This is a genomic window from Curtobacterium sp. PhB170 (assembly GCF_003752345.1).
Classification (GTDB): Bacteria; Actinomycetota; Actinomycetes; order Actinomycetales; family Microbacteriaceae; genus Curtobacterium.
Genome location: NZ_RJUM01000008.1, coordinates 113988 through 171658, shown reverse-complemented (window position 1 = coordinate 171658; position 57671 = coordinate 113988). Strand labels below are relative to the sequence as shown.

40 protein-coding genes and 1 pseudogene (2 of these 41 cut by a window edge) are annotated in these 57671 nt (G+C 70.4%); 14 read left to right on the top strand and 27 right to left on the bottom strand.

Features of this window, described 5'->3' with window-relative positions; translation table 11 throughout:
- From EDF40_RS01345 to EDF40_RS01325, 5 genes are all read right to left on the bottom strand, one after another.
- On the bottom strand, positions 1-1886 hold the 5' portion of the coding sequence (locus EDF40_RS01345; RefSeq protein ID WP_123340041.1) for an ATP-dependent Clp protease ATP-binding subunit. The gene continues 283 nt to the left of window position 1, outside the view; only the first 1886 of its 2169 coding nucleotides appear in the window; it begins with the start codon at positions 1884-1886; its stop codon lies off the left edge, out of view.
- Positions 1887-1939: 53 nt separating this feature from the next.
- The gene (locus EDF40_RS01340) at positions 1940-3340 is read right to left on the bottom strand and encodes an MFS transporter (protein ID WP_123340040.1); all 1401 of its coding nucleotides are present in this window, start codon (positions 3338-3340) and stop codon (positions 1940-1942) included.
- 115 nt (positions 3341-3455) lie between these two features.
- Positions 3456-3743 (bottom strand): twin-arginine translocase TatA/TatE family subunit, encoded by a 288-nt coding sequence (gene tatA / locus EDF40_RS01335; protein WP_123293839.1) that lies wholly within the window; start codon positions 3741-3743, stop codon positions 3456-3458.
- A 173-nt stretch (positions 3744-3916) separates the two neighbouring features.
- A complete protein-coding gene (locus tag EDF40_RS01330) occupies positions 3917-5413 on the bottom strand; it encodes a sugar transferase (protein ID WP_123340039.1) in 1497 nt (498 codons plus the stop codon).
- A gap of 112 nt (positions 5414-5525) precedes the next feature.
- Positions 5526-8282, bottom strand: a complete 2757-nt coding sequence (locus EDF40_RS01325) for a glycoside hydrolase family 2 protein (protein ID WP_123340038.1) — start codon at positions 8280-8282, stop codon at positions 5526-5528.
- 256 nt (positions 8283-8538) lie between these two features.
- Here EDF40_RS01325 and EDF40_RS01320 point away from each other — a divergent pair, with 256 nt between their 5' ends.
- Entirely contained in the window at positions 8539-8958 is a 420-nt protein-coding gene (locus EDF40_RS01320) for a pilus assembly protein CpaE (protein WP_123293838.1), read from the top strand.
- A 96-nt stretch (positions 8959-9054) separates the two neighbouring features.
- Positions 9055-9885 carry an aldo/keto reductase gene (locus EDF40_RS01315; RefSeq protein WP_123340037.1) on the top strand — a complete coding sequence of 277 codons (831 nt, stop codon included), beginning with the start codon at positions 9055-9057 and terminating at the stop codon, positions 9883-9885.
- A 49-nt stretch (positions 9886-9934) separates the two neighbouring features.
- Here EDF40_RS01315 and EDF40_RS01310 read toward each other — a convergent pair whose 3' ends face one another.
- From EDF40_RS01310 to dnaK, 5 genes are all read right to left on the bottom strand, one after another.
- The gene (locus EDF40_RS01310) at positions 9935-11074 is read right to left on the bottom strand and encodes a class I SAM-dependent methyltransferase (protein WP_123340036.1); all 1140 of its coding nucleotides are present in this window, start codon (positions 11072-11074) and stop codon (positions 9935-9937) included.
- A 34-nt stretch (positions 11075-11108) separates the two neighbouring features.
- Complete coding sequence (locus tag EDF40_RS01305) at positions 11109-11519, bottom strand: heat shock protein transcriptional repressor HspR (RefSeq protein ID WP_123293837.1); 411 nt, start codon at positions 11517-11519, stop codon at positions 11109-11111.
- A 125-nt stretch (positions 11520-11644) separates the two neighbouring features.
- Complete coding sequence (locus EDF40_RS01300; RefSeq protein ID WP_123340035.1) at positions 11645-12652, bottom strand: DnaJ C-terminal domain-containing protein; 1008 nt, start codon at positions 12650-12652, stop codon at positions 11645-11647.
- 23 nt (positions 12653-12675) lie between these two features.
- A complete protein-coding gene (locus EDF40_RS01295; protein WP_123340034.1) occupies positions 12676-13335 on the bottom strand; it encodes a nucleotide exchange factor GrpE in 660 nt (219 codons plus the stop codon).
- Positions 13336-13337: 2 nt separating this feature from the next.
- Positions 13338-15203, bottom strand: coding sequence for a molecular chaperone DnaK (gene dnaK, locus EDF40_RS01290; protein ID WP_123293529.1), 1866 nt, complete (start codon positions 15201-15203; stop codon positions 13338-13340).
- A gap of 259 nt (positions 15204-15462) precedes the next feature.
- Here dnaK and EDF40_RS01285 point away from each other — a divergent pair, with 259 nt between their 5' ends.
- Positions 15463-22284, top strand: coding sequence for an Ig-like domain-containing protein (locus tag EDF40_RS01285; RefSeq protein WP_185002637.1), 6822 nt, complete (start codon positions 15463-15465; stop codon positions 22282-22284).
- 485 nt (positions 22285-22769) lie between these two features.
- On the opposite strand, the gene EDF40_RS01280 is transcribed toward EDF40_RS01285, so the two are convergent.
- Complete coding sequence (locus EDF40_RS01280; protein ID WP_123340032.1) at positions 22770-25142, bottom strand: oligosaccharide flippase family protein; 2373 nt, start codon at positions 25140-25142, stop codon at positions 22770-22772.
- Between the two features lie 35 nt (positions 25143-25177).
- Positions 25178-25636, bottom strand: coding sequence for a DUF3060 domain-containing protein (locus EDF40_RS01275; protein ID WP_123340031.1), 459 nt, complete (start codon positions 25634-25636; stop codon positions 25178-25180).
- 81 nt (positions 25637-25717) lie between these two features.
- On the opposite strand from EDF40_RS01275, the gene EDF40_RS01270 reads away from it, so the two are divergent.
- Positions 25718-26881, top strand: coding sequence for a glycosyltransferase family 4 protein (locus EDF40_RS01270; protein WP_123340030.1), 1164 nt, complete (start codon positions 25718-25720; stop codon positions 26879-26881).
- A gap of 129 nt (positions 26882-27010) precedes the next feature.
- Here EDF40_RS01270 and EDF40_RS01265 read toward each other — a convergent pair whose 3' ends face one another.
- Genes EDF40_RS01265 through EDF40_RS01255 form a run of 3 tightly spaced genes read right to left on the bottom strand, consistent with a single transcriptional unit; the run spans position 27011 to position 30073 of the window.
- A complete protein-coding gene (locus tag EDF40_RS01265; protein WP_123340029.1) occupies positions 27011-28138 on the bottom strand; it encodes a glycosyltransferase in 1128 nt (375 codons plus the stop codon).
- Entirely contained in the window at positions 28116-28742 is a 627-nt protein-coding gene (locus EDF40_RS01260) for a low molecular weight phosphatase family protein (protein WP_185002635.1), read from the bottom strand. Before EDF40_RS01260 ends, EDF40_RS01265 begins: the two co-directional genes overlap by 23 nt.
- Positions 28739-30073 carry a hypothetical protein gene (locus tag EDF40_RS01255; RefSeq protein ID WP_148053842.1) on the bottom strand — a complete coding sequence of 445 codons (1335 nt, stop codon included), beginning with the start codon at positions 30071-30073 and terminating at the stop codon, positions 28739-28741. The genes EDF40_RS01260 and EDF40_RS01255 overlap by 4 nt, the downstream gene beginning before the upstream one ends.
- An 82-nt stretch (positions 30074-30155) precedes the next feature.
- Here EDF40_RS01255 and EDF40_RS01250 point away from each other — a divergent pair, with 82 nt between their 5' ends.
- From EDF40_RS01250 to EDF40_RS01240, 3 genes are read left to right on the top strand one after another with little or no spacing between them, the layout of a single operon-like run.
- A complete protein-coding gene (locus EDF40_RS01250) occupies positions 30156-31565 on the top strand; it encodes a polysaccharide biosynthesis tyrosine autokinase (protein ID WP_123340026.1) in 1410 nt (469 codons plus the stop codon).
- Entirely contained in the window at positions 31562-32638 is a 1077-nt protein-coding gene (locus EDF40_RS01245) for a polysaccharide pyruvyl transferase family protein (protein WP_123340025.1), read from the top strand. The genes EDF40_RS01250 and EDF40_RS01245 overlap by 4 nt, the downstream gene beginning before the upstream one ends.
- Positions 32635-33546: a glycosyltransferase family 2 protein gene (locus tag EDF40_RS01240; RefSeq protein ID WP_185002633.1), complete on the top strand. Its 912-nt coding sequence runs from the start codon at positions 32635-32637 to the stop codon at positions 33544-33546. Before EDF40_RS01245 ends, EDF40_RS01240 begins: the two co-directional genes overlap by 4 nt.
- 9 nt (positions 33547-33555) lie before the next feature.
- Here EDF40_RS01240 and EDF40_RS01235 read toward each other — a convergent pair whose 3' ends face one another.
- Together EDF40_RS01235 and EDF40_RS01230 are read right to left on the bottom strand one after the other, a co-directional pair.
- Positions 33556-34665: an acyltransferase gene (locus tag EDF40_RS01235; RefSeq protein WP_185002631.1), complete on the bottom strand. Its 1110-nt coding sequence runs from the start codon at positions 34663-34665 to the stop codon at positions 33556-33558.
- Complete coding sequence (locus tag EDF40_RS01230) at positions 34653-36227, bottom strand: GH39 family glycosyl hydrolase (RefSeq protein WP_185002628.1); 1575 nt, start codon at positions 36225-36227, stop codon at positions 34653-34655. The genes EDF40_RS01235 and EDF40_RS01230 overlap by 13 nt, the downstream gene beginning before the upstream one ends.
- A gap of 174 nt (positions 36228-36401) precedes the next feature.
- On the opposite strand from EDF40_RS01230, the gene EDF40_RS01220 reads away from it, so the two are divergent.
- Positions 36402-37601, top strand: coding sequence for an ankyrin repeat domain-containing protein (locus tag EDF40_RS01220; protein WP_185002625.1), 1200 nt, complete (start codon positions 36402-36404; stop codon positions 37599-37601).
- Positions 37602-37614: 13 nt separating this feature from the next.
- Here the strand turns inward: EDF40_RS01220 and EDF40_RS01215 are convergent, their stop codons facing one another.
- From EDF40_RS01215 to EDF40_RS01185, 7 genes are all read right to left on the bottom strand, one after another.
- Positions 37615-38805, bottom strand: a complete 1191-nt coding sequence (locus EDF40_RS01215) for a glycoside hydrolase family 1 protein (protein ID WP_123340021.1) — start codon at positions 38803-38805, stop codon at positions 37615-37617.
- A gap of 12 nt (positions 38806-38817) precedes the next feature.
- Positions 38818-39687, bottom strand: a complete 870-nt coding sequence (locus tag EDF40_RS01210; RefSeq protein WP_123340020.1) for an alpha/beta fold hydrolase — start codon at positions 39685-39687, stop codon at positions 38818-38820.
- Positions 39684-41480: an ABC transporter ATP-binding protein gene (locus EDF40_RS01205; RefSeq protein WP_123340019.1), complete on the bottom strand. Its 1797-nt coding sequence runs from the start codon at positions 41478-41480 to the stop codon at positions 39684-39686. Before EDF40_RS01205 ends, EDF40_RS01210 begins: the two co-directional genes overlap by 4 nt.
- The gene (locus tag EDF40_RS01200) at positions 41477-42421 is read right to left on the bottom strand and encodes an ABC transporter permease (RefSeq protein ID WP_123293511.1); all 945 of its coding nucleotides are present in this window, start codon (positions 42419-42421) and stop codon (positions 41477-41479) included. Before EDF40_RS01200 ends, EDF40_RS01205 begins: the two co-directional genes overlap by 4 nt.
- Entirely contained in the window at positions 42418-43398 is a 981-nt protein-coding gene (locus tag EDF40_RS01195; RefSeq protein ID WP_111085432.1) for an ABC transporter permease, read from the bottom strand. The genes EDF40_RS01200 and EDF40_RS01195 overlap by 4 nt, the downstream gene beginning before the upstream one ends.
- Positions 43395-45152: an ABC transporter substrate-binding protein gene (locus tag EDF40_RS01190; protein ID WP_228505606.1), complete on the bottom strand. Its 1758-nt coding sequence runs from the start codon at positions 45150-45152 to the stop codon at positions 43395-43397. The genes EDF40_RS01195 and EDF40_RS01190 overlap by 4 nt, the downstream gene beginning before the upstream one ends.
- Before the next feature lie 412 nt (positions 45153-45564).
- On the bottom strand, positions 45565-46626 hold the full coding sequence (locus tag EDF40_RS01185; RefSeq protein WP_258373274.1) for a LacI family DNA-binding transcriptional regulator: 1062 nt from the start codon (positions 46624-46626) through the stop codon (positions 45565-45567).
- A gap of 266 nt (positions 46627-46892) precedes the next feature.
- Between EDF40_RS01185 and EDF40_RS19075 the strand changes: the two genes are divergently transcribed.
- A complete protein-coding gene (locus EDF40_RS19075) occupies positions 46893-47045 on the top strand; it encodes a hypothetical protein (RefSeq protein WP_159570996.1) in 153 nt (50 codons plus the stop codon).
- Positions 47046-47273: 228 nt separating this feature from the next.
- Here the strand turns inward: EDF40_RS19075 and EDF40_RS01175 are convergent, their stop codons facing one another.
- Positions 47274-47975 carry a GntR family transcriptional regulator gene (locus EDF40_RS01175; protein ID WP_260213081.1) on the bottom strand — a complete coding sequence of 234 codons (702 nt, stop codon included), beginning with the start codon at positions 47973-47975 and terminating at the stop codon, positions 47274-47276.
- 90 nt (positions 47976-48065) lie between these two features.
- On the opposite strand from EDF40_RS01175, the gene EDF40_RS01170 reads away from it, so the two are divergent.
- On the top strand, positions 48066-49268 hold the full coding sequence (locus EDF40_RS01170) for an MFS transporter (protein ID WP_123340017.1): 1203 nt from the start codon (positions 48066-48068) through the stop codon (positions 49266-49268).
- A 258-nt stretch (positions 49269-49526) separates the two neighbouring features.
- On the opposite strand, the gene EDF40_RS01165 is transcribed toward EDF40_RS01170, so the two are convergent.
- Positions 49527-50690: a hypothetical protein gene (locus EDF40_RS01165; RefSeq protein ID WP_123340016.1), complete on the bottom strand. Its 1164-nt coding sequence runs from the start codon at positions 50688-50690 to the stop codon at positions 49527-49529.
- 187 nt (positions 50691-50877) lie between these two features.
- On the opposite strand from EDF40_RS01165, the gene EDF40_RS01160 reads away from it, so the two are divergent.
- From EDF40_RS01160 to EDF40_RS01145, 4 genes and pseudogenes are all read left to right on the top strand, one after another.
- Complete coding sequence (locus tag EDF40_RS01160; RefSeq protein ID WP_123340015.1) at positions 50878-52236, top strand: sugar ABC transporter substrate-binding protein; 1359 nt, start codon at positions 50878-50880, stop codon at positions 52234-52236.
- A pseudogene (locus tag EDF40_RS01155) lies at positions 52233-53153 on the top strand (carbohydrate ABC transporter permease); the annotation flags it as partial. The gene EDF40_RS01160 and the pseudogene EDF40_RS01155, both read left to right, overlap by 4 nt.
- Positions 53154-53320: 167 nt before the next feature.
- The gene (locus EDF40_RS01150) at positions 53321-54256 is read left to right on the top strand and encodes a carbohydrate ABC transporter permease (RefSeq protein WP_123340014.1); all 936 of its coding nucleotides are present in this window, start codon (positions 53321-53323) and stop codon (positions 54254-54256) included.
- Positions 54253-57297 (top strand): glycoside hydrolase family 2 TIM barrel-domain containing protein, encoded by a 3045-nt coding sequence (locus EDF40_RS01145; RefSeq protein WP_123340013.1) that lies wholly within the window; start codon positions 54253-54255, stop codon positions 57295-57297. The genes EDF40_RS01150 and EDF40_RS01145 overlap by 4 nt, the downstream gene beginning before the upstream one ends.
- Positions 57298-57412: 115 nt before the next feature.
- Here EDF40_RS01145 and EDF40_RS01140 read toward each other — a convergent pair whose 3' ends face one another.
- Positions 57413-57671, bottom strand: partial view of a DUF3151 domain-containing protein gene (locus tag EDF40_RS01140; RefSeq protein WP_123340012.1) — the 3' portion only. It continues 167 nt past the right edge of the window; only the last 259 of its 426 coding nucleotides appear in the window; its start codon lies beyond the right edge, outside the window; the stop codon is at positions 57413-57415.

Sequence of the window (57671 nt, the reverse complement as noted above, 5' to 3'; positions counted from 1 at the left end):
ACGATCTGGCCGAGGTCGTCGGCCGTCAGGGCCTGGAACACCACGATGTCGTCGAGTCGGTTGATGAACTCCGGCCGGAACGCCTGCTGCACGAGCTCGCGCACGGCGTCCTCGCGCTGGTCGTCCGTCAGCGTCAGGTCGGTCATGAACTGCGAGCCGAGGTTCGACGTGAGCACGAGGATCGTGTTCCGGAAGTCGACCGTGCGTCCCTGCCCGTCCGTCAGTCGGCCGTCGTCGAGCACCTGGAGCAGGACGTCGAAGACCTCGGGGTGCGCCTTCTCGATCTCGTCGAGCAGGATCACGGAGTACGGGCGACGCCGGACGGCCTCGGTGAGCTGGCCGCCGGACTCGTAGCCGACGTACCCGGGCGGGGCGCCGATCAGCCGAGAGACCGAGTGCTTCTCGCCGTACTCGCTCATGTCGATGCGGACGAGGGCCTTCTCGTCGTCGAACAGGAACTCCGCGAGCGCCTTGGCCAGCTCGGTCTTGCCGACGCCGGTCGGTCCGAGGAACAGGAACGATCCGGTCGGACGGTCCGGGTCGGAGATGCCGGCACGGGTGCGGCGGACGGCCTCGGACACGGTGTTCACGGCGGTGCGCTGTCCGATGATCCGGCGGCCGAGCTCGTTCTCCAGGTGCAGGAGCTTCTCGGTCTCGCCCTGCAGCAGCCGGCCGAGCGGGATGCCCGTCCACTGCGCGATCACGGCGGCGATGTCCTCGTCAGTGACGCTGTCGTTCACCATGCGGTCGGCGGACTCGGCCTGTTCGGCAGCCGCGAGCTCCGCTGCGATCCGGGGCTTCTCGGCGTACTCCAGGCGCGACACCGTCGCGTAGTCGGCTTCGCGCTGGGCACGCTGGCTGCGCATGTTGAGGTCGTCGAGCTGCTGCTTCAGCTCACCGATGCGGTTCAGGCTCGCGCGCTCGGCCTGCCAGCGCTGCTCGAGCTCGCCCAGTCGTTCCTCGCGCGTGCGCAGCTCGTTCCGCAGGGTCTCGAGTCGTGCCTTCGAGGCGTCGTCCTTCTCCTGCTTGAGCGCGAACTCCTCGACACGCAGCCGGTCGACGTTGCGCTTCAGTTCGTCGATCTCGACCGGACTGGAGTCGATCTCCATGCGGAGCCGGCTGGCGGCCTCGTCGATCAGGTCGATCGCCTTGTCGGGCAGCTGCCGGCCGGAGATGTACCGGTTCGACAGGCTGGCCGCCGCGACGAGCGCGGAGTCGTTGATCGTCACCTTGTGGTGCGCCTCGTAGCGCTCCTTGAGCCCACGGAGGATGGCCACGGCGTCCTCGACGCTGGGCTCTCCCACGTAGACCTGCTGGAAGCGGCGTTCGAGGGCGGCGTCCTTCTCGATGTACTCGCGGTACTCGTCGAGCGTCGTCGCCCCGATGAGCCGCAGTTCGCCGCGCGCGAGCATCGGCTTGAGCATGTTCGACGCTGCGACGGACCCTTCGCCGCCACCCGCGCCCATCAGCGTGTGCAGCTCGTCGATGAACGTGATGACCTGGCCGTCGGAGTCGTTGATCTCCTTGAGCACGGCCTTGAGGCGCTCCTCGAACTCGCCGCGGTACTTCGCACCGGCGATGAGCGAGGAGATGTCGAGCGAGACGAGCCGCTTGTCCTTCAGTGAGTCGGCGACGTCACCGGCGACGATGCGCTGCGCGAGCCCCTCGACGACGGCGGTCTTGCCGACGCCGGGCTCGCCGATGAGCACGGGGTTGTTCTTGGTGCGGCGGGTGAGCACCTGGCTGACGCGTCGGATCTCGGAGTCGCGTCCGATGACCGGGTCGAGCTTCCCGCTGCGAGCGATCGCCGTCAGGTCGACGCCGTACTGCTCGAGGGCGGTCTTCTGTCGCTCTTGCGAGTCAGGAGCACCCTGGAGGTTCGCCATGCGTTCCGTCCTTTCGTTGCGGTGGTGTTGTACTTGAGTCTACTGCACTCAACTTACGTCGGCGCGGGAAGATTCCGGATCCCGACGGCGCTGACGACCGCGCCGGCCAGCAGGAGGACGGCCATCACGACGACCGCCCGGTGCAGGCCGGCGACGCTCATCTCGCCGCCGAGGACCACGCCCGCGAGCGCCACCATCACCAGGCCGGCGATCCGCGCGATCGCGTTGTTCACCGCCGACCCGACGCCGGCCTCGGACTGCGGCACCGACCCGAGCACGGCGCTGGTCAGCGGTGTCACCATGAGCGCGATCCCGAACCCGATGAGCACGAGCCCGGGGAACACCGCGATCCAGTACCCGTCCGGCTGCGCACCGACCAGCAGCATCAGGAGCGCACCGACCGCTGCCACCGCCGGGCCCGCGGCCATGAACCAGCGCGGCCCGAACCGTCCCGCCAGCCCGCCCACGGCCGAGGACACCAGCAGCAGGACCACCGTCGGGGGCAGCGTCGCCAGGCCGGCGAGCCAGGCCGGGAACCCCCAGACCTCCTGCAGGAACAGGGTGACCACGAAGAAGACCATGCTCAGGGCGCCGTAGATCGACAGGGTGGCGAGGTTGCCCACCGCGAAGTTGCGGGCCCGGAACAGCGCGAGCGGCACCAGCGGCGAACCGGTCGTCCGGATCACGTGGAGTTCCCACGGCACGAAGGCCCCGAGTGCCAGGGCACCGAGCACGAGCGCGGTGACCACCACGGGCGCGCCCCACCCGAGCCGCTCCTGCTCGATGAGCCCGAGCACCGCCCCACCGACCCCGACGACCGCCAGCACGGCGCCGACCACGTCGATGCGCGGTCGGATCGCGGGGTGCACGTCACCGGTGATCCGCAGCACGAGCGGGATCGTCACCGCGATCGGGACGGCGGTCAGCACGAAGATCCACCGCCAGCCGACGCTGTCGACCACCAGCCCGCCGACCACGGGTCCGAGGATCGTCGACGCGCTCGACCAGGCGGTCCACGTGCCGATCGCCTTCGACTGCGCTGCCCCGCGGAACGCCGCCACGATGAGGGCGAGCGCGCTCGGGGTCACCAGGGCGCCGCCGACACCCTGGAACGCCCGCGAGACGATCAGGAACTCCCCCGTCGGGGCGATCGCACACGCGACCGAGGCGATCCCGAACACGACGAGCCCCCACGTGATGATGCGCACCCGGCCGAACACGTCCGACAGTGATCCGGCGACGAGGATGAGCGAGCCGAGCGTCACCAGGTACGCGTCGACGGTCCACTGCTGCACGACGAGTCCGCCGCCGAGCTCCTGTCGGATCGCGGGGAGCGCCACGTTGACCACGCTCGAGTCGAGCCCGACGACGAACGACGACAGGATCGCCACCACGAGCACGGTGCGCCGGTCGTCCCGGAGCGGCGCGGTCGCGCGGGGTGCAGCAGTGGTCATGTGCTCATCCTGCGCCCCCTCGGACCGCTGCGCGCCCCGCACGACGAAGCCCCCGCGACCGGAGTGGTCGCGGGGGCTGCCGACAGGACGGGGCTGGGTGTCCTGAGCTGGTGTTCTAGCGCCGGGAGTCGGTGTTCGGCTGCGCGCTCGGGCCGGGGTTCAGGATCGGACCGGCAGCGGGCTCGGCGGGAGCGTTCGGCACGGTGCTGGTCGGGGCCGCGGTGTTCTGCACCGTGGTGTCGCCTGCCTGAGCCTTCTTCTCGTCGTCGGTCATCTCCTTCTTGAAGATGTTGATCGACTGCCCGAGGCCCTTGGCGAGCGCCGGGAGCTTCGTCGCGCCGAACAGCAGGATGACGATCCCGAGGATGATCAGCAGGTGTACGCCGCCGAGGTTTCCGAGCATCATGACTCCTTGATCTGGAACTGGTCGCCGTCCGCAGGTCTTCTTCGACCCACGCGGCGGAAGTCCGTGTTCTCCCCATCGTAACTCTCCCGATCCCCGAAGCCCAGGCCGGGGACCGGAACGGACACCGTTCGCACAGGGAAGGCGCGAGGGTGCCTCCGCGGTGGAGTGCCTCAGTACGCGCCGCGCGACCGCAGCACCGATGGCACTGTCCGGGCGAGGATCACCAGGTCGTGCAGGAACGACCAGTTCTCGACGTAGTGCAGGTCGAGCCGGACACCGTCGGCCCAGTCCAGGTCGGACCGTCCGCTGACCTGCCAGAGGCCCGTGATCCCCGGGGTGACCAGCAGCCGTCGATCGGCGAAGTCCTCGTACAGGGCGACCTCGCGCGGCAGGGCGGGACGAGGACCGACCAGGCTCATCGAACCGGTGAGCACGTTCCACAGCTGCGGCAGTTCGTCGAGCGACGTCTTCCGCAGGAACGCCCCGACGCGCGTGACGCGGGGGTCGTCCTTCATCTTGAAGAGCGGGCCCGCACCCTCGTTCGCTGCCTGCAGTGCTGCCATCCGCGCTTCGGCATCGACGCACATCGTGCGGAACTTCAGGATCGAGAACTCCTCTCCCCCACGGCCCACGCGGGTCTGCCGGAAGAACACCGGACCGCGGTCGCCGAGCCGGATGATGACGGCGATCACCGCGAGGACGGGTGCGAGCAGCAGCAGACCCGTGCCGGCACCGAGCACGTCGAGCACCCGCTTGCCGGTACGACGCCGGTAGTCGGGCGTCTCGACGTGCATCAGCGGCAGGCCGTCGACGGGCCGTTCGTGCACGCGGCCCGCGGCGATGTCGGACAGGGGTGAGGACACCACGAGCTCGACGCTGTGCTCCTCGAGCTGCCACCCCAGGCGGCGCAGGCGCTCGTGCCCACCGCGCACGGCACCGGCGACCACGACCGCCGAGACGCCTTCGGACCGAGCCAGCGCGAGGACGTCGTCGATCCCGCCGACCACGGGAGCGCACGCAGAACCGAGGTCGATCGTCGTCCCGCCGGGCACACAGTCGGTCACGACCGCGCGGACCCGGTACCCGGCGCTCGGCGTCGCTGCGATCCGTCGCCCGACGTAGCGGACGTCTTCGGTGTCGCCGACGATCAGGACGTCCTGCAGACGTTCCCCCCGGGCCCGGCTGCGTGCGAGGACGGTCCGGACGACCCACCGGCCGGCCAGCAGGAAGAGGAGCCCGAGCGGGAAGGCGATGGCGACGTACCCGCGGGCCAGGTCGAGCTGCGCCGCGTAGGCCACGATGGCGACGGCCGCGACGGTGACGAGCGTCGCGGTGACGAGGCGGCGGTACTCGTCGTTCCCGATGCCCGCGATCCGCGGGTCTCGGGTGCGGAAGGCCGACAGCATGACCATCCACAGCACCACGATCGCGGGGGCCGTGACGAACTCGATCCAGCCCGCCTGCGGGCGGACCGTGGCGAGCTCCCACGGGAACCGCACGACGTGCGCGATCGCGAACGCGACGAGGAGCACCCCGACGTCAAGGAGCGCGACCATCGGTGCGAAGCCGCGTCGGGCACCGGCAGGAGCAAGGACTGCGGCAGGGGGTGCGGGTGCGGGTACGGGTGCGGGCACTGCCGCGGTGGTCGGGCGCATCGCGAGCGACATGGTGGGGGCCTCCTGTCGACCGGATCGACAGGAGGCCGACCGGACGCCGGAGTCATCGGGTCATGACAACGAGCGGCGCAGTCTCAAATATATCACTGTGTCGTTCTGCATATCAACGGCCGAGTGCGCGGTCCACGGTCCACAGGACGGGTTCAGCACGGAGCGCCGGGATGTCGGCCTCGGTCACACCGGTGAGCCGGAAGGTCACCCGTTCCCCGGGCAGCAGGGTCATGAACCCACGGTCGACTGCACCGGTCGCGGCCACCCGGTCGGGCTGCACGAGCAGGTCACGGACGAGCGTCTCGGCCTCGACGGTCAGGTCGAGCCCGCCGTCGACGGGCGTGAACGACGTACGGTACCGCGCGGGTTCCCACCGCACGTCGACGTCGGGCCCTGGTGTCCAGACCGCCCGACGCCAGTCCATGTCCGCCACGATGAGCTCGCCAGCGGGGTCGTCGACCACGCCGACGGACTCGGGCAGGGCGACGACGGCGACCCCGGCGGACGACAACCGGACGGGCAACGACGCCTCGGCCAGGATCGTGCCGGCCGTGGTGACCCGTCGCACGCGCACCACGCTGTCGTGGCCGCCCCTCGTGGACCGGACGGCGACCTCGACGGGCGAGGACCCGAACGAGCCGGGCGAGACGCCGAGCGAGAGCGTGTCCGCCAGGTCGCCCAGATCAGCCGTCTCGCCGGCGGAGGCCGAGTGGCCGGGGTGATCCGGGCCTCCCGTCCCATCCGCACCGGACGCGACCGGCGAGTCGGGCGCGACCGGCGAGCCAGGTGCCACCGCCCCCGAGACCGGGGACGCCGGAGAAGCCGGCGAAGCAGCCGGCCCGGAGACGGCAGACGGCGCGACCGCCACCCGCGACACCGGACGGATCGTCAGCAGGACGTCGTCGTACAACCGGCGCAGCTCGTGCGCGAGGGGCTTCAGCCGTCCCGCCGAGTCGATCGCCGACCACGACGACACCGGCCACAGGTCGTTGAGCTGCCACATGACCACACCCGTGTTGCGCGGCCAGTGCGAGCGCCAGTGCTCGACGCCCGTCGCGATGGCGCGGGCCTGCTGCAGCTGCGTCAGGTAGTGCCACGCATCGAACGAGAAGGGGCCCGTGCCGAACCGGGGCTCGATGCCGCGGGCCAGCTTGCCCATCCCGTCGGCAGCCTTCTGGTGGTGCACGACCCCGGGCGAGTCCACGCGCAGCACCTCGTCGGCGACCCCGTCCCGCAGCGTCCGCCACGCGGGCGGCGCCTGCCAGCCGAACTCGGACACGAACCGCGGCACGGATCCGCGGTAGGCGGTGTCGGGCAGGCGGTTCCAGGCGTCCCACGAGTGGTGGGTCTCGTGGTCGACGTCGTTCGCGGGCAGCGACTCGGCGCCCGACCACGGCGACGCCACGGTGTAGAAGCGCGACGGGTCGACCGCGTCGACGATCGTCGGCAGCAGGTCGAGGTAGTAGTCGAGGCCCCATCCGCGGTCACCGAGCGAGTCCGCCCAGCCGTCCACGCCGTGCAGCCAGATGTTCTCGTTGTTGCCGTTCCACAACACCAGCGAGGGGTGCCGGGCGAGGCGGGCGACGTTGTCGCGGGCCTCGGCGATGACCTCGCTGCGGATCGGTTCGACCTCGGGGTACGCCGAGCACGCGAACGGGAAGTCCTGCCAGACGAGCAGGCCGAGCTCGTCGCAGACCTCGTAGAAGTCGCGCGACTCGTACACGCCGCCGCCCCACACGCGCACGAGGTTCGTGCCGAGCGACGCCGCCGCCGTGAGCCGGTCGAGCAGCCGTGCGCGGTCGACGCGCGAGATGATCACGTCGTCCGGGATCCAGTTCACGCCCCGCACGTCGATCAGCGTCCCGTTGACGTGGATGCCGAAGGGCCGCCCCATGTCGTCGACCTGTGTGTCGATCCGGGTCGACCGGAAGCCGGTGCGGAACGTGTCGCGGTCCAAGACCTCACCGTCGACCGTCTGCAGCTCGACGACCACGTCGTACTGCGCCTGCGCGCCGTAGCCGCGGGGCCACCAGCGCAGTGCCTCGGGCACGCGCACGGTGACGACGGTCTCATCGTCCTTCGGTGTCAGCTGCGCCCGCGACCGCTGCCGCGTCGGCGTGCCGTCCTCCTTGAGACCACTCACGGTCACGACGAGCACCAGGTCGTCGTCCTCGCCGTCCTGGTCCAGGTCGTTCAATCCGGAGCGCTCGACCGTGATGTGGGCGTCGAGCACGCCCTCGCCGGCCTCGACGTCGACGAGCGGTCGGACCTCGCGCAGCCGCGCGGTCGACCACCGCTCGATCGCGACCGGTCGCCAGGGACCGCTCGTGACGGCGGTGAGTCCCCAGTCCCAGCCGAAGTTCGACGCCATCTTGCGGATGTACGGGAACGGCTCGTCGTACGGGCCGGGCATGTTGCCGGCCTTCGCGGCGACCCGGCCGGCCTCGCGGTACGGCGACTCGAACAGGATCTCGAGGTCCTTCGTCGTCGCGCCGGACCCGGTCTGCACGCGCGCGTCGAAGCGGTAGCGCCGGTGCATGTTCCGGGTCGTGCCCACGACGACGCCGTCCAGGCTCAGTTCGGACACGGTGTCCAGGCCGTCGCAGACCAGGTCGACGCGCTCGTGGCCCCGCGGGTCGACGTCGACCGCGGTGCGGTAGGCCCAGTCGGCCCGGCCGACCCACTTGGCGGCCTGCTCGTTCAGGTGGAAGGTCGGGTCCGGCAGCAGGCCCTCCCGCTCCAGGTCGGTGTGCACCTGCCCCGGCACCGTCGCCGGGATGCTGCGTCCCGCGACGCCGTCCGGCGCGCCGGTTCCTCCGGCCATGGTCACGGTCCAGCCGTCGCGGAGTTCCTCGCGTTCGAGGGTCATGCGGGTCCTTCTCTTCGGCGGACGGGGTGTCCGTCGCCTCGGTCGGGACGCCGGCCGGTGGCCCGCCCCGTGGCCGGTTGGTCGGCCTGGAGGCGCGGCACCGGTTGCCCGGGCGTCGTCACGTCACGCGCGCGGTCGGGTAGGGCTCGCGCATGGGGGTGCTCGGCGATGCTAGTACGGGATGCTTTCGGCAACCTACGTGGTGACAGCTCGACTTCGTGGTGACAGCGCGGTCTCGCGCGTGCAGGGTGGGGAGGTGATCACCGTTGCACTCGCCAGGACCCTCCGCGACGCCGGCCTGCGCTGGCACCCCGAGACGGGCGACCGGTTCGTCATCGACAAGCCCGAGGTGGACGAGGACGTCTACACCGTGTCCGAGATGACCGTCGAACGACACGACTCCCCCACCGGCACGATCCTCGGCTTCAACGGGACGACCGAGTGGGCGCTCGACTCCGTGACCGCGTCGGAGTCGCTCTGGCTGCCGCGTGAGGACCAGTTGCGCGAGCTCCTCGGTCCGTCGTTCATCGGGTTGACCCGGGTGTCGGTGAACGGCCGGATCGTCTACACGGTCACCGCGACGATCGGCGGTGCTGACCGCAGCTTCGCGTCCGAGGTCCCCGCGATCGCCTACGGCCAGGCCCTGCAGGCGTACATCGCCGCCGCGCTGTCCTGAGCGGCGGACCCGCTCTTCGCGAGCGGCACGCCCGGGGGTCGCCGATCCTGGACGTTGCCGGAATGGCTCCTGGGGGTCGTTTGGTTGCATGACACCATGACCGTTCCGAACATCACCCTGAACGACGGCAAGACCATCCCGCAGCTCGGCTTCGGCGTCTTCCAGATCGACCCCTCGTCGACCAAGGAAGCAACGCTCACGGCGCTCGAGGTCGGCTACCGCCACATCGACACCGCCGAGATGTACGGCAACGAGAAGGAGGTCGGCGAGGCCATCGCGTCGTCCGGCATCCCGCGTGACGAGATCTTCGTCACCTCGAAGCTCAACAACGGCTTCCACGACCCTTCGGCAGCTGCCGAGAACGGCAAGAAGTCGGCCGACCTGCTCGGCGGCTACACCGACCTGTTCCTCATCCACTGGCCGCTGCCCACCGTCTCGGACTTCGTGCCGACGTGGAAGGCGCTCGAGGAGCTCTACGCCGCCGGGACCTCCCGCTCGATCGGCGTCAGCAACTTCCAGGCGCACCACCTGCGCCGCCTGCGCGCCGAGACGGACGTGCCGCCGGCCGTGAACCAGATCGAGGTGCACCCGTACCTGGCCCAGGACGAGCTCCGCGCCGTGAACAGCGAGCTCGGCATCGCGACCGAGGCGTGGTCCCCGATCGCCCAGGGTCTCGTGCTCGACGACGAGACCATCACCCGCATCGCCGGCGCCACGGGCAAGAGCCCGGCGCAGGTCGTGCTCCGCTGGCACATCCAGCGCGGCGACATCGTGTTCCCGAAGTCGGTCACGCGCGCCCGCGTCGAGGAGAACTTCGAGATCTTCGACTTCGAGCTCTCCGATGAGGACATGACGGACATCACGACGCTCGACAAGGGCCACCGAACGGGTCCGGACCCCGACACGTTCGACTACGTCCCGGAGTAGTCAGCAGTTCCCACGAAGGGCGGTCGCGCGGTGCGCGGCCGCCCTTTCGTCATGCCCGTCGGGACGCGGTGACGGTGAACTTGTCGGTCCGGACGACCTGCCGGGTCGGTCCGACGACCTTCTCGAGCACCGGTCGGTAGCGCAGGTGCGAGTTCCAGACACACCACAGTTCACCGCCGGACTGGAGGATCGTGGCCGCGTTCCGGAACATCGCCTCGGCCGCGTCGGTGGTCACCGTGGTGTCCGCGTGGAACGGCGGGTTGCAGAGCACCAGCTGGGCAGACCCGGCTGCGAGCTCGTCGCCGGCGTCGGTGCGCAGTGCCGTCACCCGGTCCGCGACGCCGTTCGCCTCCGCCGTGGCCCGCGTCGAGGCCACCGCGATCCGGGACACGTCGGTCGCGACGACCTGGACGTTCGGTCGACGCAGCGCGATCGCCGCTGCGATGACGCCGTTGCCGGAGCCGAGGTCGACGACGGTCCGCGCGGTCGGCACGGCGTCGTCCATCGCCTCGAGCAGCACCCGGGTGCCCTGGTCGAGCGAAGTCCCCGCGAAGACCCCACCGTGCGCGACGAGGGTCATGCCGAGGTCGTCGACGTGCACCGACCGCGGCCACGGGTTGGTCGCAGCAGCACGGTTCGCCTGAGCACGCAGCGGGTCCTGCGCGATGAGCAGCCGAGACTTCCCCCGCCCCCGCGAGGCCGTGACCTCTCCGAACGAGCGTCGCAGCACGTCGTTCTGCGACACGTGCATGTACTTCACGTTGCCGCCGCACAGCAGCACGACGTCAGGAGCCGCGAACCGAGCAACTGCTCGGGCGATCTCGTCGAGCCGGTCGTGCGACTTCGACAGCCGCAGCACCACGAGTCGGACGTCGCGGAAGGCGTCCTCGAGCGAGTCCGGGTGGTGGAAGCCGCGCAGCCCGAACGTGCCGGCGTTGGCCTCGAGTGCCCGTTCCCCCACGAGTGAGTCCTGCACGACACGGATGTCCGAGGCGCCGTACTGCGTGATGAGTCCGAGGGTCAGGACTCCGAGGCGGTCATCGACGACGGCCACCTCGCCGGGCTGGCGGAGTGCGTCACCGTGCACGTGCGGCGCCTCGTCGATGAGGAACCGGTCGGTGCCGTCGATCGCGATGAGATCCGGGGCGGAGTCGTCGCGGCGGCGGAAGAGGTCGGCGAAGTCTGGCACCGCGTCAGCGTACCGATCGCTGCCGGAGTTCCGGTCAGCGCGGCCCGCGGTACAGCACGATCTGCGTGTTCCGCTGCGGCCGCGCACCGGCCCGCAGCGACACCGCGGCCCCGGTGGTCGTCGCCGCGAACACCCGCGCGCCGGGCCGGTTGATGAGCTGGTCCGCCAACGCGGTCTCGAGCTCGCGCACCCGGTCGCGTAGGTCCTTGTTCTCGTTCTCCAGGTCGAGCACTCGCCGGATCCCCTCCAGCGACACCCCCTCGGAGCCGAGGCGCGCGATCTCGCGCAGCTGCGCGACGTCGCGCATCGAGTAGCGGCGGGAACCGCCGCGGGTCCGGCCGGGCACGACCAGGCCGAGCCGGTCGTACTGCCGCAGCGTCTGCGGGTGCATCTCGGACAGCTCCGCGGCGACCGCGATCGCGAAGACGGGCGAGTTCTCGTCCATGTCGGTCATGGCGTGTTCCTTCCGTCGTTCGCGTGGTGGTGAAAACCAGCCTGGAGGCCCGGCGAGCGTCCGTCAGGAAGCCGCACCCCGCCTCCAGGCCGGTTTACTGCTGTGGTTGCGTGACGCTAGTCACGCGCCTTGGCGAGGAGGTCCTCGCGCGGGTTCTCGTCGGGAAGCGCCTCGGCGAGTGCCTCGACGGCCTCACGCTGCTTGTCCGACAGGTGCGACGGCACCGCGACCTGGACGGTCGCGAGCAGGTCGCCCGTGCCGTTCTTCGTCGCGACGCCACGGCCCTTGACGCGCAGGACGCGACCCGACGGCGTGCCGGGAGCGACCTTCAGCTTGACGGGCGAACCGCCGAGCGTCGGGACCTCGATCGTCGCGCCGAGGGCTGCCTCGACGAACGTCACGGGGACGTCCACGCGCAGGTTCAGACCATCGCGCTCGAACACGGGGTGCTTGCGGACCGAGACGGCGACCACCAGGTCACCGGCCTCGCCGCCGTCGGGCGAGGGTTCGCCGCGGCCGCGGAGCCGGATCTTCTGGCCGTCCGCGACCCCCGCGGGGATGCGGACGTTCACCGGGCGACCGTTGCCCTGCGACAGCTTGACGGTGTCGCCGGCGATCGCCGTGGTGAAGTCGAGCGTCGTCGACGCCGTGACGTCGCGACCCTTCGTCGGTCCACCGAAGCCGCGGTAGCCGCCGGAGGTCTGGCCGAAGCCACCACCGCCGCCGAACATCCCGCCGAGGATGTCCTCGAAGCCGCCCGCACCGCCCGGGCCGCCCTGGCCGAAGCGGACGCGCTGTCCGCCCCCGCCCTGCTGCCCGAACATCCCGCCGAAGACGTCCTCGAAGCCGCCGCCCTGGCCCCCGCCGCCCGCCGTGAAGCGGGCGCCGGAGCCCATGGCACGGACCTGGTCGTACTCCTGGCGCTGCTCCTTGTCGGAGAGCACCGAGTAGGCCTCGCTGATCTCCTTGAAGCGGTTCTCCGCCGCGGTGTCACCCGGGTTGGAGTCCGGGTGGAACTGCCGCGCGAGCTTCCGGTAGGTCTTCTTCAGCTCGGCCTCCGACGCGTCCTTCGACACTCCGAGGACCTTGTAGAAGTCCTTGTCGAACCAGTCCTGACTGGCCACTGGTACCTACCTTCCGTTCCGGCTCAGGCCGGGACCGCCACCGCGACCTTGGCCGCACGCAGGACGCGCTCGCCGAGCTTGTAGCCCGGCTCGACGACGTCCGCCACGGTCTGGCCGGTGGCACCCGGGGTCGGGAGCTGGACGATCGCCTCGTGGATGTTCGGGTCGAAGGCTTCACCCTTCTCGCCGATCTGCACGAGCTTGAACTTGTCGAAGCCCCCGCGGATCTTCTGGCCGATGACCTGCATCGGACCCTCGGCGAGGTCACCGTGGGCCTCGGCCCGGGTGAGGTCGTCGAGCGCCGGCAGCAGGGCCCGCACCACCTCGGCGATGGCGACCTCGCGGTTCGCCTCACGGTCACGCTCGACACGCTTCCGGAAGTTCACCAGCTCGGCCTGCGCACGGAGCATGTCCGCACGCATCTCGGCGACGAGGTCGCGGTCCGTGTCGGACAGCTTGTCCTCCTGGATACCGCGGGCTGCGTCGTCGAGCAGGGCCTGGTCCTCCGGGGAGAGGTCGTTCGCCGCGTCCGTTGCCGGGCCGCCGGCGGCGGGGCCGTCGGTCGGTACTTCGACGTCGGGCCCCTCCGCCTCGATGAGGTCCTCGGGCTCGGCCGCGTTCGTGGCTTCGCCCTCGATCTGAGGGTCTTCCTCGTTGGGCGCGTTGTCCTTGGGGTCCGTCATCGCTACTTCTTGTCCTTGTCGTCCTCGTCGTCCACGACCTCGGCGTCGACGATGTCCTCGTCGTCGGCCGGCTGCTCACCCGCGGGCTGCTCGCCACCGGCTGCACCGGCTGCTGCGTCCTGCTGGCTGTAGATGGCCTGTCCGAGCTTGCCCTGCGACTCGTTGAGCTTGTCGAAGGCCGTCTTCACGGCGTCCTCGTCCTCGCCCGCGAGCGCCGACTTGAGCGCGTCGACGTCGGCCTGCACCTCGGACTTGACGTCCTCGGGGAGCTTGTCGTCGTTCTCCTTGATGAGCTTCTCGATCGAGTAGACGAGCTGCTCGGCCTGGTTGCGACGCTCGTTGGCCTCGCGGCGGGCCTTGTCCTCGGCCGCGTGCTCCTCGGCTTCGCGGACCATGCGCTCGATGTCCTCCTTCGGCAGCGACGAGCCGCCGGAGATGACCATCGACTGCTCCTTGCCGGTGCCCTTGTCCTTGGCGGACACGTGCACGATGCCGTTGGCGTCGATGTCGAAGGTGACCTCGACCTGCGGGACGCCACGGGGAGCCGGCGCGATGCCGGTGAGCTCGAACGTGCCGAGCGGCTTGTTGTCGCGGGTGAACTCGCGCTCGCCCTGGAAGACCTGGATCGCGACCGACGGCTGGTTGTCGTCAGCGGTCGTGAAGGTCTCGCTCCGCTTGGTCGGGATCGCGGTGTTGCGGTCGATGAGCTTCGTCATCAGGCCGCCCTTGGTCTCGATGCCGAGCGACAGCGGCGTGACGTCGATGAGCAGGACGTCCTTGCGCTCGCCCTTCAGCACACCGGCCTGCAGTGCGGCGCCGACGGCGACGACCTCGTCCGGGTTGACGCCCTGGTTCGGGGACTTGCCACCGGTGAGCTGCTTGACGACCTCAGCCACGGCGGGCATGCGGGTCGACCCACCGACGAGCACCACGTGCGCGATGTCGTTGACCGAGACACCGGCTTCCTTGATGACGTCGTTGAACGGCTTCTTGGTGCGGTCGAGCAGGTCGGAGGTCATCTGCTCGAACTGCGCGCGCGAGATGGTCTCGTCGAGGTTGAGCGGGCCCTCGGCGGTGAGCGTCAGGTACGGCAGCTGGATGTTCGCCGACATCTGCGACGACAGTTCCTTCTTGGCCTGCTCAGCAGCTTCCTTCAGGCGCTGCTTGGCGATCTTGTCCGTGGACAGGTCGACGCCGTGCTCGTCCTTGAACTTCTTGATCAGGTAGTCGACGATGCGCTGGTCCCAGTCGTCACCACCGAGGCGGTTGTCACCGGAGGTCGCGCGGACCTGGATCGTCGAGAAGTCGTCGTCCTTGCCCACCTCGAGCAGGGAGACGTCGAACGTGCCGCCACCGAGGTCGAAGACCAGGATGAGCTCGTCTTCCTTGCCCTTGTCGAGGCCGTAGGCCAGGGCAGCCGCGGTCGGCTCGTTGATGATGCGGAGGACGTTGAGGCCGGCGATCTCACCGGCGTCCTTCGTGGCCTGGCGCTCGGCGTCGTTGAAGTACGCCGGCACGGTGATGACCGCGTCGGTGACGTCTTCACCGAGGTACTGCTCGGCGTCGCGCTTGAGCTTGCCGAGGGTACGGGCCGAGATCTCCTGCGGCGTGTACTTCTTGCCGTCGATCTCGGTGGTCCAGTCAGTGCCGACGTGACGCTTGACCGACGCGATGGTGCGGTCGACGTTCGTCACGGCCTGGCGCTTGGCGGTCTCGCCGACCAGGACCTCGCCGTCCTTGGTGAAGGCGACGATCGACGGCGTGGTGCGGAGGCCCTCGGCGTTCGCGATGACGGTGGGCTCGCCACCCTCGAGAACGCTGACGACCGAGTTGGTGGTTCCGAGGTCGATGCCTACTGCACGTCCCATGTGTGGTGCTCCTTCTTGCTCGAGGTAAGTCGTTGGACTTGCGTCCGATGGACTCAACTCTACTCAGGACTCGGTTGGCGTCAACTCCGTGAGGCCGAAGTTGCGTCGATCCCACTCAACTCCCAGGTCGCGCTTACCAGCACACCGAGCTGGGCTGTAAATATTTCACATGCTAGTATTGGCACATCATGTGCGGCACGAGCCGCTGCATGGACATCCTCCCGAGCGCCGCGTGAGCGGCCCGTCCTGAAAGATGCACATGTCAAGCAAGAAGAGGGCGACCACCGCCCTGAAGTCCTTCGGCGCAGCGGGTCTCGCTGCCGCCACCATCGTGAGCGGGCTGTCCTTCGGACCCGCCGCCGCCACTGCTTCGGCCCCGGCATCACCTGGGATCACGGCGGCGGGGTCCGAGTCGACCAACAGCGTCAGTTACACGCCGGTTTGGAAGTACGGCAGCCAGTTCGCTGCAATCGTCAATGAGGAGTCGACGGCTTACGTGCGTGCCTTCGGCACCAAGGCTGAGGCCGAGCGCGCCTCGCGTTCATTCGTGTACGACGCTCAGTCCAAGCGCTTCACGAGTCAAGGCCGCTGCATGGGCCTGTGGGGGCTGGGTACGGGCTCCGGCGGAACCGTCTTCGCTGTCGGCGGACTGCATGGCTATTACTGTGATATCACCTTCCCGAACGGCCGGATGACTTTCCACGACGGGACCGGTGCGGAATACCGGGTCCAGGGACCGAGAGTGCACTACGGCGGCCTCGTGCTCGCGCTCACGACGGGAGCCGGCATCCCAACTGAAACCGAGACCCCGAACGACTCTGTCCGGGCACTCGACGCAACCGTCGGCGCCGTGGACAACATCGCCAAGACCGCGGTCGTGTCCGGCAAGGCAACCCCCGGCGCGAAGGTGTCGATCGGGAGCCAGGAGACCACCGCGGACAGCTCCGACGGCTCCTGGTCCATCACCGTCACGGGCCTGAAGAACGGCGCGAACGAGCTCACCGCCATCCAGAAGGTCAACGGCACCGAGGTCGACCGCAAGACCGTCACCGCGACCATCGTCGAAGGCGGCACCCTCGTCCCCGGCACCACCGACCCCGTGAACCTCGAGCGCGGTGCAACCACGGACGTCCCCTTCACGGTCAAGAACAACGAGACCCGCTCCGACATGGTCGGCACCGTCGAGCTCACCGCCCCCACCGGCACCACGTTCGACACCACCCAGACCACCGTCGCCGCGAAGTACCGCACCGGCGACAGCGGCTCGTGGAACTCCTACGCCAAGCTCGACATGAAGAACGCCGCCTTCAGCGACAACAACACCAAGGTCCGCTTCGCCGTCGACACCGACGGCGGCAACATGGTCTCCGGCGAGCAGTACCGCTACACCCTCAAGGTCATCACCCCCGCCAACGCACAGCGCGGCGACTCGACCCTGAACTACACCTACGCCGGCACCAGCGACAAGGGCGCCTACCGCGCCCAGGGCTCCACGTCCACCAAGGTCAACACCGCAGCCCTCACCGCGAAGGTCGACTCCGTCGACAACATCGCCAAGAGCGCCGCCGTGTCCGGCACGGCAACCCCCGGCGCGAAGGTCACCATCGGGAACCAGGAAGCCGACGTCAACTCCGCCGGCAACTGGAACCTGACCGTCACCGGCCTCAAGAACGGCGCGAACACCCTCGCCGTCATCCAGAAGCTCGGCAGCACCGAGATCGACCGCCAGTCGCTGACGGTCAATGTGCAGGAGCTCTCGACCACGCTCGGGTTCCACGGCATCACCGCGACGCCCGACGCCGGCACGTTCTTCACCAACGGCACTGAAGGCGTCGTCAAGTGGAAGCCGCAGCCCTCGTCCGGGAACACGGGAATCGACGTCAAGAACAACGAATCGTTCTCCTGGTCGCTCACCCTGCCGAAGGGGTACCGCGCCAACGGCCTCCCCGCCAAGGACGAAAGTGCGACGTGGAAGAACGAGTGGACCGCTGCTGACAACAGCGCCGGTGAACAGGTCGTCACGCTCACGATCACCAACGTGTCCGGCCGAACCCTCACTGGCCAGGCGACCACGCAACCGGACCGCTCGTTCAAGATCAAGGCAAATGCAGCTCCCGCCGCCGACACCACCATCACCGGTCGGTTCACGCCGCCGCCGTCCTACAGCTCGTCGAGCCCACAGGGCACCGCAACGCTGAAGGCCGCAACCGCGTTGACGGCCAAGGTCGACTCCTTCGACAACATCGCGAAGACCGCTGTCGTCTCGGGCACGGCCACCAAGGGCGCCGAGATCGCCATCGGCAACCAGAAGACCACCGCCAGCCAGGCGGACGGCTCCTGGTCCATCACCGTCACCAACCTCGCTGACGGCGAGAACTCACTCACCGCCGTCCAGACGGCAGGGGGCGCCCGGATCGACTCGCGCAACCTCACGGTGACCATCGTGGACGGGGGTGGCATCATCGCCGACTCCACCGAGAAGGTCGCCCTCAAGCGCGGGACCACCACGACGGTTCCCGTCACCGTGAAGACCACCGTCGACCGCACCAACCCTGACGGATCGATCACCTTCACCGCCCCCGCCGGCACCACGTTCGCCGGCGCGGACGACGCCGCAGTGGAGTACAAGAAGCCGGGCGAGGAGTGGAAGTCCTCCGCGTACCTCAACCAGACCGAGGGCTCGCTCTCGGCCGACCGGAAGACCCTCACCTACAAGGTGTCCTCGACCGGGAACTTCACGGTCCCCGAGGGGTCGCTGATCCGGCTCTCCGCCAAGGTCGCCACGCCGTCGGACGTCAACGGCTCTACCGGTTCGGTCGGGTACACGTTCACCGGCACCAGTGGCCAGGGCAACTTCTCGGCCGCCGGGAACACCGCGACCGAGATCCGCACGATCGCCGACCTCGTGATCGGGGCACCGGTGAACGGCTCCACCGTCACCGTCCCCCGTCCCACGTTCTCGGGCACCGGTGACGAAGGCGCCACGATCCGCGTGGAGTCCGCTGCCGGCCTCACGATCGCGGAGACCACGGTCGTGGACGGCAAGTGGTCCGTCCCCGCACGAACCGACCTCACCGACGGCTCGTACACGCTGAGCGTCACCCAGACCCCGACCGAGGGGAACCCCGTCACGAAGCAGGTCTCGTTCACGGTCGACATCGCGGTGAACGGCGGGCTCAGCATCGGCGATGCGGGGACCACCGAGCTGAACCGCGGTGGCAACGCCGGTGTGCCGTTCGTCCTGCACAACGACCGGACCGTCACCCGCTACGACGGCGGTCAGATCGTCTTCACCGCACCGGAGGGCACGACCTTCCCGGCGCAGACGACCGCGCCGGCGCACTACCGTCAGAGCTCGGCCGACTCGTGGAAGGTGGACCGACGGTTCGATCTCAAGGGCGGCACCGTCAGCAACGACGGCAAGACGATCACCTTCGACTGGACCCCGACCTCGTCGACAGGCGACGCGAGCAACCTCGACCGCAAGTGGACGATCCAGGTCGCTACCCCGGCGGGCGCACCCATCGGCAACACCTCGATGGGCGGCCACATCACCGGCAGCACCGACCTCGGCACGATCGACCTCACCGGGAGCTCGGCGACGAAGGTCACGACCGCGGCGCTGACCGCTGCAGTCGGCTCCGTCGACAACGACGCCAAGACTGCCGTCGTCTCCGGCAAGGCGACGCCCGGTGCGGACGTCACGATCGGCGACACCACCGTCACGGCCAACGCCACGACGGGTGACTGGTCGATCACCGTCACCGGCCTCACGAACGGCGACAACCGCCTCACCGCGGTCCAGAAGGTCGGCAGCACCGAGATCGACCGTGTCACCGTCACGGCTTCGGTGTCTGCGTCCGACCTGGTCATCGAGACCCCGGCGAACAACTCCACGATCGACACCCCGCGTCCGACGTTCTCCGGAACCGGTGACGAGGGTGCGACGGTCACCGTGAAGTCCGCCGCCGGCCTCACCATCGCCGAGACCACGGTGAAGGACGGCAAGTGGTCGGTCCCCGCGAATGCCGACCTCACCAACGGCACCTACACGGTCAACGTCACCCAGACGCCGACCGCGGGCAACCCGGTCACCAAGCAGGTCACGTTCACCGTCGACGTCCCGGCCCCCGTCACCCCGCTCGTGATCGAATCGCCGGAGAACAACGGCACAGTCGACACCAAGCGCCCCACGTTCTCCGGAACCGGTGACAACGGCGCGACGATCCTCGTCAAGAACGCCGCGGGCAACACCATCGCGACCACGACCGTTCAGAACGGCAAGTGGTCCGTCCAGCCCACCGCCGAACTGCCCGACGGCCGCAACGTCGTCGACGTCACCCAGACGCCCACCGGCGGCCGCGCACCCTCCACCGAACGCGTCACCTTCACGGTGGATGCGACCGTCCCGGTCACCCCGCTGACCGCGGTCGGTGCGTTCGACGAGGACGTGACGAAGCCCGCGACGATCTCCGGCGCCGCCGAGACCGGCGCGACCGTGATCGTCAAGGACAGCCTCGGCAACGAGGTCGGCCGTGCCACTGCGGTCGATGGGAAGTACTCCATCGACGTGCCCCCGGCCGGTGTCAGCGACGGCGTCAACGACTTCACCGTCACGCAGACGGTGAACGGCGAGGTCTCCTCCCCCGTCGACGCATCGCTCGACTACGGCACCGTCGCACCGATCCGGATCACCTCCCCCGAGGACGGGTCGACCGTGCAGCCCACCGGCCTGACGTTCACCGGCACCGGCGACAACGGTGCGAAGGTCACCGTCCGCGGCTCCTCGTCCGCCATCGCCTCCGGCGACGTCGTGGACGGCCAGTGGTCTGCTCCGGTCACCCGTCAGCTGACGAACAACGTCTACCGTCTGTGGGCGGTGCAGACCACCAAGGGTGGCCGCACCACGAACCAGCCGATCACGATCACGATCGCCGACCGCGAGGTCGTGGCGCCGCTCACTGCGACCGCAGCGTTCAATCCCAACGACGAGAACCTGCCCGCGGCGATCTCCGGTACTGCCGAGCTCGGTGCGACCGTCACGGTCAAGGGTGCCGACGGAACCGTCATCGGCACGGCGACCGCGAGCAGCGGCCGGTACACGATCACGATCCCGGCGAACAAGGCGCACTTCGGAGTCAACGACTTCACGATCACCCAGACCGTGAAGGGCAAGGAGTCCGCTCCGCTCAACCGTTCGCTCGACTACGGCACCCCCGCGGCCCCGGTCATCTCGACCCCGGACAACGGCGCCACCGTCGTCAACGGCTCGATCCGCTTCACCGGCACCGGAGCCACCGGCGCCAAGCTCGACATGCGCGGCAACGTCTCCTCGATCGGTGAGACCCGGATCGAGAACGGCGCCTGGGTCGTCGACGCCAACCGCGTCCTGACCCCGAACCGGTACGACCTGCGTGCAGTCCAGACCACCAAGGGCGGTCTGACCCAGCAGGTCCGGATCTCGGTCGAGATCCGCGACTCGGCCGAACTCACCGCCACCGCGGCGTTCGACCGCACCGACGAGAACCTGCCCGCCACCATCGGCGGGTCGGCCCAGAACGGTGCCACCGTGACCGTCAAGGCGGCCGACGGCTCGACCATCGGCACGGCGACTGCCGCGAACGGCCGGTACTCGATCACCGTCCCGGCGAACAAGGCCCACTTCGGAGTCAACGAGTTCACCGTGACGCAGACCGTCAACGGCAAGGTCTCGACACCCGTCGACACCTCGCTCGACTACGGCAACCCCGTCGCCCCGGTCATCTCGACCCCGGAGAACGGTGCCACCGTCGTCAACGGTGAGATCCGCTTCACCGGCACCGGTGCCACCGGCGCCAAGCTCGAGATGCGTGGCAACGTCAGCGCGATCGGCACGAGCACGGTCCGAGACGGTGCCTGGACGGTCGACGTCACCCGCCAGCTCACGCCGAACGTCTACGCGCTCCACGCGCTCCAGACGAGCAAGGGCGGCCTGACGCAGAAGGTCGACATCCGCGTCGTCGTGACGAACGAGTCGATCGCACCGATCACCGCCCAGGCCGCGTTCGACACGACGGACGAGAACCTGCCGGCGAAGGTGTCCGGTTCGGCCCAGACCGGTGCGACCGTGACGGTCAAGGCTGCCGACGGCTCCACCGTCGGCACCGCCACCGCAGCGAACGGCCGCTACTCGATCACGATCCCCGTGGCGAAGGCGCACTTCGGTGTGAACGACTTCACGGCGACCCAGACCGTGAAGGGCAAGACCTCTGCACCGGTGAGCACGTCGCTCGACTACGGCAACCCGGCCGCTCCGGTCATCCTGACCCCGGACAACGGTGCCACCGTCACCAACGGTTCGATCCGCTTCACGGGTACCGGCGCCACCGGCGCCAAGCTCGACATGCGCGGCAACGTCTCGTCCCTCGGTGACACGAAGGTCACCGATGGTGCCTGGGCAGTCGACGTCAAGCGGGACCTCAAGCCCACGGTCTACGCGCTGCACGCGCTGCAGACCAGCAAGGGCGGGCTGACCAAGAAGGTCGGCATCCGCGTGACCGTTGAGGACAAGAAGGTCGCGGAGCTCACCGCCGCGGGCAAGTTCGACGACAACGTGGAGCGGAACGCCACGATCGGCGGCAAGGCGCAGGACGGCGCAACGGTCGTCGTCCGCGAAGGCGCCCGTGTCATCGGCACCACGACCGCGGCTGACGGGGAGTACTCCGTCGAGGTCGCCCCGGCCGGCCCGGGTGTCCGCACCTTCACCGTCACCCAGACGGTCGGCGGCGTGGTCTCCCCCGCGAAGACCGCGACGCTCGACTACGGCACGGCCGCTCCGGTCGTCGTGCAGACTCCGGCCGACGGTGACCGCGTGTCGGGCACCGGCGTGACCTTCACGGGCACCGGCGCAGCAGGCAGCAAGGTCGTCCTCGGCGGCACCTCGAGCCGCCTCGGTGAAGCCACCGTGAACGACGAGGGCAACTGGTCGATCACGATCGAGCGCACGCTCAGCCCGCAGCTGTACACGATGTACACGAAGCAGATCACCAAGGGCAACCTGATCGGCGACGCGGTGACCACCACCATCACCGTCACCCGCTAGGAACCCCAACACTGAACGGCCCGACCCTCTCGAGGGGTCGGGCCGTTTCGGCGTTCTCGGACGCACGGACGGTCCGGGAACTGGTCGATGCGGGTGTCTGCTCCGCGGTCATGTCGAGCGCGGGGTCCGGTGCCGTCCGCCGCGCGCGCACCTCGGCGGTGGGAAGCCGACGTGGTGTGGACGCACCCAGTCTCGCCCGCACCCCGTCGACGCTGCGTGGAGAACACCAGCCACCGACACCGCGCAGTGCGCTCCCCGAGGTGAGACCGTCGAGTAGCAGCAGCACCAGCGGTGCGGTGCTCTCACCGACCGCTCGGTGTCGTTGCGGAGCATGCGCGCGTGGCAGGGAACGCAGACGCGCTCACACGCACACAGGCACCAAGGAACAACGAACAAGGAGCAAGGAGCAAGGAGCAAGGAGCAAGGAGCAGCGCACAACGACGAAGGGCGGTCCGGGAATCCCGGACCGCCCTTCGTGGTGATCGTCAGAACGCCGCGATCCGGTGCCGCACCGAGCCCTGGAGCCGGCCACAGGCGGCGCCGAGGCGTGTGGCGGCGGTGATGCGGGCCTCCTGGCCGGTGGGAGCCAACAGGACGGCTTTGCCGGTCGACGCCCATTCGCGCGCAGAGTCGCGGACACGCCACCGGGCACCGGCGGCGCGGTGTGCACGCAGGAGCCGGGCGTCGTCCACGCCGTAGTGGAACGCCTGTCGGAACGCACCACGCGCGCCGCTGCGGAGGCGGTACTGCAGCACGGCATCGGGGACGAACACGATCGGCGCGCCCGCCGCGGCGACGCGCCAGCAGAAGTCGATGTCCTCGCCGCAGCGCATGGTCTCGTCGAAGCCCTCGACGGCTTCGAGCAGGTGGCGGGCGACACCGAGCGCGCAGCTCGGCGAGTAGGACAGGTGGCCGAACTTGACCGGCAGGGACGTCGTCGACGCCGTCACGCGAGCGGCGAGGGCCGGCAGGTTCAGCGCGTCGTAGGCGAGACGACCGCCACCGATGCCGTGCTCTCGCACCGCGACGGCCATCGCGGGGATCCACCCGGGCTGGACGACGTCGTCTCCGTCGCAGAACAGCACCACGTCGTACTGCGCCGCACGCCAGCCGACGTTGCGCGCGTGGCTGGGTCCGCGGACGTCCGAGGCGTCGACGGCACGCACGAGCCAAGCGTCCGGCCAGGTCGTCTGGTCCGCGAACCGCTGCAGGGTGTCGGCGTCGACGGCGTTGGCGGCGAGGACGACCTCGACGGGGCCGGCCTGCTGTTGGCCGGCAAGGGCATCGAGCTGTGCGCGGAGGGCGAGGTCGACGGACCCGACGGGGACGACGACCGAGACGCCGGCGCCGCTGCCGGGCTCGACGTCCGCTGCGGCGTCGGAGTCGGCCGGAGCCGGGCGCAGCCGTGCGGCGAGCACGACCACGTCGCGCCGCACGCCGGGCACCACGAGGACGGCCAGGGCGATCGCCACGGCCGCCGCCGCGCACCCGACGGCGATCGTCAGCCACGGTCCGAGCGCGAGCTGACGCGTCGCCAGTGCGGCCCAGCCGGCGACGAGTGCCACGAGGCCGGGTCGGACGACCGGCACCACGAGGTCGCGCAGCGTGAGCCCGGGGAGGCGTCCGGCGATGACGAACCCGGGCACCACGAGCAGCAGTGCCCCGATGGACGACGCCCAGGCCATCCCGGTGACACCCCACGGAGCGCCGATGACGAACGACGCGACGACGAGCGGGCGGCTGATGAGCGCCCAGGTGGTCTGCCGCTTCCCTTGCCCGGTGGCGACGAACACCCACACGGTGACGTAGCCGAGCGTCTGGGCCAGGCCGGCGAGCACCAGGATGCGGAAGATGGGCACCGAGCCCGCCCACTCCGGGCCGAACAGCACGGCGACGACGGCGTCGGCGAGCACACCCAGCACGGCGAAGGTCGGCCAGAGCACGTACCCGGTGAGTGCGGTGAGGCTGCGGTAGTAGCGGGCGAAGCGGGCGCGCTCCCCCGCGACCTTGGCCAGTACGGGCACGGCGACACGTTGCAACGGCCCGTTGACCTGCTCGAGCGGGATCGTGAGCAGCTGCCCGGCCTGGGCGTACAGGCCGGCGGCGACCGGGCCGAAGGCCGCGCCGACGAGCACCTTGTCGGTGTTCCGCGCGGCGAAGTTCAGGAGCTGGACGAGCGACACGTTCGCGGCGAAGCCGAGCTCGGCGCGGACCGTTCGCAGTCCGGCCGGCCGGGTGGGCCACCACGGGCACACGACGAGCGTGCCCGTGGTGAGGACGGTCGCGAAGACGAGGGCCTGGGCGACGAGCGCGAACGATCCGGCACCGGCGAGCGCGAGGACCAGAGCGGTCGTGGCGCCCGCGACCATGGCGAGCACCTCGACGACGGCGAGCGCCCGGAAGCGCAGGTTCCGCGCCAGCAGCGCGCCGGGGACCGCGCTGGCGCCTGCCGTCGCGAACACCACGGCCAGGAGCCCGATCGAGCCACCGGATGCGGGGAAGCCGAGTACGGGCCCGAGGGCGGGAGCTGCCAGCGCGAACGCACCGGCGATCAGGACTCCCAGCCCGGCGCTGAGCAGGTGGAGCGTGGACGTCGCTGCCGCGGTCAGCGTGGGTGCCCGGGTGACGAGCGCCCCGACTCCACCCACGCGGAGCAGTTCGGCCAGGCCGGTGAGCAGCAGGACGACGACGGCGAACCCGTACTCGGACGGGCCGAGCAACCGGGCGATGAGCACGACGGTGACGAGCTGCACCACGAAGCGGGTCGCGGTGCCCGCAGCCGTGATCAGACCACCGCGTGCCGCTGCGGTGGCGAGGGGCGCGGAGGGTCGCCAGTCCGGCGATGCGGTGTGCGTCATGACGACCCTCCGGCGGGCGCGGTCGGTGGAGACCGTCAGCGGGTGACGAACAGGTTGTCGGTGCCCTTGTCGGAGATCTTGGGCTTGCCGTCGGTCGTGACCCGGTTGGCGTTGCCCGTGACCTGCACGGAGCCGACCTTCTTGGCGGCGACGTCGTTGATGGTGCCGGTCATCACGAGCTTCTCGACGTTGCCGAGGTGGATGACGGCGTTGCTCGCCGTGATCTCGACCGAGGCGCAGTCGCCGACGGTGACCTCCTTGTTGCTCTGGTCGATGACGACCTTGCCGTCGACGCACTCCGCCTGGGCCTTCTCGATGTCGGCGGGCGGCGTGGAGAAGCCCTTCTCGAGGTCGACCTTCGCGCTCGCGCTCGAGGTCGGGGTCGGCTTCGGCTTGTCGTCGCCCGTGCCGGAGCAGGCCGTGACGGCGGAGAGGATGCCGACGGCGGCGAGGGCGGAGGCGATGACGCGGGGCATTCGCGAGGAGGTGCGCATGACGGGTTCCGTTCTGAGGTCGGGAGGAGCAGGCGTGAAATAACAATTTCACCATCTATACAATACTGGTATTCTGCATACATGACAACTCGGATGCCTCCCCTGGTCGCGATGCTCACGCACAGCGCCGCATGCTCCGGAGCAGAGCTGTTCATCGCTCGGGTCGCTGCTGCGCGGGTGCGCGTCGACGTCGTCGTCGTGCTCGGTGAGCACGGTCCGCTCGAAGCCGTCCTGGATCAGCTGGGCGTCGACCACGAGGTCGTCGCCCTCGACGATGACGTCCGGAACCACACGGCCGGCTCCGGCGGCGGGCTCGTCCGGAAGGCCCGATCGACCCTCACGACGACCCGAGCCCTCGCTGGCCGGCTCCGAGCCCTCGGCGTCGACGTCGTGCACACCCACTCGGCCAAGGCCCACCTGTACGGCGGGCTCGCCGGACGCCTCGCTCGGATCCCGGTCGTCGCGCACGTGCACGACGTCGTCGGCGGACCGGGGACGTCCCGCCGGAACGCCCATGTGCTCCGGACCGCCCTGGCCGTGCTCCCCACCGGTGCGATCGCGAACTCCCACACGACGGCGAGGTCGCTCGGTCGGTTCCGGCGCCGTCCGGCGGTGATCGGGTGCCCCGTGGACGTGCCTTCGGCGCCGCCCGCTGCGCCGGATCGTTCGCCGGGCTCGTTCACGCTCGGCATGATCGGTCGCCTGACCCCGTGGAAGGGACAGGACGTCGTCATCCGGGCGTTCGCGGCAGCCCGCTCACGCGGGCTCGGGCCGGACTCCGAGCTGGCCGTCGTCGGTGCAGCGCACTTCGGCGCCGATGCCGACTTCTCGAACGAGTTGCGCGCGCTCGTCACGGACCTCGACATCGAGGACGCCGTCGTGTTCCGAGGACACCGTTCCGACGTGGCCGCCGAGATCGCCGCGTGCGACGCCGTCGTGCACGCCAGCACCCGACCCGAGCCGTTCGGCCAGGTGGTCACCGAGGCGATGGCACTCGGCCGGCCCGTCATCGCCTCGGCTGCAGGCGGCCCTGCCGAGATCATCACCGACGGTCACGACGGCGTGCTCGTCGCTCCGGGCGACGTCGATGCCCTCGCGGACGCGATGCTCCGGCTCGCTGCCGATCCGGGGCTCCGTGCTCGGCTTGCGGTGGGCGGGCGCCGCACGGTCGAGCAGTTCGCCACCCCCGTGGTCGTCGAGCAGATCGAGTCGGTGCTGCTGCGCGCCGCGCGGCGCACACGCTGACCCCGGGGCACGCCCGTCGGTCGTCAGCCGACGGTCTCGACGCACCGCATCCGGACGGGAGGCCCGTGGCGGCCTGACCACGGGCCTCCCGTCCGCCGGTCGCCCGGCCACGGGCACGGCGCGAGCCCGTCAGGCGGCGCGACCGCCGATCGGGATGCCGGTCCACTCCGCGACTTCGCGCTGGAAGCGGGCAGTCGAGAACACGGCTGCGCGTCGCCGACAGGCAGCCGGGTCGAGCCGCGCTGCACGCTCGACGGCCTCGGCCAGGGTCGCGTCCTCGAGGTCGTGCAGGACGGTGCCGCTCGTGCCGTCCTGCACCGAGTCGCAGGCACCACCTTCGGCGTTGACGACCACGGGCGTGCCGAGTGCCATCGCCTCGACCGGCATGATGCCGAAGTCCTCGACCGGTGGGAACACGTAGACGGCCGCACGCTGCAGGAGCGCCGCGAGGTACGCGTCCGAGGGCGCCCGGACGAACGTGACGTGCACGCCGGAGTCGGCGGCGATCGTCCGCAACCGCAGGTCGTCCGGACCGTCGCCGGCGAGCACCACCGGACGGCCCGACGCCCGGCCGGCCGCAATGACCACGTCGAGACGCTTGTACGGCACGAACCGTGATGCCCCGAGCACGAAGCCTTGCGGCAGCGACTCGAGCTCGGCACGCTCGTGGCCGTCGAGCACGGTCGACCAGTCGTCGACCGCGGCGAGCCGCTCGACGCCGACCGGCGGGTTGATCACCCGCGCGTCGACACCCCAGCTGTCGCGGATGCGTCGCTGCACGAAGCGGCTGTTCGCGGCGACGTGCCGGAGCCCCCGCGCACGACGACGGTCGACGGCCCGGAGCGCGGGCGCCGCTGCGCGAGCCAGGACGGTGGCCCCACGTGCGTCGAGCTCGGGGTTCCACAGGTAACGCGCCGGCGTGTGCACGTAGGTGTACTGCCGAGCGGGGTCGACGCCGGACACCCGGGCCTGGTGGGCGAAGAGGTGCGAGCTGACGAGTGCCCAGTCGTACTGCCCGACCTGCCGCAGCCCGTGGCTCCACAGTGCGGGCAGGAACGGCACGGCCAGCGCCTTGCGCCCACGCAGGGGAGAGCGGGCGATGGCGCTCTCGACGACGCGTCGCCCGGCGTAGCGTTCGGGGGCGTCGTTCCAGAGGCCGAACAGGTCGGCAGCCGGGTAGGCCTCGGCGAAGGCGTCGACGACGCGCTCGGCGCCACCCACCGCCTCGATCCACTCATGGACGAGCAGTCCGCGCACGGTCGTCTCCCTTCTGGTCGGCCGGGGCGTTCCCCGGGTCGGTGGGCAGTGCACGGGTGGCGCACGCCGTGATGGTGTCGATCGCGGCCGCGGCACGCGTCCGCATGGCCTCGAAGTCGAGGTCGTCCCCGCGGACCGGATCGGTGATGTCGTCGTCGGTCGGTGTGGTCGGAGCAGTGTCGATCCGGTTCCGCGCGAGCAAGGCCGGGAAGTCCGCCCAGAACCCCACGCCCACCAGGTCGCCGTCGAGCAACGGTCGGGCGAGGCGGTCGAACTCGGCCAGCGTGAACGTCCGGCGGAGCAGCCCCGGAGCGAGGTCGAGTACCCGTGCTCGCTGCCCGCGCTCCAGGGTGAGGACGAGGTCGTGCCCCACGAGGATCTGCTCCGTGAGTCGTCGCGACGCGAAGTCGGCAGGGTCGCCGCCGTCACGGGTGACCGCCTGCGCGGATCGGGGGAACATCGGCGTGCCGGGGCTGGCGTGCGTTCCGGCGCTGTCGACGTGGAAGCCACCGGGGTCGGCCGCGGCGAGGCGGGCACGCAGGACGCGTTCGACGTAGGGGGAACGACACACGTTCCCCTCGCAGACGATGAGGACCGAGGTCATGCGTGAGCTCCTGTCGGGGTCGGGGTCGGGGTCCGTGTGCGGTTCGGGATCGAGGTGGTCGCGTCGGGCGCGCTCGACGGCCATGCGCTCGCCGCGCACGCAGCGAGGAAGAGCCAGAGGACCGGGGTGGAGAGGTCGGGCGTGCCCACCAACTTCGCGGCGAGGAGCGCCGTGAGGCCCGCGGCGGCCGCGGCGGCCTGCGGGGCCCGGAAGCCGCGTACGAGCACGCCGACCACGAACACGGCGAAGGCAAGGGTTCCTGGCACGCCGACGCAACTGAGCAGGGTCATCCCGAAGGACGACGGCCGGTTCGCTCCGAGTCCGGCGCCGAGCGCCAACGTGTCGCGGACGACGCCCCAGCTGAAGACATCGGCACCGGTGCGTGCGTCGTACGACTGGCTGCCGACCTTGTCCTCGACCAGTTCCTGCACGGGCGCCGCCAGCTGGTCGCCGATGGTCAGGGCCACGATCGCGAGCACCAGGCCGCCGAGCACCATCCAGACGGTCCCGACGCCGCCGCGCACGACCCACCGGACAGCGAGCACCACGGCCGCGAGTGCGATCACCGCGGCCGATGCGACGACGGCGGTGCCGGATGCCGCCTGCAACAGGTTGGCGCACGAGAGCACTGCAGCGACCCACCAGAGCGACCGGGCGCGGCTGGGCGAGCGCAGGGCGGTGATCACGAAGTAGGCGGCCGCCGGCAGGGCGAACGCGGCGAGCTCGCTCGGCTCGCTGAACACGCCGCGCAGGCGCTCACCGGGCACTGCGAGCGAGTACTGGATCGGCATCGTGTCGGTCAGCGGGCCGAAGAAGTCGATCCCCGCCTGGACCAGGACACCGCGGACGGCCGTCAGGACGGTCCCGACGAGGAGCGCCGTCCGGAGCGCGGTCGCGGTCCCGCCGGTGCGGACGAGGAAGAGCAGGACGCACGCAGCCAGCAGCAGGTACGAGAGCTGTGCGACGTTGCTGACGGAGTGGGCGAGTGTGCCCGGGTCGAGCAATTGGTCGTCGATGCCGTCGCGGGGCACGAGCACCCGGGCACCCGCGAACAACCACGGCGCGGCCCCGGTGACCACCGTCGCCCACGCGAGGAAGACGGCGAGCGCGTTCGCCGACCAGTGCGCGGTGTGCAGCGGTCGCGTGCGGAGCAGTGCGGCGCCGGCAGCGACGGCCGCGATGGAGAACATCGGGATGCCGTTGCCGGCGACCACCACGGAAGCCGTGGCCGGCAGCCCGCCGCCGATGCCGATCAGGACTGGCAACCAGGAGCGACGCGCGACGAGGGCCACCGCGACGACGGCGGCGAAGACGATCCCCAAGACGGTCACGCGGTTCACCTTTCGGTTGCACTGATATTTCATATCAACTACTATGAGTATCACACAACCGCAATGATCCCGAAAGGCCCCCGTGACCCTCGCGCAGTTCCTCGACGTGCTCCGACGGCGCTGGCCCTCGGTGCTCGTCGTCACCGTCCTCGCCACGGCGACCGCCATCGGGCTCTCGTTCGTCCAGACACCGCAGTACCGTGCCTCGAGCGAGGTCTTCGTCTCGGTCGCCGCGGGGTCCTCCGTGACCGACCTGAGCCAGGGGAACAACTTCTCGGCAGCTCGCGTGAAGTCCTACACGGCACTGGCGGTCACCCCCCGCGTGCTCGGAGCAGCGGCGCAGCAGCTCGGACTCCCCCGGGGCACCGACCTCTCCTCGGTCGTCTCCGCGACGTCGACGAACGACACCGTGATCATCGTCGTCAGCGCGACGTCGGCGTCCCCGACCCGAGCCGCAGCCATCGCCAACGCGGTCACCGAGCAACTCGTCGGCGTGGTGGACGAGGTCGAGCGCTCAGCCCAGAAGAACGCGCTGGTGCACCTCAGCGTCTTCCAGCCGGCACACGCGCCGTCCGTTCCGTACGCACCGCGAGCCTCCGTCACCATCGCGGTCGGGTTGCTGGCCGGCCTCGCGCTCGGGCTGGCCCAGGCGGTGCTGCGCGAGGTGCTCGACACGCGACTGCGGTCGTTCGAGGCGCTGCGCCGCCTCTCGGGTGCGAGCGTCCTCGGTGAGTTCGCGGTCGACGAATCCGTCGCGAAGCACCCGCTCGTGTCCTCCGAGCACAGCTACAGCACCCGGGCCGAGAGCTTCCGCCAGCTCCGGACCCACCTCACCTACACGAACCTGGACGGCGCCTCGCAGAGCATCGTGGTCACGAGCGCGACGCCCGGTGAGGGCAAGTCGTCGACTGCCGTGAACCTCGCGCTCATGCTCGCGCAGAACGGGTCCCGCGTCCTGCTCGTCGACGCCGACCTGCGCCGACCCACGATGGGGACGTACCTCGGCATCGAGAGCCGCGTCGGGCTGTCCACCGTGCTCACGCGCCAGGTGCAGCTCGATGACGCCGTGCAGGTGGTCGGCGCGGACAACCCGTTGCACGTGCTGGCTGCCGGACGCGTGCCGCCGAACCCGAGTGAGCTGCTCAGCTCGAGCCGCATGGTCGACCTCGTGCGCCAACTCGAGGCGAGCTACGACTACGTCATCGTCGACGCTCCTCCGATCCTGCCCGTCACCGACCCAGCGGTACTCGGCGCGATCTGCTCCGGTGTGCTCCTGGTCGCGAGCGTGAACGGTCAGACCAAGCGCGCAGACTTCGTCGCTGCGGAACTCACCCTCCGACAGGTCGGGGCACGCGTGCTCGGCCTGGTCGTCAACCGACTACCGGCACAGCGTCGCGCCAAGACCTACTACAACTACGAGCCGTCCGCGCCGGTGAGCGAGAGCCCCCGCCGGTCGTCTCGAGCCCGACGCTCCCCGGAGGAGACCCGATGACGCGCACCACCCCCCGTTCCTTCGTCTACCTCGGTTGGCAGGGGTACGACAACTTCGGCGACGACCTGCTGCACGAGACGTGGCAGGCGGCGCTCGCACACCCGCTCGACGTCGAGGCGCCGCTCACCGCCCGGCACTACCTGCGCCGAGCGCCGAGGTTCGCGACGGATCGTGCGCGGCTGTTCGGCCGCGAACGAGTCGTCCTGCTCGGCGGCGGGACGACCGTGGGCTTCGCGACCTGGGCCGGGCACGCCGGACGCGCCCAGCGGAACTACGGAGCGGCAGCGACGATCGGGCTCGGCCTGGGCGCCGCTGCATCGCACGACTCGTACGCACTCGGCAGTCAGCCCCACGACTGGGATGCCTGGCGGGCGCTGCAGGACTTCGTGCTGCTCGGGGTGCGGGGCCCGCTCACCGAGCACGAGGTGCGCGAGCACCTGTGCCCGACGGAGGTCGTCGGCGACCCGGCACTCCTCTACCCGCAGCTCGTCCCCGTCGTCGGCTCCGCCCACCCAGGCGGGCGCATCGGCGTGGGCCTCGGCTCCGATCCGCACACGCGCTTCGACGTCGAGACGGTGTCCGCAGCGGTGGACCGCTACGCCGGGGCACACGACGTCGCCGAGGTCGTCGTGTTCGCGTTCTGCCCCGCCGACGTCGCGACCGCGCGAGCCGTGTCCGCGCGGCTGCGCACACCGGCGACCGTGCACACGTACACCGACGTCCTGACGACGATGCAGACCATCGCCGGCTGCGACCTCCTGGTTTCGGAGCGTTTGCACGGCGTGGTCGCTGCGGTGTCGCTCGACGTCCCGACGGTGCCGTTGTCGTACGCCTCGAAGTGCGACGACTTCTGGTCGAGTGTCACCGGGCTGCCGTCACCGATCACCGTCGGACACGACGTCGACGAACTCGTCGCGGCGATGGAGGCCGCGGACGCACTCCGCACGACGATCCGACCGCGGACGGCAGAACTCCAGCGCCGACTCACCGCTGTCCAGCGCTCCCTCGTGTCCTGGCGGGCTGGTACGACCTCCACCGCCGAGCTCCGCACCGCCTCGGAGGCCCGCTCGTGACCATCGACCACCGGTTCCACCTCGTCATCTCGACGAACCGTTCGCCGGAACACCTGTCGAGGTGTCTCGCGTCGATCGACTCCGCGACCGTGTCGGTGTTCGTCACCGTCGTGGAACAACGTCCGGAGCCGGATGCGCTCGCCGTGCTGCAACCGTTCATCGACGCAGGCCACGCCGAGTACGTCCACCACCCGGTCGTGCGTGGCGCGAGTCGTGGACGGAACGCCGGCATGGCTCGGCTGCGCGGTGAGATCGTCGCGTTCCCGGACGACGACTGCTGGTACGAGGTCGGCACGCTCGAACGACTGTCCCAGCGGTTCGAGGACCCGGCGCTCGACGGTGCCTCGATCCCGTGCCGCTCGACGGACGACAGCGGCACGATGCTCCGCTGGCGCCGTCGTGCTTGCCGGGTCACGGCGCGGAACATCCCGCGGACCGTGGTGTGCGCCGGCATCCTGCTGCGCCGCTCGGTGCTCGTCCGCACGGGTGGCTTCGACGAAGAGCTCGGCACGGGCGGAGGCACGCCGTGGGGTGCTGGCGAGGAGAACGACCTCGTCCTCCGCGCACTCGGCACCGGTGCGCGGATCCGGTTCATGCCCGATCTGTGTGTCCGGCATCCCGACTTCCGGGCCGGGGGCATGACGGACGAGACCCTCGCGAAGGTCCGTCGCTACAACCGCGGCTTCGGGAGGGTGCTGCGCAAGCACCGGCTATGGGGCCAGGCAGCTCACTGGATCGCTCGGTCCCTGGTGGGCACGGTGGTGTGCACCCTGCGCGGCGACCGTCCTGCCGCACGCTTCCAACGGACGCAGATGGTCGCCCGGCTGCAGGGGTGGCTCGGCCGCGACGACGAAGGGCGCGTGCACCCGATGGTGTCGACGGTGCCGTCGGTCCCGACGCGCCCCTGACCCGGCCGGTCAGCTCCGGCTCGGCCCGGCCCGCAGGATCGGCCGCTCGAGCGCGTACCACGACACGGCAGCGACGCCGATGGCGAGGACGGCGATCACGGCGCGGACGGGTCCCTGCGTCTCGTGACCGTCGAGCCGGACGGACAGCAGGACGAAGTGCCAGAGGTAGAGGCCGTAGGAGATCGTCCCGAACCAGCGGAGCGCCCGAGCACGAAGCGGCAGGACGGCGCCCCGCACGATCGGCAAGATCGCCGCTGCTGCCAGCACTGCGGCCCCGGTCTCGATCCAGCGCGGGAGCCCCGGGACGCCTGCACCCCACGGCAGGAGGGTCACCACCGACCCGAGCACCAGGAGGAGGACGGCGCACCACCCGACGGCGCCCGCGGTTCGAGGGCCGAACGACTCGCCCGCTCGGGCGCGCTCCGCAACGGCGACGGCACACCCGAGCAGGAGCGCGTACACCGAGGTGTCCAGGGAGTACGCGACCCAGTCGTACGGCATCGTGACGTTCGCGACGCCCCGCCACAGGAGGGCGACGACCAACAGACCGACGAAGGCCCCCACCGCCACGGCCCGTCGTCGGCGGGCGATGGCAACGAGCAGCATCACCAGCGGTGGCCAGACCAGGTAGAACTGCTCCTCGACCGAGAGCGACCAGGTGTGGGCGAGGACACCCATGTCGACGCCGACTGCTCGGGCGAAGTCAGCGGTGTGCGTGCCGGCGAACACCAGCGGACGCCAGTGTTGCGCCAGGGACGGGTCCCGCGCGAGCAGCAGGAGCAGCGGTGTGACCACGAGGACGACCGCGTAGGCGGGCACCAGACGCCGGACACGTCGGAGCACGAAGGCGCGCCAGCGAATGCGGCCCGACGAGGCCACCTCGGTGAGCAGGATCCTCGTGATGAGGAACCCGGACAGCACGAAGAAGGTGGTCACGCCGACGACACCGCCCAGCGGCAGGACGGACTCTGCCGTGTGCGACCCGACGACGAGCAGGACGGCGAGCCCCCGGAGGCCGTCGAGCCCCGGCGCACGGTGGAGTTTGAGATCCGTCGACCGCCGACCGCTCGACCGCACCACCGCGCGCGTGGCGAGCGGCGCTTCGTTCAGTCGTGCCACGACACGAAACGCGGCATCCACGTCGCGCTCATCGACAGGCGGCCGTTGGCACCCGTCACGGAACGGCTGGCACCGTACGCCTCTGTCAAGGTGCCGCCGCCCGGGAGCGCCACCTGCACGGACCGGGTGGCGAACCGGTCTGCGGTCTGCCAGACGACCCGCACGTGCCGACGGCCGTCGGCCGAGTCGAACCGGACCTGGCGGACGTCCCCGGTCCGGAGGTCCGCGGCGTAGTGCATCCCCGCGAGGGTCCGCTGCATGGTGGCGTACGCGGCCGCTGCCGGCTTCGGCTCGTACCCGAGGGACGGACGTTCGGTGAGACCGAAGGCCCGGTACGTGCCGTCTCCCTGTACCCGGTCCGGTGCCGACATCTCGAAGGTGAAGACGCGTTCCACCCCGTACTGCGCTGCGAGCACCTGTGTACGCACCACGAAGGCAGCCTGGTCACCCGTCGGTACGCCGGCGGCACCGGCAGTCGGCCAGCCGACCTCGCTGATCCAGATCGGCAAGGTCGTGCCGTCGGCGCGTGGGTGGGCGTCGACCTCGGCCCGCAACCACCGCAGCGCGTCCTCGATGCAGGGGTTCGTCGCGACGCAGTGCTCCGGCGCCCAGGGCTCGTTGTACGGGTGGATGCTGACGGCGTCGACGTGGTCGGCACCACCGAGATCGAGCCACTCCGCCAGCCACGCACGTTCGGAGTCGGACACCGCGTTCTCGGTCGGGCCGACGATCCGTGCGTCGGGGTCCGCGACCCGGATCGTCCGGGCGGTGAGCTCACCGAGGGCGATGTACGACGCCGGGTCCGACGGCAACGCGCCGTGGTTGTTCTTCCACTCGTTCCAGACCTCGAACGAGCGGTCGGCCTCCGGGTACCGCGCCCGCATGTGCCGGACGGCAGCGTCGACGTACCGGGTCCACGCCGCTGCCTGCACCGGGTCGGACACGTCCGGCGGCGACATCGCCGACGCCGTGTACGCGGGGTGCCCGTAGTCGAGCACGAAGAGCGGGTGCATCGACCGCTCGGCGACCAGCGCGTCGACGCGGGCGTCCGTGGGACCGAAGTCGAAGGTCCCCGGTTGTTTCTCGACGGCGGTCCACTGCAGGTCCTGCCGGTAGCTCCCCGCACCGAGCGCGTCGAGGGTGGGGAGCGCTTCGGCCACGGGGCCGGGGTTCCCGCCCACCGCGAGCCCGAACGACGGATCACGCTCGGCGCGTTCCGTCGTGACGACGAAGCGGGTGGTCGCCGCCGGCGAGCTGTCGACCGTCAGTCGGTACAGCCCGGGGCCGAGCTCGAGCCGGGCCCACACGTCCACCGATGCGGTCGGCGTGCCGGCAAGGACCGCACCACGGACGACGACGGCGCCGTTGGTGTCCGTGACGCGCCACGCGGTGCCCGGCGCGATGCCCGCCGCCGCGAAGCGGACGTCACGGTTGTGCGTGAACAGCCCGTTGCTCGTGGTCGCGCGGACCGTGGGGACGGCGGCCGTGTCAGCGTGGGCCGTGCGGTGCATCACGGATTCGGCACCGGCGGTCGCTCCGATCGCCGTGAGGAGCGCCAGCATCCGCCCGACGCGTCGACGACTGCTGCCCGTGGTGCACCGGGGAGCCCGAGGGCTCCGGAGGCGCTTCGTTCGCGGTGGTGTCATGCGGCGAGTGTGCACGCATCCCGGGGCGATCTGGAAACATTTCATATTCACGACAGGAGCCATGCTAACCGAGCGGGGTAGTGTCGACCCGTGCGATGGAGTCGAGTGAACTGGCCGTCCGTGGGCTACGTCTCCCTCGAGGACTTCGACGGGCAGCGGGAACACGTCGCCCGCGTGCTCGAGGACGCTCCCCCGGCCGTCGCCGCACTCCTGACCGTCAAGTGGACGGACTCCCGCATCGCGCGCTGGGACGTCGAGCACCCGGACCTCGCACACCCCGACGACGACGATGACGACGACACCGGGACGACGGTCGACCTGCCCGGGCACGGTGTCCCCGACCCCGTCGTCGTGCACACCGAGGTCATCGTCCGCAACGACGAGGTCCTCGACACCCCGGACGGCCTCTGGCGCCGGTGGAACCACGCCAGGGTCACGCTCCGACTCCGCGATGCGGTGGTCGACCCGCCGAGCATCGACCCCGCGGCGCTGCTCGCCGGGGATGCCCACGTCGTGCGTGGCGAGCTGGAGTACCTGCACGAGCTCGACCAGTGGGAACTCCGCCTGCTCGTCTCGCCGCTCGGCGAGGTCGCGATCCGTTTCCGGGGCGTCCGGGTCGCGATCCGCAGCGTCCCCGAGTCCGTCTACACGGAGCTCGACGCGCGGCCGGCGCGCGGTTGGAACGGCCCGGTGCCGGACGGCTGGGTCGAGTACGCCACCGAGGTGGTGCGCGCCGCCGCGTACGGCGACCTGGGCGGACTGCACCTGGCCGACGACGCGAGTGACGTCGACGACGTCGACCCGCGCTGGGGCTTCGCCCCGCTGCACGCCGCCGCGTGGTTCGACCGGCCCGAGATGCTCGAGGAGCTCCTCCGCCGCGGCGCGTCGCTGCAGCTCACCGACACCGAGGGGCGGACGCCGCTGACGCTGGCGATCGACCGCGACGCACGTCGGGCGATCGACGTGCTCGTGGCTGCGGGCGCCGACCTGGAGGCCCGGGACACCGACGGCAACACCCCGATCGTCCGCGCCGCGTGGGGTGGCCACGGTGCGATCGTGCGGTCGCTCGCCGCGGCGGGTGCGGACACCAGGGCGCTCGGCTCACGGGGCGCGTCCCTGCTGATCGCCGCGGTCGACTCCGGCGACCCGGACACGGTGCGGTCCGTGCTCGCGCTCGACGTCGACGTGAACGCCGAGGACGACGAGGGCTCGACCGCCACCGCTCGCGCAGAACTGCTCCGCGACCGAGCGGTCGCGGAGCAGTTGGCGCACTACTACTCAGGGAGCTGATCGATCCGGCGGGCTACTCCGCCGTCTCGATGGCGTTCGCCTGGGCCACCCCGCCGTACCAGCGGGCCGAGTCCTTCGGCGTGCGCTCGAAGGTCTCCGGGTCCCACGACACCAGGCCGAAGGTCGGACGGAAGCCGGACGCCCACTCGTAGTTGTCCAGGAGCGACCAGTGCTGGTACCCGAGTACCTCGATGCCGTCCTCGATGCAGCGGTGGATCCCCTCGAGGGCACCCTGCGTGTAGGCCTGGCGACGGGTGTCGTCCGCGGTGGCGATGCCGTTCTCGGTGATCATCAGCGGGACACCGCCGGACAGCTCCCACGCGCTGCGCAGCCCGTCGGCCGAGGCCTCGGGGTAGAACTCCCAGCCGGTCAGGGTCGTCTCGACGTCGTCCGCCACGGGCAACGGACCGGAAGCGCCGATGAAGGTCCGGGTGTACGCCTGCACGCCGAGGAAGTCGTCGCCAGCGGCGTTCTCGAGGTACCAGTCGTCGCGCGGGTACCCGTACTCGCGGAGCATCTCGTCCGCGCCGGGCTCACCGGTGGACTTGAACGCCTGCGTCGCGACGGTCCAGCCGCTCTGGATGCCACCCACCTGGGAGAGCACCTCCCGCGAACGCTTGTGTGACTCGAGCAGGGCGTCGGCCACGCCCAGGTCCGGGTTCGGCAGGCCGTAGGCCACCAGGTTCGACGCGTCCTCGCCGCCGGCGAGCATCGCCGCGATGTTCGGCTCGTTGATCGTGCAGACGTACCGGACACCGTCGGACACCACCGGGAGCGCGGCTTCGGTGTAGCGGGCGAACAGGTCGGCCGCGTCGGGTGCGCGCCAGAAGCCGTCGCGTTCGAACCAGCGGGGCACCGTGAAGTGCATGAGCGTGACGATCGGCTCGATGCCGAACTCGTGGCAGGCGTCGACCATGCGCCGGTAGTGGTCGACCTCGGCACGGCTGACGAACCCGCGCTCCGGCTCGATGCGCGCCCACTCGATGCTGAACCGGTACGAGTTCAGGCCGAGCTCGGCGGCGATCCGGATGTCCTCGCGGTAGCGGTGGTAGCTGTCCGCGGCGTCGCCGGACGGCTCGACGATGGTGGTGTCCGGCTCGTGCTCGTGCACCCACCAGTTCGAGTTGACGTTGTTGCCCTCGATCTGGTGCGCGGCGGTGGCGGCGCCCCAGAGGAAGCCCTTCGGGAAGTCGAGCGTGCTGATGACGGGGTCCTTTCAGTGGGCGTTCATGAACGCATCGAAGACGGCGACGGTCCCGAGCGGGTTCTCGATCTGGGGGCCGTGGTAGCTCTCGGCGATCACCTCGTACGACGCACCGAGACGCGAGGCCATGTCCGCCTGCCACGGGATCGGCCAGGCGCCGTCCCAGACGCCGTGCGCGACGAGCACCGGCAGTCCGGTCGCGCGGAGTTCCTCGGTGGTGTCGGCACGGTCCTCGAGGATCGCCGCGCCACCGAGCACGCTGAGGACGCTCGTGTGGTCGAAGCGCTCGCGGACCATCCGGGCGTCGTCGGGCAGCTCGGCGTCGGGGCGGCCTGCCCAGAGCGGGTTCTGCGCGTCGAACAGCGCGCGGTTGGAGCACGTGTCGGCGACGATCGTCTTCTCTGCTGCCTTGCGGTACGACCAGCCGTGCGGGCCGGAGCAGAACATCGTCACGTCGCGGAACGACGTCGGCGAGGCGATCGCTGCGGCGCGGACGATCACGCCGCCGAGCGAGTGACCGATGAGGTGGACCGGAGCGCCGTCGTCGAGCAGTCCGGCGACGCGGACGACGTCGGCGGCCTCCTGCTCGAGCGTGTACGCCGTGCGGTCGTCGGGCGAGACCGAGTCGGCCTGTCCACGGCGGCTGATCGCCACCGCCGACCACCCGGCGTCGCGGAGGAGCGGCAGGAACGTGCGCCAGTCCTCCTTCGAGCCGGTGTACCCGGGGACGATGAGCACGACACCCTTCGACACCCCGGACGGCACGATCCGGTAGGCCGTGAGGCGGCCGATCGGCAGGTCGATCCCGACGACGTCGACACCGTCCGGCGTCGGCAGGTGGCCGAACGCCGGCACCGCCGGGAAGTCGTGCAGCGTCGTCACAGCCGGCCCTCCGCCAGAGCGCGACGGGGGTTCGGCACGGCGTCGAGCAGGGCGATCGTGTACGGGTCCTGCGGGTTCTGCAGCACCTCGGCCGTGCGTCCCCGCTCGACCACGGCACCCTCGTGGAGCACCATGATGTCGTCGGTGATGAGCCGCGCGCTGAGCAGGTCGTGCGTGATGTAGAGGAGCGAGACGCCCCACTGTTCGCGCAGGTCCTCGAGCAGGGCGAGCACGCCGGCGCGCAACGTCACGTCGAGCATCGAGACCGGCTCGTCGGCGATGATCACCTGCGGGTCGGACGCGAGCGCGCGGGCGATGACGACGCGCTGCCGCTGCCCACCGGACAGCTGGTGCGGGAGCTTCTGCGCGAACTGCTCGACCGGGGTCAGGCCCACGGTCTCGAGGAGCTCGAGCACGCGGCGTCGGGCGTCCTGCCCCTTCAGGTCCGTGTAGTTCGCGATCGGGCGGGACAGCGTGTACTCCACGGTGTGCAGCGGGTTGAGCGCCGCGTACGGGTCCTGGAACACCATCTGCACCTCGGACCGGAGGTCCCGCAGGCCGCGCTTGCCCAGGCGCGCGACGTCGAGGTCACCGAACCGGACGGTGCCGGTCGTCGGCTTCTCGACCCCGGTCAGGAGCTTCGCGATGGTCGACTTGCCCGAACCGGACTGGCCGACCAGGGCGAGCGACTGCCCCGGCTCGAGGGTGAACGACACGTCGCGCACCGCCTGCACGGGCTGCTCGCCACGGCGCGGTGCCGGGTAGGTCTTCACGATGTTCGAGACGACGATCGGGTTCTTCGCCGCCGACCGCTCACGCGACCCGACGGTGCTGAACGACGACGTGGCCTCCTGCCGCTTCTCTCCGGACGTCGCGCGCTGCGACCGGTCCGGGAACCCGGGCAGGGACACGATCTCGGCCCGCGGGTCGGCGTAGTGCGACAAGAGCATCTGCGTGTACTCGTCCTGCGGGTTGCGCAGGAGCTCCTTCGAGCCGCCGTCCTCGACGATGCGGCCCTCGTGCATGACGAGCACCCGCTCGGTGGCCTCGAGCACGATGCCGAGGTCGTGGCTGATCAGGATCGCCGTGAAGCCCTCGGCCTGCTGCAGCTCGATGATCGTGTCCATGACGGCGTGCTGGACGAGCACGTCGAGTGCCGTGGTCGGCTCGTCGAACACCATGAGCTGCGGTTCGAGCGACAGGGCCAGGGCGATCGAGACACGCTGTCGCATGCCGCCGGAGAGCTCCCCCGGGAACCGGGCGAGCATCGACGTCGGTAGCTTCACCTTCTCGATGAGCTCCTTCATCCGGGCGTCCCAGCGGTCGCGCGACACGTGGCCGTGCGCCTTGAAGATGTCGATGAAGTGGTTCCGCACGGTGCGCACCGGGTTGAGCGCGTTCATGCCGGACTGCAGCACCATCGCGAAGCCGCCCTGGCGCTGCTGCCGGAGCGCTTCCTCGTCGAGGTCACGGATGTCGTGACCGTTGAAGACGATGCTGCCGCCGTTCGTCCGCGCCGGCGGCTTCTGCAGACGCGTCAGCGCGTAGCCGAGCGTCGACTTGCCCGAACCGGACTCGCCCACCAGGCCGACGAACTCGCCCTTCCGCAAGCTGAACGACACGTGGTCGACCGCCTGCACGGCCATCTGGCCGGCTGATTCGTACACGACCGACAGGTCGCGGACGTCCAGCAGGACGCCCTGGGCGTCACCACCGTCGGACGGGAGGCCCGTGGCGGCGCCGTCCCGCGCCTCCAGGCCGTCTGCTGGTTGCGTCGTACGCGAGCCGCTCATGCGGTCGCCTCCTTGCGCTTCGGGCGCGCGCCTTCGCGCAGCCGCGGGTTGGACACGGCGTCGACGCCGAAGTTGATCAGGGTGAGGCTCATCGCGAGCAGCGCGATGCAGAGGCCGGGGGCGAAGAGCAGGATCCACTGGCCGGTGAGCAGCGCGTTGGAGTTCTGCGCCCAGTAGAGGATCGTGCCCCAGCTGACGATCGACGAGTCGCCGAGCCCGAGGAACTCGAGGCCCGCCTCGGCCAGGATCGCGCTCGTGGCCGCTCCGAAGAACGAGCCGACGATGAGCGAGGTCATGTTCGGCAGGATCTCGCGGAACACGATGCGGGTCGCACCGTCGCCGGAGAACTGCGCGGCCGTCACGAAGTCGCGACCGCGCAGGGACTGCGTCTGGCTGCGCAGGACGCGTGCGCCCCAGGCCCAGCCGGTGACCACGATCACCGCGATGATGACCGCGATGCCGCCGTTCTGCAGGTACGCCGCGATGACGATCATCAGGGGCAGGCCCGGGATGACCAGGAACAGGTTCACGATGAAGCCGATGACCTCGCCGATCCACCCGCGGACGTAGCCCCAGCTGAGGCCGATCGCGACGGCGACGAGCGTCGACAGGATGCCGGCGACGGCACCCACCATCACGGAGATCCGTGCGCCGTAGATGATCTGGGACAGGACGTCCTCGCCGGCGGCGGTGGTGCCCATCCAGTGGTCGGCGGTCGCGTCGGCGGACCGGGCGAAGCCGTTCTGGCTGGCACCGTACGGGGCCAGGAGCGGCGCGAAGATCGCGACCAACACGAAGACCGCGAGGATGATGATGCCGATCCGGGCCTTCGAGTTCGACCAGACGACGCCGAACTGGCGGGCGATGCTCTTCCACTTGGAAGGAGCCTGTTGTTCGTCGGTGTCCTGGGTCCGTACAGCGACAGTGGCGTTGTTGGTCATCGGCGCGTCCTCGGGTCCAGGACGCCGTACATGACGTCCACGATGAAGTTGGCGATGAGCACCGACACGGTGATCATCAGGAAGAGGGCCTGCATCAGCGGGTAGTCCTGCCCGATGACGGCGTTGAACAGCAGGTAGCCGATGCCCGGGTAACCGAAGACCTGCTCGACCAGCACCGAACCGCCGACCACGCCACCGAGTGCCAGACCGAAGCCGGTCAGGTTCGGCAGGATCGCGTTCCGAGCCGCGTACCGGACGGCCACGGTGCGGCCACGCAGACCGTTCGCCTCGGCGAAGGTCACGTAGTCGTCACCGAGCGTGTTGATCATCGCGTTGCGCATGCCGATGATCCAGCCGCCGAGGCTCGTCACCAGGATCGTCACCGCTGGCAGCACCGCGTGCTGCAGGGCATCGGCCGCGAACGCTCCGTTGAGCCCCGGGGTGGTGGTCGCCGAGTAGGCGCCCGTGGTCGGGAACCAGTGCAGCACGTAGCCGAGGAAGAACAGCAGGAGCAGGGCGGTCCAGAAGTACGGGAACGTCGACATGAACGACCCCGACAGCGTCGGGAGCGAGTCCAGCCAGGTACCGCGCTTCCACGCCGCCGCGACGCCGATCAGGGTGCCGAGGACGAACGCGAGGATCGTCACGACGCCGACCAGGATGAGCGTGTACGGCAGGGCCTTCGACACGAGATCGCCGACCGGCTGCGGGTAGAACGTGTAGCTCACCCCGAAGTCGAGCGTGACGACCTGGTGCAGGTAGTTGACGTACTGGTCCCACAGGTTGCCCGTGGGGACGCCGAGCTGGGCCTCGATGGCCTTCTTGGTGGCTTCGGTGACGGGGCCGTTCTGGCTGAGCTTCGCCAGCGCGGCGTCCGACGGGCTGCCCGGCATGAGGCGCGGGAGCACGAAGTTCAGCGTGACCGCGGCCCAGAGGGTCAGGACGAAGAGGACGAGTTTCTGGAGGATGTACTTCACTTCTGGTCCTCTTGCTGCTTCAGGATCTCCTGGCCGGCTGCGCTGTCCCGGAGCCGGAGCTTCGAGAAGATGAGCAGCGGTGCGGAGTCGTAGTTCTGCGGGGCCATGTACGGGTCCTCGGCGCTGGGCCAACCGACGAACTTGCCGGTGTTGAACAGCCCCCAGAGCCCGCCGTAGTACATGCCGATCACGGGCAGCTCGTCGTACACGATCTCCTGCAGCTGGTTCAGGATCTCCTGCTGCTTCGCGGTGTCCGTCGTCGCCTTGTACTCGTCGAGGAGCTTCTGGGTGTCGGCGTTCTTGTAGCGCTCGTAGTTGTTCACCGTCGACTTGCCGACCGGCTGGTAGAAGTCGCTGCTGAGCAGGGAGTTGAACGCCTGGTAGACGTCACCGTTGCCCATGCCGCCCATCGCCATGTCGAACGTGCCGTTGTTGATGTTCTGCTGGTAGCCGGCGGGCTGCGGTGCCTGGATCGTCACCTTCACGCCGATGGCCGTCAGGTCGCGGCGGACCTCCTGCGCGGCACGGAGCCAGTCCGAGTAGCCGTTCGCGGTCATGATGGTGATGGACAGCTGCTTGCCGTCCTTCATGATCTTCCCGCCCTGCTCGGTCCAGCCGGACTTCGCGAACGCGGCCTTCGCAGCGTCGACGTCCTGCGTGATCATGCCCTTGTCCGGGATGTCCGGGTTGAGGTACTTCTCCTGGTTCGGCAGGATCAGGCCGGTCTGGCCCGCTGCCGCCAGATTGCCCTCGGACGCGGTCTCGGCGATGTCGTCACGGTTCAGCGCGAGCGAGATGCCCTTGCGGACGTTGACGTCGTTGTACGGGGCCTTCGTCAGGTTCGGGATGAGGCCGATCACGCCACCGGCCGGGAACCACCACTGGTTCGTCTTCGACGCGGCACCCCAGGTGCCCTTGACGTCCGAGATGAACGAGTACGCCCAGTCGTAGCCCCGGGTGACGGTGTCGAGCTGCGTGTTCGTCGCCGGCAGGATGAGGTGCTTGATGGCGATCTTGTCGGCCTGCCAGTAGGTCGGGTTCTTGTCCATCGAGTACTGCTGGTCGGTGTAGTTGCCGAGCACGAACGGGCCGGTGCCGACCGGGTTCGGGTCGCGGAACGTCGTGGGGTCCTTCACGCCGCCCCAGTGCTGCTCACCGAGGATGTACGTCGCGCCGATGATGTTCAGGCTCGGCACGTCGTCGCTCTTGAGGTGGAAGACGACGTGGTCGCCGTCCACCTCGATGCTCTTGATGTGCTGCCAGGCGCCCTTGACGTCCATCGCCGGGAACTTCTTCAGCAGGTCGAACGTGAAGACGACGTCCTTCGCCGAGAACGGGGAGCCGTCGGACCACTCGACGCCCTGGCGGATCGTCATGTCGATCGTGCTGGCGTCCGGCTGGCTCCACTTGCTGGCGAGCCACGGGGTGCCCTTGCCGTCGAGGGGGTTGATCTCGATGAGCGGCTCGTACATCCACTTGGAGGCCGTGCGGGCGTTCGCGATGTACGGGTTGAAGTTGCGGTCGAACAGCGGGTTGCCGTGGTCCGCGTTGATGAGCATCGTGTCCTTGCCGATCGTGGGATCGGGTTCGGACCGGACCTGGATGCTGCAGCCGGTGGCCATGAGGGCCACGGCCGCGAGCCCGGCGATCGCCGCGACGAGGCGTCCGCGTCGTCGGGTGCTGCCGGGGCGCGTTCCGGGAGCGCGGGTCCCGGGGTCGCGCTTGCCGCGCGTGCGCTGTGGGGGAAGCGTCATTGCTCGGTCGACCTCCGTGTCGAATCGGTACTGGGTCAATGTATGCGCTTACATCGCGTCGCGCAACACCGGGGTTCCGTGCGGGGGTGGTACGTCGTGGCGGGCGGTAGCAGCGAGGGTCGGAGCGGGGGGCGGAGCGAGGGGCGGAGCGAGGGTCGGAGCGAGGGGCGGAGCGAGGGTCGGAGCGCACGGTGCGCGTTCCGTCGCCGGGCGCGAGGCTGCCCGCTCCGTGCGCGGTTACAGGCCCGCACCGGGCGGTCAACGTCGCACGGGATGAGCAAAGCCGCACGGTGCGGACGCACCGCCGCGCCGCTCGCCGCGCCGCTCGCCGCGCCACGCGCCGCGCCATGCGCCGCGCCATGCGCCGCGCCGCTCGCCGCGCCATGCGCCGCGCCGCTCGCGGCGCCGCACGTCACAGCGCCGGCGGGCAGCTCTCGCGCAGCAGCACCTCGACCGGTAGCCGGACGGCGCGCGGCGGTCCCTCGCGGTGGTCCAGCCGGTCGACGATCGCCCGCACCGCCGCACGCCCGAGCTCCCCCATCGGCTGGTGCACGGTGGTGAGCCGCGGCGACGAGAAGCGCCCGGCGTCGATGCCGTCGAAGCCGGTGACGACGACGTCCTCGGGCACGCGCAGGCCCCGGGCCGTGGCGGCGTCGAGCACGCCGAGCGCCGACTGGTCGTTCGAGCACACGATGGCCCGGGGCACCTCGTCCGCCAGCAGCGTCGCCGCCAGCTCCCGCGCTCGCGCCCGGCCGAAGTCGCCGTGCACCACCCGGACCGACGACGCCGGCACCCCGTGGTCTGCCAACGCCGACCGGAAGCCCGTCGAGCGCTCCATGTCGTCCGGCGAGTCGATCGGGCCCGCGACGTACGCGAGCGACCGGATGCCGAGCCGCCCGATCACGTGCGATGCGAGCGTCCGCATGCCGGCGCTGTTGTCCACGCTCACGGAGTCGAACCCGTGCGACCGCCGGTCGTCGGCGAGCACCACGACCGGGATCCGACGGGCGACGTGCTCGAGCAGGTCGTCCGGCACGGTCTGCGCGAGCACGGCGAGGCCGTCCACCCGGCCGGCGACGTCGTTGACGATCACGTCGCGCGAGGACCCCCGACCGGCGGCGACCATGAGCGCGAGTCCGCGCTGCCAGGCCTCGGTCTCGGCGCCGCGCAGGACCTCGTCGAAGTACAGGTTCGAGGAGAACGGCTGGGTCACGTGGCGGCGGTCGTCGACCACGCGGACGCCCCCGTCGGTGACCAGGTCCGGCCGTTCGTCGGGCACCACGTCGAACCCGGGCAGCAACAGTCCGACGACGCCGGTGCGCTTGCCGGCGAGGGCTCGGGCGTTGCCGGAGGGCACGTAGCCGAGGCTGCGGATCGCCGCTTGGACGCGGTCGCGGGTGCCCTCGCGGACGGCGTCCGGCGTGCGGAGCACGCGCGAGACGGTCGCGATCGAGACGTTCGCGGCACTGGCCACGTCGTAGACCGTGGGAGGTGCGGTACGTGGTGCAGCCAAGCCGTGCCTCCCGTCCGACGTCCGCTGGTGCGCACCGGGGCGGCGCGGCCGCACCATCCTAGGCACGGTCCGTGACGGCACTTCTCCACATGTGACGAAAGCCCTTGCGGCGGCCGGAGCGACCGCGCGACACTGTCACGACCTCAGTACGTCCCGTGAGGAAGCGCACCGGCGGGCAGGATGCCCGCGCACACCACGATGCCCACACGCAGGGGAAGGACACCGACATGTCACAGGCGACACGATCCGGAAGCAAGCTGGCGAACCGCGCGAGCCACGACGAGGCCGAGGTGCGCGACGCGCTGCTCGAGCGCACCGACGGCGGCGGTTCGACGTTCGACCAGCTCGACGCGACGGAGGAGCGCGCGGACCGCCCGTAGCGGGTCACGTCCGTCGTCGACCGGGCGACCGCCAGGAGGCGCGGACCGGCAGCAGCTGTCGGGTCGCGTCTCCGGGGCGGTCGCGTCCGGGGCGCTGCTCGCGCCACGGCGGACCGGGTCACGCGCGGTGCGTCCCGCCAGGCCCCGCGGTTCGTGCTCCGTCAGGTCACGCGGTTCGTGCTCCGTCAGGTCACGCGGTTCATGCTCCGTCAGGTCACGCGGTTCGCGTCATCGCTCGGTCGCCCCGACGATCGTCATGCCCGCGCCGCGCAGTCGGCGGCGCTCCTGTGCGATCCAACCGAGCAACCGGTCGTTCGTGCCGGCGACGTGCGCTGCGACGAGCCCGGCCGCACGGTCGGCGTCACCGTCGCGCACGGCGTCGATGATGGCGCTGTGCTCGTCCCACGCGGCGTCGCGGGCCTCGGGCGTGCGCACCTCGATCCACCGGGTGCGCTCGAGACGGGTCAGGGCATCGGCGATCGCGTCGGTGATGAACCGGTTGCCGCCGAGCGCCGCCAGGTCGAGGTGGAACGTCGAGCCCATCCGGATGCCGGCCTGCTGGTCGGGTGTCGGGCGCAGTGCGTCGAGGTGCCCGCGGACCTCGGCGAGCTGTTCGGCGCTCGCCCGCTCGACCGCGAGTCGGGTGGCGGCGGGTTCGAGCACGCCGCGGAGCTCGGCGAGCGAGGCGATCTCGTCGAGGTCGATCGGGGTGACCGTCCACGAGCGACCCTCGTGCAGGATGAGGCCCTCGCGCTCGAGCCGCGACAATGCGGCACGGACGGGGGTGCGTGAGGCGTGGAACCGCGCTTCGAGTCCGCGCTCCGAGATGCGCTCACCCGGCGCGATGTCGAGCGTCAGGATCGCGGCACGCAGGTTGTCGTAGAGCTGGGCCGTCTGCGACACCGGGGTTGCATCGATCGTGTCGGTCACGGCCAACAACTCTAGCGGGGACACCGTCGGAATGGTATACCGTTGTGGTATACCAATTGCTTCCGATTTGAAACGATGCGAGCCACCACGATGAGCGTGACCGCCGCACCCCCGACGCCCACCACGATCGGCCGCCGAGCGTGGACGATGCTCGCGCTCGGGGTCGCCGCGCAGGCCGCCGGAACCCTCGTGGTGACGGCTCCCGCTCTGCTCATCCCGTACCTGCACGCGAACGGTACGTCGCTGACCATGGCGGGCGTCCTCGCCGCCGCGCCGACGTTCGGCATGGTCCTGACGCTCATCGCCTGGGGCGCGATCACCGACCGGATCGGCGAACGGATCGTGATCGCCGGCGGACTGGTGTTGACGACGCTCACGGTGGTCGGGGCCTGGCTCGCCGCGGGAGACCCGGTGCTGCTCGGGCTGGCGTTCCTGCTGGGCGGCATGACGAGCGCGTCGACGAACGCCGCGAGCGGCCGGGTCGTCGTCGGGTGGTTCCCGAAGGAACGGCGCGGGCTCGCCATGGGCATCCGGCAGATGTCGCAGCCGCTCGGGGTCACGCTCGCGGCGGTCACGGTCCCGCAGCTCGCCGAGGGGTCCGGGATCCGCGCGGCCCTCGTCCTGCCGATCGTCCTCTGCGCCGTGCTCGCGGTGCTCTGCGCCGTCGGCATCCAGAACCCACCGCGGCCGGCCCGGCACACGGCACCAGCCGACGCGACGGCGAACCCGTACCGGGCGAGCGGGTTCCTCTGGCGGATCCACGCGGTGTCGATCCTGCTCGTGGTGCCGCAGTTCACCCTGTCGACCTACGGGCTGGTGTGGCTCGTCGGACTGGGCTGGTCGACGGCCGCGGCAGGGCTGCTCGTCGGGGCGTCGCAGTTCGTCGGGGCGATCGGGCGGATCCTGGTCGGGGTCTGGAGCGACCGGGCCGGCTCACGCGTCGGGCCGCTGCGGATCGTCGTCGTGAGCGCCGCCGTCGTGATGGGGCTGCTCGCGCTCGTCGACGTCACGCACCTGGCCGCCGGCGCCGTGTTCCTGGTCATCGCGACGAGCGTCACCGTGGCGGACAACGGGCTGGCCTACACGTCGGTCGCCGAGGCGGCCGGGCCGTTCTGGTCCGGTCGCGCCCTCGGGACGCAGAACACCGGGCAGTTCATCGCGGCGAGCGCCGTCGGCCCGGGCATCGGCGCGTTGGTGACGGCGCTCGGGTTCGCGGCGTCGTTCGGGATCGTGGCCGTGCTGCCGCTGCTGGCTCTGCCGCTGGTCCCGCGAGCGGACCGGTCGCACGACTGACCCGCGCGGCGTGGGGGCGCCGAGTCCCGTGACTGACCGCGCGGTGTGGGGCTGCCGAGGTTCCACGACTTGCCGCACGCGGTTCGTCGAGGTTCCAGCGAACCTTGACTGACCCGCGCGGTGTGGGGCTGCCGAGGTTCCACGACTTGCCGCACGCGGTTCGCCGAGGTTCCAGAGCACCGCGGCGCGAGCCCCGAGATGCCGAGATTTCGGAACCTCGGGGCTCACGCAGGACGCTCGCGCAGGACGGCGCGCTCGCTAGGCGGGGACGACCGGACCCACGGGCCAGCGGAGCAGCGCGGCGGCGGGAGCGCCACCGGGCAGCGACGCGGCGTTGACGAGCACGAGCTCGGCGTCGGTCAGCACCGCGGCCCGCACCATCGCGCACACCGCCGGCACCGCCCCGATGACCGGCGTCCCCGCGGCCTGCTCCGGTGCGGTAGCGACCCACGGCGCCCCGGCGAGTGCGAGCAGCGTCCGGTCGCCGATGGCCACGGCGTCGAGCGCGACGGTCGCGCCCTGGGCCTGCTGCAGCGCCTCGACGACGGGTCCGAGGCCGGTGACGACCTGGTTGTCGCCACGGCCGACGTGCGTGCGGAGCGAGTCCTCGAGGTCGTGACGGCGGGTGGCGACGACGCGGGCGAGTGCGGTCTCGACGTGCTCGACGAAGGCCTGCTTGGAACCGGCGTCGGCACGTGGGTCGCCCGGGAACACCGACACGAGCGCGCGGGTCTCCGACGACAGCGCCTTCACCAGCAGCTCGCGCGCGGTGACGTCACCGGCGACGACGACGAGTCCGGGGCGGATCGTCCGCACGGCCTCGTCGACGGCGGCAGCGGTCTCCGACGAGTTCTGCTTCCAGATCTCCTCGGTGTGCTGCTGCCAGTGCGGCTGCTTCCACCCGGTGCCGGCCTTGGCGTAGTGCAGGGTGTCGTTCCGTCCAGCCACCTGCTGCTCGGACGCGTCGGCCGCGACCGGGGCGTGCCCGAGGCGGTAGGCGCGGAAAGCCCCGCCCTCCTTGCCGGCGTGGACCACCAGGAACGGCAGGTCGACGGGACGGTGGGCGACGAGCGGCACCAGGTCCGGTACGGCTCCGACGCCGACGGACTCCGATCCGTGCAGCGGCCCGGGCAGGACCTCGCTCAGCACGACCTCGCCGTCGTGCACGAGCACGTACCGGGTGACGGGCGAGGGGACGCCGGGCTCCTGCTCGAACTCGGTGGCGACGGCGTCGACGACCTCGTCGGACGCACCCTGTGCCCGGAGCCCCTCCTCGACACCGCGGAGCTTCAGCGCCGCCTGTCGTCGGGGATCCTCGACGTTGCCGGAGACATCGGCGTAGGCCCAGGCCCAGGTGCCGCCGCCCTCCAGTCGCTCTCCCAGGATCCGGTGCAGTTCGCTCGTCGCGTTGGTCGACGTCATGGCAGCTCCTCTCGGACGGTTGCCGGAGCCGATGAGCTCCGGCGCTCTCACGTGCGACCACACTCCACCTCGCCGCCACCGGGCGTCCACAGTCGGGAGCGAACACCCAGGCGCGAATCTGCAACGACGCTCGGTTTTGTGGTTGGCTGACCTGGACCCCGAATCGACGACGAACCGGAGTGCGGCAATGACGCCTCGACCACGACCCATCTCCAGACGACAACTCCTGGGCTTCGGCATCGGCACGGCGGCGGCAGGGCTGCTCGCTGGCTGCGCGGTCCCAGGGTCCACCAACGTGAACAAGGCCGCCCTCGTGCCGGCCGCCGCGTCGGGCGAAACCGTCCAGCTCACCTACTGGGCCTGGTTGAAGGACCTGCAGAAGGTCTGCGACGTCTGGAACAAGACGCACCCGAACATCCAGGTGTCGGCGAACTGGATCCCCGGTGGCAACAGCGGCGGGTACCAGAAGATGTACTCCGCGCTGGCGGCCGGCGGTGGTCCGGACATCGGCCAGGTCGAGCTCCGGCAGATCCCCGAGTTCATGCTCGCCAACGGTCTCGTCGACCTCGCCCGCTACGGCGCGAAGGACTTCGAGTCCAAGTACGACGAGGCGGCGTGGGCGCAGGTGTCCTTCGTCGACGGCATCTACGGCATCCCGCAGGACACCGGCCCCATGGGGTTCTACTACCAGACCGCCCTGCTCGAGCAGGCCGGTGGCGAACCCCCGACGACGTGGGACGAGTGGCGCGACCTGGCCGAGAAGGTCCGGAAGACCGGCAAGCAGAACTACCTCGAGGTGTTCCCGGTCTCGGACGCGTCACCGTTCGCCGCGTACGCGCAGCAGGCCGGTGCCCGCTGGTTCAAGGTCGACGGTGACGAGTGGGTCGTCGACATGACCGACGACAAGACCCTGATGGTCGCGGACTTCTTCGACGGGGTCATCGACGACAAGCTCGTCGACACCAGCGCCGGTGCGTACTCCCCCGGCTGGTACGCGTCGGCCGCGAGCGGCAAGATCGCCGCCGTCACGAGTGCGAGCTGGGGCGACGCCCTGATCGAGTCCGTGCAGGGCGGCGAGGGCAAGTGGAAGGTCGCCCCGATGCAGAAGTGGGGTGCCGACGGCTTCGGCTCGAGCGCCATCGGCGGGTCGACGGCGGCGGTCCTGGCGAACGCGAAGCACCCGAGGGAGGCGCTCGAGTTCATCACGTGGATGACCACCTCGAAGGAGGGCATCGACGCGATGATCAAGTACTGCGGCATCGGCTGGTCGCCCGCGGTCGACTACATCGGCAAGCAGCGTGAGCAGCCGTCGAAGTGGTTCTCCGGCCAGAACTACAACGAGGACGTCTTCGTGCCGGCCTCGAAGGAGCAGAACATCGACTGGTCGTGGTCCCCGGTGACCCAGTCGGCGTTCACGAGCCTGCAGAACCAGTTCCGCCGGAAGCTCACATCCGGCCTCAAGCTCTCCGACGCGGTGGAACTCGCGCAGCGGGAGATCGTCCAGTCCTTCAAGGACAAGGGCCTCAGCGTCAGGACGGCACGATGAGCCAGCAGACCAGCACGCGACCCGCCTTCCGCACGAGCACGAAGGCCACGAGTGCGCAGAAGCGCGCCCCGTGGATCCTGCTCGCGCCGTTCCTGGCCCTGTTCCTGCTGACGTTCATCATCCCGATCATCAGCGCCCTGTTCCAGTCGTTCACGACCGTCGACCGCGAGGGCCTGTTCGGCGAGGACGGCGTCGTCGGCAAGTTCGCCGGCTTCGACAACTACGCGATCGCCCTGCAGGACTCCGGCTTCGTCGCCTCGATCGGCCGCATGCTGCTCTTCGGCATCGTGCAGGTCCCGGTGATGATCATCGCCTGCACGATCCTCGCGCTGCTGCTCGAGTCGGCGAGCGCCCGCTGGCCGGGCTTCTTCCGCGCGATCTACTTCATGCCGTACGGCGTCCCCGGCGTCATCGCGACGATCCTGTGGTCGTTCCTGTACGTGCCCGGCCTGTCGCCGATCGTGTCCCTGCTGCAGTCGATGGGGCTGCAGCCGGACTTCCTCGGCGCCAACAGCGTGCTGTGGTCGATCGCGAACATCGTCACGTGGACCTACACGGGCTACAACATGCTCATCATCGTGGCGCAGCTCAAGTCGATCCCCGGCGAGGTCTACGAGGCCGCCAAGATGGACGGCGCCGGCCCGTTCCAGGTCGCGTGGCGGATCCAGATCCCGCTGATCGCGCCGGCCCTGGTGCTCACCACGGTGTTCTCGATCATCGGCACGCTGCAGCTCTTCGCGGAGCCGCAGATCCTGTCCACGGTCGCCCCGGCGATCGACACCGAGTACACGCCGAACTACGCCGCGTACACCAACGCGTTCGCGTTCAACGAGTACGGCGTCGCGAGTGCGCAGGCGGTCATCATCGCGCTGGCCGCGTTCATCCTGTCGTTCGCGTTCCTCGCGTTGACGAACCGCGCGCCGAAGGACGAACGCGACCGGCGCAAGCGGGCCAAGCGTGACGGCCTGGAGGCCCGCACCGCGCTCCAGACGCGCGCTGCGGCGGGCAGCACGGGTACTTCCCAAGCCGCACCGGGCCTCCAGGCCAGGTCCGGTCTGCAGAACGGAACGAAGGGGGCGGACGCATGACCAGCGAAGCCATCGAAGCGCCGGCCACGGCGAAGACCGCCGTCCCCGTGGACACCACGTCGATCTCGGCGCACCAGCGCCGCAAGCTCGACCGGTCCCCGCGCTCGCAGATCGTCGTGACGGGCATCCTCGTCGTCGTCGCGCTGTACTTCCTCGTCCCGCTGTACTGGGTCGTCATCGCCGCGACGAAGACGACCGGCGCGCTGTTCTCGACGAACGGGTTCTGGTTCGGCGGCGAGTTCGCACTGTGGAGCAACCTGCAGCAGGTGTTCACGTACGACGGCGGCATCTTCGTCCGGTGGATCGCGAACAGCATCCTGTACTCCGGCGTCGGTGCGGTCCTGGCGACCTACTTCGCCGCGGCCGGCGGGTACGCCCTGGCGAAGTACGACTTCAAGGGTCGGCAGTTCGTGTTCGGCACGATCCTCGGCGGCGTGCTCGTGCCCGGGACCGCGACGGCGCTGCCGCTGTTCCTGCTGTTCTCGACGCTCGGCCTGACCGACACGTACTGGAGCGTGCTCATCCCGAGCCTCGTCTCCCCGTTCGGCCTGTTCCTGTGCCGGGTGTACGCAGCGGCGTCGGTGGACACCACGCTGCTCGAACAGGCACGCATCGACGGTGCCAGCGAGCTCCGGATCTTCCACACCGTGGTGCTCCGCCAGATGACCCCGGCCCTGGTGACCGTGTTCCTGTTCCAGGTCGTCGGCATCTGGAACAACTTCTTCCTACCGCTCATCATGCTGGCAGACCAGAAGCTGTACCCGATCACACTGGGGTTGAACAACTGGCGCTCGCAGGTCGACCGCCTGCCGGAGTTCTACCAGCTCACCACCGGCGGGGTGCTCGTCTCGGTCATCCCGCTCGTCATCGCCATCATCGTCCTGCAGCGCTTCTGGCGCGGGGGCCTCACGGAAGGATCGGTCAAGGGTTGACCAACTCCGCACTCGACGACCTCCACTCGACCTCGCCGGGTTCGGCATCACGGCTCCCCCCGCGGGCCGCGCTCCACACCGACGCACCGTCGCTCTCGCTGAACGGCGACTGGCGCTTCCGGTGGTCGCCGGTCGCATCGGTGTCCGACGCGTTCGCCACCGACGCCGCCGTGGAGGACGACCCCGCGTGGGGCGAGCTGCCGGTGCCGTCGCACTGGGTCCTGCACGGGCACGGGTCGCCGAGCTACACGAACCTGCAGTACCCGTTCCCGATCGACCCGCCGCACCCGCCGGACGAGAACCCCACCGGTGACCACCGGCGGACGTTCGAGCTGCCGGCGTCGTTCGCGGCGGCCGGTCGGGTGCTGCTGCGGTTCGACGGCGTCGAGTCGCACTTCCGGGTGTGGTTGAACGGCACGCTCGTGGGCTGGTCGACCGGGTCCCGCCTGGCGACCGAGTTCGACGTCACGCAGCTGCTCCGTCCGGGGTCGAACGACCTGGCCGTGCGGGTGCACCAGTGGTCGGCGGCGTCGTACCTCGAGGACCAGGACCAGTGGTGGCTGCCCGGGATCTTCCGCGACGTCACGCTGCTCGCCCGTCCCACGGCGCCGATCGACGACGTGTTCGTCAGGGCGTCGTGGGCGCCCACGTTGGGCAGTGCCGCGACGGCCGGGACGGCTGCGTCCGGACGCCCGGCGACCGGCAGCGGGACCATCACGTTCCCGACGCTGGACGCTGGCTTCCCGGTGCGGTTCGCGGTGCCCGACCTCGGCGTCGACGTGACGTGGACGACGGCCGACGAGGTCACTCCGGTCGAGGTCGAGGGCGTCGAGCCGTGGAGCGCGGAGCTGCCGAAGCTGTACGACGCCACGCTGTCCACGGGCACGGCGGCCGGCGGGGCCGAGGGCGGCGAGACCGTGTCGCTCCGGCTCGGCTTCCGCACCGTGTCGATCGAGGGCGACCGGTTCCTGGTGAACGGCGAGCGCGTGGTGTTCCACGGCGTGAACCGGCACGAGACCCACCCCGTGCGCGGCCGCGTCTTCGACGAGGAGCACGCCCGCGCGGACATGGCGCTCATGAAGCGCAACAACGTCAACGCGATCCGCACCTCGCACTACCCGCCGCACCCCCGCGTGCTGGACCTGGCCGACGAGCTCGGCTTCTGGGTGATCCTCGAGACCGACCTCGAGACCCACGGGTTCATCTTCACCGGCTGGGTCGGCAACCCCTCCGACGACCCGGCCTGGGCGGACGCCTACCTCGACCGCGTCGCACGGACCGTCGAGCGGGACAAGAACCACCCGTCCATCGTGATGTGGTCGCTCGGCAACGAGTCCGGCACCGGCCGGAACCTGGCGGCGATGTCGCAGTGGGTGCACGACCGCGACGCCGAGCGGCCCGTGCACTACGAGGGCGACTACACGGGCGAGTACACCGACGTGTACTCACGGATGTACCCGTCGCTGCAGGAGACCGAGTCCATCGGCGGCGGCACCCCGACACCCCTGCTCGGCTGCGGCCCGGCCGAGGCCGCACGGCAACGCTCGAAGCCGTTCATCCACTGCGAGTACGTCCACGCGATGGGCAACGGCCCCGGCCAGATCGCCGAGTACGAGGCCCTGGTCGACCGGTACCCGCGCCTGCACGGCGGGTTCGTGTGGGAGTGGCGCGACCACGGGCTCCTGGCGCAGACGGCGTCCGGCCAGGACTACTACGCCTACGGCGGCGACTTCCACGAGGTCGTGCACGACGGCAACTTCGTGATGGACGGCTTGGTCCTGCCCGACGACTCCCCGACCCCGGGGCTCGCCGAGTTCGCGGCCGTCGTCGCCCCGATCCGCCTGGCGGTGTCGGACACCACGATCCTGGTCGAGAACCGGTACCACTCGGCCTCGACCGCCGGGCTCCGGTTCTGCTGGACCCTGTCGCGGAACGGCGTCGTCGAGGCCTCCGGCCGGTTCGCCGCCGGCGTGGTGGCGGCCCGCGAGTCGGCGACCGTCCCGGTGCCGTCCGAGGTGCTCGACGCGGCAACCGCCGAACTCGCACCCGGCGACGAACTCTGGCTCGACCTGACCGCCGAACTGGCGGGCCCGACCGCGTGGGCGGACACCGGCCACGTCGTCGCACGCACCCAGCGGCTCGTCGCGAGCCGTGTGGCGGACGCACCACGGGCCTCCCGGCAGGGGTGGGACGGCGACCGTCTCGGCGACGGGACGTTTTCGGACCGCGGCGACCTGGTGTCCTGGAAGGGACACGAGGTCGCAGGACCACGCCTGGAACTCTGGCGCGCCCCGACCGACAACGACCGCCTGGCGTCGCAGGGCGGCTACGAGACGGCGGACCCGGTGCTGACGCACGGCGTCGGTGACCCGGACGCTCCCCCGTCGGCCTCGCGCTGGCGGGACCGTGGACTGGACCGGCTGACCCACCGCCTGGTGTCGGTGGAACGGACCGAATCCGGGCTGGAACAGCGGGTGCGGGTGGCGGCGGCGAACAGCGGGTGGGGCCTCGAGGTCACGCACCGCTGGACCCTGACGTCCGACGGGCTCGTGCTGCAGACCGACGCGGTGCCGTTCGGGGCGTGGGACGTCACCTGGCCGCGGATCGGGGTGCGGTTCGACCTGCCGGCCGGGTTGGCCGACGAGACGGCCACGTGGTTCGGCACCGGGCCGCTCGAGTCGTACGCCGACTCGTCGCACGCTGCCCGGGTCGGTCGGTTCACCGCTCCGGTGCGGTCGCTCGGGGTCGAGTACTCGCGGCCGCAGGAGACCGGGCACCGGCCTGCTCTGCGCTCGTTGTCCGTCGGGCCGTTCACGGTGTCGACCGTGGGGTCGCACCGTGCGGGCTTCACCCTCTCGCCGTGGACCGCGCAGCAGATCGACCGCGCCGAGCACCCGTACGAACTGCCGACGTCGGACCACCTGTACCTGTACCTCGACGCGGCACAGCACGGGCTCGGCAGCCGGGCGTGCGGCCTCGACGTGCTGCCCGAGCACCAGCTCTGGCCGCAGGCGTTCTCGTGGAGCGTGGTGCTGGCGTAGGGGTCCGGTCGGGTCCGGCTCGTCCGCGCCCCGCTGCCGTCGTCGCGCCCCGGCTCTTCGGGGCGCGACGACGGTCACGGGGCGCGATCTGTCGACTGCGCCGCGACCGCGCTGCCTACGCGTCGGCGGACAGCGCGCGCAGGGCCGCGGGGTCGCTCGCGTTCAGGAAGTCGGTCAGGCGCTCGGCCTCGCCGGGCTCCTCGATCGCCTCGGCCGCACGGCGCAGCGCGAACAGGGCACGGAGCACGCCCCGGTTCGGCTCGTGCGCCCACGGCACCGGACCGGCACCGCGCCAGCCGGCCTTGCGCAGGGCGTCGAGCCCGCGGTGGTACCCGACGCGGGCGTAGGCGTAGGACTCCAGGCTCGCGCCGCGC

Bases quoted from the DNA above. Each gene is read 5' to 3' on its own strand.
- EDF40_RS01340 (WP_123340040.1), bottom strand. From the start codon at position 3,340: ATGACCACTGCTGCACCCCGCGCGACCGCGCCGCTCCGGGACGACCGG.
- tatA (WP_123293839.1), bottom strand. From the start codon at position 3,743: ATGCTCGGAAACCTCGGCGGCGTACACCTGCTGATCATCCTCGGGATC.
- EDF40_RS01330 (WP_123340039.1), bottom strand. From the start codon at position 5,413: ATGTCGCTCGCGATGCGCCCGACCACCGCGGCAGTGCCCGCACCCGTA.
- EDF40_RS01325 (WP_123340038.1), bottom strand. From the start codon at position 8,282: ATGACCCTCGAACGCGAGGAACTCCGCGACGGCTGGACCGTGACCATG.
- EDF40_RS01315 (WP_123340037.1), top strand. From the start codon at position 9,055: ATGACCGTTCCGAACATCACCCTGAACGACGGCAAGACCATCCCGCAG.
- EDF40_RS01305 (WP_123293837.1), bottom strand. From the start codon at position 11,519: ATGGACGAGAACTCGCCCGTCTTCGCGATCGCGGTCGCCGCGGAGCTG.
- EDF40_RS01295 (WP_123340034.1), bottom strand. From the start codon at position 13,335: ATGACGGACCCCAAGGACAACGCGCCCAACGAGGAAGACCCTCAGATC.
- dnaK (WP_123293529.1), bottom strand. From the start codon at position 15,203: ATGGGACGTGCAGTAGGCATCGACCTCGGAACCACCAACTCGGTCGTC.
- EDF40_RS01285 (WP_185002637.1), top strand. From the start codon at position 15,463: ATGTCAAGCAAGAAGAGGGCGACCACCGCCCTGAAGTCCTTCGGCGCA.
- EDF40_RS01280 (WP_123340032.1), bottom strand. From the start codon at position 25,142: ATGACGCACACCGCATCGCCGGACTGGCGACCCTCCGCGCCCCTCGCC.
- EDF40_RS01275 (WP_123340031.1), bottom strand. From the start codon at position 25,636: ATGCGCACCTCCTCGCGAATGCCCCGCGTCATCGCCTCCGCCCTCGCC.
- EDF40_RS01270 (WP_123340030.1), top strand. From the start codon at position 25,718: ATGACAACTCGGATGCCTCCCCTGGTCGCGATGCTCACGCACAGCGCC.
- EDF40_RS01260 (WP_185002635.1), bottom strand. From the start codon at position 28,742: ATGACCTCGGTCCTCATCGTCTGCGAGGGGAACGTGTGTCGTTCCCCC.
- EDF40_RS01245 (WP_123340025.1), top strand. From the start codon at position 31,562: ATGACGCGCACCACCCCCCGTTCCTTCGTCTACCTCGGTTGGCAGGGG.
- EDF40_RS01230 (WP_185002628.1), bottom strand. From the start codon at position 36,227: ATGCTGGCGCTCCTCACGGCGATCGGAGCGACCGCCGGTGCCGAATCC.
- EDF40_RS01205 (WP_123340019.1), bottom strand. From the start codon at position 41,480: ATGAGCGGCTCGCGTACGACGCAACCAGCAGACGGCCTGGAGGCGCGG.
- EDF40_RS01200 (WP_123293511.1), bottom strand. From the start codon at position 42,421: ATGACCAACAACGCCACTGTCGCTGTACGGACCCAGGACACCGACGAA.
- EDF40_RS01190 (WP_228505606.1), bottom strand. From the start codon at position 45,152: ATGACGCTTCCCCCACAGCGCACGCGCGGCAAGCGCGACCCCGGGACC.
- EDF40_RS19075 (WP_159570996.1), top strand. From the start codon at position 46,893: ATGTCACAGGCGACACGATCCGGAAGCAAGCTGGCGAACCGCGCGAGC.
- EDF40_RS01170 (WP_123340017.1), top strand. From the start codon at position 48,066: ATGAGCGTGACCGCCGCACCCCCGACGCCCACCACGATCGGCCGCCGA.
- EDF40_RS01165 (WP_123340016.1), bottom strand. From the start codon at position 50,690: ATGACGTCGACCAACGCGACGAGCGAACTGCACCGGATCCTGGGAGAG.
- EDF40_RS01160 (WP_123340015.1), top strand. From the start codon at position 50,878: ATGACGCCTCGACCACGACCCATCTCCAGACGACAACTCCTGGGCTTC.
- EDF40_RS01150 (WP_123340014.1), top strand. From the start codon at position 53,321: ATGACCAGCGAAGCCATCGAAGCGCCGGCCACGGCGAAGACCGCCGTC.